Consider the following 56,862-nt stretch of genomic DNA (forward strand, 5'->3'; position numbering starts at 1 on the left):
GGATGTTCTCCACGAACGCGTACACCCCCGCGATCGCGGCCGCCGCCAGCAGGATCGTGGACAGGGGCACGCCGGCCAGCGAAGGCGCGACGTTGGTCCACGGCACACCGAGGCGCGAGACGAACCAGTACGTGTTGGGGCCGGTCGCGGCGAGCGCGCCGACCACCAGCAGCCCGGCCAGGAACGCGGCGCGGTTGCGGTTCGAGCGCAGCACCGTCGAACTCGTGGCCAGCGCGGTCAGCGCCGCCATCGAGGCGCCCACCGCGGCGAACGCGCCGAAGTGGTGGGTCCACTTCGTCGGCGTCAGCGCCAGTAGCAGGAAGAACAGCGCGACGGTGCCGATCAGCCGTCGGCTCGGGCCGAGCGCGGCACCCGGGATCCGCCCGCGGCGCAGCAGCACGACCAGGCAGGTGCCGGTGCACAGCAGCACCAGCAGCACCGGGAACCGGCGCGGCGCCGAGCCGTCCGGCAGGTTCTCGAACAGCAGCTGGTAGCGCACCAGCTCCTGGAACCACGACAGGTTCGGCCCGACCTGCGTGCGGATGCGCGTGGCCTCCTGCACCGTGGCGAAGGTCTGGTCGGCGAACACCACCACCAGCACCAGCAGGCCCGCGGCCAGGATCGGCGCGAGGACGGGCAGCCAGCCCTCGGCCGCGCGCTGGCGGATGAGCTTGAACAGCGGGCGGGCGGCGACCAGGAACGGCGCCACGGCGATCAGCCCGGTCGGCGTCGCGGCCAGGGTGAACGCGGCGGCGGTCAGGCCGAGGCACAGCGGCAGCAGCCGGCGGGTGACCAGCGCCCGCTCCACCGCGCAGATGGCCAGCAGGGAACCCAGCGCCGCCACCGGTTCCGGCCGCACCCCGTTGTTGTAGGGCATCCACCAGACCAGGAACACCGCCGCCGCGGCCCAGCCCGCCGCGCGGCTGCCGCGCACCTGCGGGCCCAGCCGCGGCATCACCTCGCGGCTGATCAGCAGCCAGCTGATCACGCCGAGCAGGTAGGAGGGCAGCCGGATCCACGGCGGCACCACGCTGACGTGCGCCATCAGCTCGTACACGTGGTAGAACCAGCCGAACGGCGCCTCGGCGACGCCGAACCAGCGGTGGTAGTTGGTCAGGAAGCCGGTCTGCTCGGTGACCCGGGACATGGTCAGGATGTAGCCGTCGTCGGAGGTCACCGGTCCGATGAAGACCCAGGCGCCGAGGGTGAGGATCACCGCGGCGTCGCGGCCGGTCAACCGCCACCAGCCGACCGGGGCCCAGCGGGGTGCGCGCCGCGCGAAGCCGGAGTCCATCCGCCACACCACGACCAGGCAGCCCAGGAACGCCAGCACGGCGAGGATCCCGACGCCGAGCTTCACCGCCGTCGGCGAGGTCTGGTACCGCGTGTCCGGTACGACCGAGACGTGCAGCCCGGCGATCGGGTCGCGCGCGGAGCTGATCGAGGAGTAGATGCCGATCACCCGCGGCCGGACGTCGCCGGTCGTGTGGAACACCGTGGTCCCGGCGACCGCGAGGGTCAGCTGCGAGGCCTCGGAGCTGAGCGTCACCGTGCAACCGGTCTGCGGCAACGGCTGCTGCACCAGCTGCTGACCCTGGCTGGACGCGAGCAGCACGCCGTTGTCGACGCGCAGCTGCAGGCCGACCCCCTTGCCCGCGCGCGGATCGGTGCGCCCGTCCGGCACGGTCGCGAACAGCAGCGCGGGACCGTTCGTGCGCGCGTCCAGCGACCGGATGGCCGGGCAGGGCAGCTCGGCTTCGAGGTCCTGGGCCCAGTAGCCGGTCAGGGGCGCGTTGACGGAACGGGTGTCGCTGCCGGTGGGCCAGGCGATCTCCGCGGTGTCCTGCACGACGGGCAGGAAGGGGAAGGCCAAGGCGCACAGAGCCGCGAGCAGGCCCAGCGCTACGGCAATCGGACGCATCATGGGAAAACGCAGGGTAGCAACGCGGCTCCGTCCGGGGTGGGGAAGGGTCGAGGAGGGTGGGGCGAGGAGCCGCGCGGGTCTTCCGGGCGCGTCACGCCGATCCCGGGCTACGCGGGGTGAAGCGTTCGTGGTGCACGGCCTCGGCCAGCGGGGTGCGCCGGCGCCAGCCGTGCCGCTCCAGGTCCGGGACCTCGGCCAGCGCGGTGACCGGCCCGGCGCACAGCCAAGCCACCGGCCGGATGCCGTCGGGGATGCCGAGCAGCCCGGCCAGGAAGGGCTCGCGGTAGAAGCTCACCCAGCCGACGCCCAGCCCTTCCGCCGTCGCGGCCAGCCACAGGTTCTGGATGGCCAGGCAGGCCGAGTACAGCCCGGAGTCGGCGATGGCGTGCCGGCCGAGCACCGCGGGTGCTCCGCGCTCGGCGTCGTAGGTCACCACGATGCCGACGCTGGATTCGAGGATGCCTTCGATCTTGATCCGGGAGAAGGTGTCCGCGCGCTCTTCGTCGAGCGAAGCGGCGAAGATGTCACGCTCTTCGCGCACGTGCTTCGCGAACGTCTCGCGCGTGCCCTGGTCTCGCACCAGGACGAAGTCCCACGGCTGGCTCAGCCCGACGCTCGGTGCGGCGTGCGCGGCTTCGAGGACTCGCGTGAGCACGGCTTCGTCGATCGGCTCGCCGGTGAACTCGCCGCGGACGTCGCGACGGCTGTGCAGGACGCGGTAGAACTCTTCGATCATCGGTCTCGCACCCATTGGTTTCCCGCTCATCGGTTGTGGACCCCTCGGTTTCGGACCCATTGCACGGCTTCGGCGACCTCGGCCGCCACGGTGGTGGCGGGCCGGGGCGGGCGGCGCACGACGACCACCGGCAGGCCCAGCTCGCGCGCGGCGGTCAGCTTCGCGGCGGTCATCGTGCCGCCGCTGTCCTTGGTGACGAGCACCTCGATGCGGTGGCCGGTGAGCAGCGCGCGCTCACCGTCCACTTCGTACGGTCCACGGTCCAGCCGCACCTCGTGGTGCGGCGGCAGCGGCGGCTCCGGCGGGTCGACGCAGCGGATCAAGAACCACAGTTCGCCGAGGTCGGCGAAGGCGGCCAAGCCCTGGCGCCCACTGGTCAGGAACACCCGGTGGCCGAGGCCGGGCAGCAGCGCGGCGGCTTCGGACAGGTTGTCGGCCCAGTGCCAGCGGTCGCCTTCGCGCTCCTGCCAGCCCGGCCGCGCGAGACGGAGCAGGGGGATACCAGTCCGCTCCGCCGCAGCGAAGGCATTGGTGCCGATGCGTTCGGCGAAAGGATGTGTCGCGTCGACAACGGCTTGTACGTCGTGCTCCCGCAGCCAAGCGACGAGACCGTCGACACCACCGAAGCCGCCGACCCGTACTTCGCCGGGTGGCAGCCGTGGATGCGCGACGCGGCCGGCCAGCGACGAGACGACGTGGAAGTCTCGCTCGTGCAATTGCGCGGCGAGCGCGCGGGCTTCCGCGGTGCCGCCGAGGACCAGGACGGTCATCCGCCGTATCCCACGGCCGCGCGCCAGCGGTCGAGCGTGCGCAGGTTCGCCAGGGTCTCCGCCCAGGTCAGCTCGGGGGCCTGCCGATCGGCCACGTGCGCGGCGACGTGGTCGGCCTCGCGGGTGAACACCCCCTGCGTCGCCTCGACCTCGATCACCTCGGGCTCGCCGCCGGCCGGGGTCAGCACGATCGACGAGATGCCCGGCGGCCGCATCTCGTGGATCCACGCGGGCTTGGCCACGTACAGCTGGCCGGTGCTGCCGTACACGCGGATGTGGTCGTCCTGCGCGAGCCGGTAGCCGCAGGACAACTGCGCGATGATGTCACCGGGCAGCCGAAGCAGGCCCATCGCGTACTCGTCGGCGCCGCGCTCGGAAAGCTTCGCCATCCCGGTGACGTCGGTCGGCTCGACGACGGCCTCGCCGGTCGCCGCCTGCGACACCAACCGGGCCAGCGACGTGCAGTAGCAGCCGACGTCGAGGATCGCGCCGCCGCCGAGCGCGGGATCGCCCAAGCGCTCGAAGGCGGGTGTGTCGGTGCTGTCGGGGTTGTCAGGGTTGCTGGTGACGGCCGAGTCGTAGCTGAAGGTCACGTCGACCGCGCGGACCTCGCCGATCGCACCCGAGGAGATCAGCTCGGCCAGCCGTCGTGTCTGCGGGTGCAGCCGGTACATGAAGGCTTCCATGAGGAAGACGTCGTTGCGGCGCGCGGCATCGATGACCTTCTCGGCCTCCGCTGCGGTGACCGTGAGCGGTTTCTCGCACAGCACGTGTTTCCCGGCCTCCGCGGCCCGGATCGCCCACTCGCCGTGCAGCGTGTGCGGCGTCGCGACGTACACCGCGTCGATGTCCGGGTCGGCCAGAAGGTTCTCGTAGCCGCCATACGCCTTCGGGATCTCGAAGCGCGTCGCGAACTCTCGCGCCCGCTCGGGCGAACGCGCGGCGACAGCGCCGAGGACCCCGTGTTTGCTTCGCTCGACGCCCGCCGCGAACTGGGCGGCGATGGTTCCGGCGGCCAGCAGGCCCCAGCGCAGGTTCGTCACAACGACTCCGGTTGGCTCGCGCGGTCGCGGGTGCTCGAATACAGGAAGCTGTCGGGGAATCCTCCGGCGGCGAGCACCCGGCCGACGAAGATGGTGGCCGCGCGGGTCAGCCCGGCTTCGCGCGCTCGGCCGGCGAGGTCGGCGAGCGTGCCGCGGACCACGGTCTCGCCCGGCTGGCTGGCCAGCGCGACGATCGCCGCCGGGCAGTCCGGTCCGTAGTGACCGGCCAGCTCGGCGGTCACCCGCTCGACGTGGTTGATCGCCAGGTGCAGCGCGAGCGTGGCGCCGCTGCGGGCGAAGTTCGCCAGCGTCTCGCCGTCCGGCATCGCCGTGGACCGCGCCTGGGCCCGGGTGATCACCAGGCTCTGGCCGATCCCGGGCACGGTCAGCTCGCGGCGGAGCACGGCGGCGGAGGCGGCGAAGGCGGGCACGCCGGGGACCACGTCGTACGGCACCCCAGCCAGGTCGAGGCGCCGCATCTGCTCCGCGACCGCGCTGTAGAGCGAAGGGTCGCCCGAGCAGAGGCGGGCGACGTCGTGGCCCGCCCGGTGCGCGTCGACGAGCTTGGCCGCGATCTCGTCGAGGCTCAGGCCCGCGGTGTCGACCCGTTCGGCGTCCGGCGGGCAGTACGCGAGCAGATCGGTGGGCGTCATGCTGCCGGGATAGAGGCAGACACCGCAGCGCGCGAGCGTGTCACGGCCACGGACGGTGATCAGATCGGCCGCGCCGGGACCGGCGCCGATGAAGTGGACGGTCATTGCCCGTTCTCCTGGTGGGACCACTGGGTGACCGAGCGCGATGGCGTCCAGCCGGTGAACCCGCCGAGTGGTTTCGCGTGCTCGACGGTGATGCGCTGAAGCTCACCGCCGTGCTCGGTGTACGCGCGGGCGAGGACCTGCTCGGCCTCCAGCGTCACACCGTGCGCGACGATCCGCGCGCCGGTGCCGAGACAGGCGTCGAGCAGGCCGGGGACGGTCAGGCCGCCGCCGATGAACACCGCGTCCGGTTCCGGCAGCCCGTCCAGGGCTTCGGGGGCCGGGCCGGTGACGACCCGGAGTTCGGGCACCCCGAGCACGTCCGCGTTGCGGCCGATCCGCGCCGCCCGCGCCGGTTCGCGCTCGATCGCGATCGCCCGGTTCAACGGGTGCGCGCGGGACCACTCGACGCCGATGCTGCCCGCGCCCGCACCGACGTCCCAGAGCAGTTCGCCGGGGCTGGGCGCGAGCCGGGCGAGGGCGGTGGCGCGCAGTTCGCGTTTGGTGAGCTGGCCGTCGTGCTCGAACGCTTCGTCGGGCAGCCCGGTGAGCGGCAGCGCGGGTCCGGCGCATTCGAGGGCGAACACGGTGAGCGGGCCGGGGTCGTGGGTCCAGCCGTCGGTGTGCCGCTCGTCTTCGGCGCCCAGGTTCTCCAGCGCGGTCAGCGTGGTGGCGCCGTAGCCCCGGGCCTCCAGCAGTTCCCGCAGTCCGGCCGCGGTGGCGCCGAGCACCAGCACCTTGCGCCGGGGCGCCAGCGCGCGGGCGACCCGCGCGATCGCGCGCCCGACCACGGTGACCACCTCGGTCTCCTCCGCCGGCCAGCCCAGCCGGGCCCGGGCCAGCGTCACCGAGGACAGCGCGGGGAGGACCTCGATCTCGTGGCCGTGCTCCCGCAGGGTGGTGCCGATGCCCGAAAGCAGGGGGTCGCCGCTGGCCAGCACGCAGATCCGCCGTCCCGAGTGCGCGGCGAGGACGTCGTCGAGCGCGGGCAGCAGCGGGCTCGGCCACGGCTGGGCGCGGACCGGCTCGGGCAGCGAGGCCAGCTGCCGCGGCGCGCCCAGCACGACCTCGGCCGCCAGCACGGCGTCGCGGGCCGGGCCCGACAACCCGGACCAGCCGTCCGCCCCGATGCCCACCACGCTCAGGCGGGCGGGCCCGCCCGGGGGCGGGCCGGGGTCCGCGTTCGTCCCGGTGGGCTGGTGTGACCTTTCTCCGTGCACGTCGGATCACGCTAGACGACCGGTTTCCTGTGCGATGATCGCACCGGACGCCGATCACCAGGAGTGCTGTTGAAGCCGTACCCGTTCACCGCCGTCGTCGGGCTGCCGGACCTGCGCCTGGCGCTGGTGCTGTCCTCGATCTCACCCGCCGTGGGCGGGGTGCTCGTGCGCGGGGAGAAGGGCACGGCGAAGTCGACGATGGTGCGTGCGCTCGCGGGTCTGCTGCCCGGGGTCGAGGTCGTGGACGGCTGCCGCTTCTCCTGCGCGCCCGCTTCGCCGGACCCGCTGTGCCCGGACGGCCCGCACGCGGCCGGCGCCCCGGCCCACCGGCGGCCCGCGCGGCTGGTGGAGCTGCCGGTCGGCGCGGCCGAGGACCGGGTGATCGGCTCGCTGAACCTGGAGAAGGCGCTGTCCGGTGGCGTCACCGAGTACCAGCCGGGCCTGCTCGCCGCTGCCCATCGCGGACTGCTCTACGTGGACGAGGTCAACCTCCTGCACGACCACCTGGTGGACGCGCTGCTCGACGCCGCCGCGATGGGCCGCGCGACCGTGGAGCGAGAGGGCGTCTCGGTCTCGCACGCGGCGCGGTTCGTGCTGATCGGCACCATGAACCCGGAGGAGGGCGAGCTGCGGCCGCAGCTGCTGGACCGGTTCGGGCTGACGGTCGAGGTCGCGTCCAGCCGGGACCCGGAGCAGCGGGTCGAGGTGGTGCGCCGCCGGCTCGCCTACGAAGCGGACCAGGACGGCTTCGCGGCCGCGTACGCGGATGAAGACGCTTCGCTGGCCGCGGACATCGAAGCAGCCCAACGGCTTCTGCCCGCCGTGAAGCTGCCCGACGCGGCGCTGCGTCAGATCGCCGAAGTGTGCGCGTCGTTCGAAGTGGACGGGATGCGGGCCGACATCGTCACGGCGCGTACGGCGGTCGCGCACGCCGCCTGGGCCGGGCGCGACGAGGTGACCACCGAGGACATCCGCGTGGCCGCGCGGCTGGCCTTGCCGCACCGGCGCCGGCGCAACCCGTTCGACGCGCCGGGCATCTCCGAGGAGCAGTTGGAGCAGGCGCTGGAGGACGCGCAGCCCCCCGCCCCCGGCCCCGAAGACAGCGGCCCCGAGAACGGCGGCCCTGAAGACAACGGCCCCGAGGACAGCGGCCCCGGCCCGGAAGACGACGGTCCCGGCTCGGGCTCGGCCCCGCCCGAGGAGGCGGACCGGCCCCAGGGCGACGGCGCTCGGCGGCCCCAGCCCCAGCCCGGGAGCGGCGAAGACTCCGGTCCACAGAGGACTGTCGGTGCCGGGGACACGTTCCGGGCGCGCGTGTTCCGCGTCAAGGGCACCGGTGAGGGCGAGCGGGGCCGCCGTTCGCGGGCGATCACCGACAGCGGGCGCACGATCGGTGTCCAGCCGCCGAGTGTCCGCGACGGCCGGCCGCACCTGGTGGCGACCGTGCGCGCGGCGGCGCCGCACCAGCGTTCACGGGGACGCAGCGGCCCGGGGCTGAAGGTGCGTTCGCAAGACTTGCGCTTCGCGTTGCGCGAAGGGCGCGAAGGAAACCTCGTGCTCTTCTGCGTGGACGCGTCCGGCTCGATGGGCGCGCGCACGCGGATGCGCGAAGTGAAGACAGCGGTGCTTTCCCTGCTGATGGACGCCTACCAGCGGCGGGACAAGGTCGGCCTGGTGACGTTCCGTGGTGGCTCGGCCGAGCTGGCGCTGCCGCCGACGATCAGCGTCGACGCCGCCGCTTCCCGGCTCGAAAGCCTGCCGACGGGTGGCCGCACGCCGCTCGCGGAGGGACTGCTGGAGGCCGCGCGGGTGCTGCGGGTGGAGGCGATCCGCGATCCGCGCCGCCGTCCGCTGCTGGTGGTGGTCACCGACGGGCGGGCCACGAGCGGGGCCGACGCCGTGGCGCGTTCGCAGGCCGCCGCCGGGCTGCTCGCCGGGGTGACCACGATCGTGATGGATTGCGAGAGCGGGCGGATGCGCCTCGGCCTGGGCGCGGAGCTGGCCGGGCACCTCAGGGCCGAGCACGTGCCGCTGGCCGACGTGGCCGCGGAGTCGCTCGCCTCGGCGGTGCGCGAGCGCACGGGGAGGGCGGCCTGATGCCGCAGGGGAAACCGGCCTTCGTCCCGCAGGACGGGCTGACCACGCGCCAGCGGCGCAACCGGCCGCTGCTGATCGTGCACACCGGTGAGATGAAGGGCAAGTCGACCGCCGCGTTCGGCCTGGCCCTGCGCGCGTGGAACCAGGGCTGGTCGATCGGGGTGTTCCAGTTCGTGAAGTCGGCGAAGTGGCGCGTCGGCGAGGAGGCCGCGTTCCGCGCGCTCGGCCGGCTGCACGAGCAGACCGGTGAGGGCGGCGCGGTCGACTGGCACAAGATGGGCGAGGGCTGGAGCTGGACGCGCAAGTCCGGCACCGAGGAGGACCACGCGGCGAACGGGCGGGAGGGCTGGGCGGAGATCAAGCGCTGCCTGGCCGCGGAGAAGTACGACTTCTACGTGCTCGACGAGTTCAGCTACCTGCTCAAGTGGGGCTGGCTCGAGGTCGGCGACGTGGTGTCCGCGCTGGCGGCCCGGCCCGGCCACCAGCACGTGGTGATCACCGGCCGCAGCGCCCCGCCCGAGCTGATCGGGGCCGCCGACCTGGTGACCGAGATGACCAAGGTCAAGCACCCGATGGACGCCGGCCAGAAGGGTCAGCGGGGGATCGAGTGGTAGCGCGGGTGGTGATCGCCGCGCCCGGTTCCGGGCACGGCAAGACCACCGTCGCGGCCGGGCTGATGGCGGCCCTGCGCGCGGCCGGGCACCGGGTGTCCGGGCACAAGGTGGGCCCGGACTTCATCGACCCGGGGTACCACGCGCTCGCGACCGGCCGCCCGGCCCGCAACCTCGACCCGTTCCTGCAGGGGGAGCAGCGGCTGGTCCCGTTGCTGCACCACGGTTCCCAGGGGGCCGACCTCGCCGTGATCGAGGGCGTGATGGGCCTGTTCGACGGCGCGCTGGGCACGGAGGGCTACGCCTCGACCGCCCACGTCGCCAGGCTGCTCGACGCGCCGGTGGTACTGGTGGTCGACGCCTCGGCCGCTTCCCGCAGCGTCGCGGCGACCGTGCTGGGCTTCGCGAGCTACGACACCCGCGTGCGCCTGGCCGGGGTGATCCTGAACAAACTGGGCTCGCAACGGCACGAGGACGAAATCGCCTCCGCGCTGGAGGCGACGGGCGTGCCGCTGCTGGGGGCGTTGCGGCGCAACGAGAACGTGCACGCGCCGAGCCGCCACCTCGGGCTCGTCCCGGCCGCCGAACGCGCGGCGGACTCCCGGCGGGCGCTGCCGGAGCTGGCCGGGTGGGTCGCGGCCGGGGTGGACCTGGAGGCCGTGGTCCGGGTCGCGCGCGGCGCACCGCGGCTTCCGGGTCCGATGTGGACTCCGCCCGGCCAGGTGACCGGCCCGCGCCCGGTGGTCGCCGCGGCCGCCGGGCCCGCGTTCACCTTCCGGTACACCGAGAACGTGGAGCTGCTCGCGTCCTACGGGGTCGACGTGGTGGACGTGGACCCGTTGCGGGAGACCGAACTCCCGGAGGGCTGCGCCGGACTGTACTTCGGCGGCGGGTTCCCCGAGGTGCACGCGGCCGAGCTGTCGGCGAACCGGGCGCTGCGGGAGCAGGTGGCCGCCGCCGTCGCGCGCGGGATGCCGGTGAGCGCGGAGTGCGCGGGCCTGCTGTACCTGTGCCGGTCGCTCGACGGGCGGTCGATGGCCGGGGTCCTGCCCGCGACGGCCGCGATGACCCGGCGGGGCAAGCTCGGCTACCGGACCGCGGTGTCCCTTTCGGACAGTGTGGTCGCCCCGGCCGGGGTGCGGGTCACCGGGCACGAGTTCCACCGCACCGAGGTGACCCCCGGCCACGGCGAGATCCCGGCCTGGGGCTGGGACCGGGCGCGGGACGGGTTCGCCTCGGCTTCGCTGCACGCCTCCTACCTGCACGTGCACTGGGCCGGGTACCCGGAGCTGGCCGAGCGGTTCGCCGGGCACGTGCGGGCGTTCGCCTCGGCGCGCTCCCGTGGTTGACCTGCACCACCACGGCGACCGCGAGGTCGGGCCGGGGCTGGTGGACCTCGCGGTGAACGTCCGGCGGCCGGCGCCGCCGGAGTGGCTGCGGCGGGAGCTGGCGTCGGCCCTGGACACCCTGGCCGCGTACCCGGACCCGGCGGCGGCCGTCGCGGCGGTGGCCGGGCGGCACGGGCGGGCGGCCGAGGAGGTGCTGGTGACGGCGGGCGCGGCCGAGGCGTTCACCCTGCTGGCCAACGCGGTGCGGCCGGAGTGCGCGGTGGTCGTCCACCCGCAGTTCACCGAACCGGAGGCGGCTCTGCGCGCGGCGGGGCACGAGGTCTCGCGGGTGGTGCTGTCCGCAGCGGACGGTTTCCGGCTCGGCCCGGTCCCCGAGCCGGCGGATCTGGTGTTCGTGGGCAACCCGACCAATCCGACGTCGGTGCTGCACCCCGCGCCGGTCCTGCGCGCGCTGGCCCGGCCGGGCCGGCTGCTGGTGGTGGACGAGGCGTTCTCCGACGCCGTCCCGGGCGAGGCGGAGAGCCTGGCCGGGGAGTCGCTGCCGGGGGTGGTGGTGCTGCGGAGCCTGACCAAGACCTGGGGCCTGGCCGGGCTGCGGGCGGGTTACCTGCTCGGCCCGCCGGAGCTCGTGGCGCGGCTGCGCGCCGTGCAGCCGCCGTGGTCGGTGTCCACTCTGGCCGGGGTCGCGACGGTGGCCTGCTGCCGGCCCGAAGCGCTGGAGGAGGCGGAGAAACTGGCCGCGGCCGCGGAGGCCGACCGGGAGCACCTGGTCTCCGGCCTCACCGCGCTGGGCCTGGCTGTGCTCGGGGACCCACGCGGGCCCTTCGTCCTGGTGCGCCACCCCGACCCGACCTTGCGCGAACGCCTGCGCGACGCCGGTTACGCGGTCCGCCGCGGGGACACCTTCCCCGGCCTGGGCCCGGAACACCTGCGGCTGGCCGTCCGGGCGCCCGAGGTGACCGACGGCTTCCTGGCCGCGCTGGCCCGGCTGCTCTAGGCGTGGTGCCCGGGGCCGGCACCGCCCCGGCCGTCGCCACCCACCCTGGACCCCCAGGACTTCACATCGGGGGAGCCAGCACCAGCAGCGCCGCCGCCACCGCGACCTCGACCCCGGCGCCGAGCACGTCACCGGTGATCCCGCCCAGCCGCCGGACGCAGCGGGTGAGCAGGAGCGCCGCCGCGGCGTAGGCGGCGGCGACGGCCACCGGGCCACGCCACCAGAGCCGGCCGGCCACCGGACCCAGCCCGGACCATTCCACTCCGGACCACCCCAGCCCGAACAGTCCCAGCCCGGCGAGGGCCGCCGCGAGCAGCCCGGTCGCGACGGCGGCCGGTACCGGAACCGAGCCCGCGACCGTCGCGCCCAGGCCCTCCGGTCGCGCCGGCGGCACGCCCCGCGCGCACGACATCGACAGGGTGCACCGCCCCGCCAGCACCGCGATCACCACCGCGGCCACCCCGTGCCCGGCGGTGACGGCGCCGGTCAGCGCGCCGACCTGGACCAGCAGCGTGAACACCAGCGTGGCGACGCCGGTGGGCCCGGAGTCGCCGCGGCGCATGACGTCCAGGGCCTTCTCGCGGTCGTAGGAGGCGCCGAGGCCGTCGGCGGTGTCGGCCAGTCCGTCGAGGTGCAGGCCACGGCTGCCGAGTGCCACCGCGCCCAGCGAGAGGGCCGCGACCGCCAGCGCGGGCAGGCCGAGCGCGCTCCCGCCCGCCACGATCAGTCCCGCCACCACCGCGAGCGGGACCGCGGCGACCGGGCCCAGCACCATCGCCGCCCCGGCCACCGCCCGGTCGATCACCCGCGGCGCGGGCACGGGCACGGTGGTGAGCGTGCCCACGGCGAGCCGGACCGCGTCGCCGAGCCTCACGCCGCTCGCCTCGCCCTGCTCGCCGGCCTCACGGTGATCGCTCCGTCCTGCTCACTGGCTTCACGCGGCTTTCCCCGCTCTGCCCCGTCGGCCTCACGTGGCTCGTCCCATTGGCTTCACGCGGCTCTCCTTGCTCGGCCCGGCCGGTCTCGCGTGGCTCGTCTCACTGGCTTCACGCGGCTCTCCTTGCTCGGCCCGGCTGGCTTCACGCGGCTCGTCCCGTGCTGTCGCGCCGGTGTCACGCCAGGTCCGCCAGCCGCCCCATGTCCGTGATGATGGCCTGGGCCGCGCGCAGGACCGGCACCGCCTGGACCGCGCCGCTGCCCTCGCCCAGCCGCAGGCCCAGGTCGAGGATCGGCGTCAGGCCCAGCGCCTTGAGCGCGTAGGCCTGCGAAGGTTCGGTCGAGCGGTGCCCAGCCAGCCACCACTGCTCCGCGCCCGGGGCCAGGTCGTGCGCGACCAGGGCGGCGGCGCCCGAGAAGACGCCGTCGAGCAGGACCGGGATCCCCCGCGTCGAGGCTTCCACCAGGAACCCCGCGGTCGCGGCCAGGCAGGCGCTGCCCAGCGCGGTCAGCCGCTCGAACGGGTCCTCGGTGCGAGCCCCGGTGCGGGCCAGCGCCGTCGACACCGCGGCCGTCTTCACCGCCAGGGCTTCGCCGGAGACGCCGGTGCCGGTGCCGACGACCTCCGCCGCGGGCAGGCCCAGCGACGCCGCCACCACCGCCGCGCACACCGCGGTGTTGCCGATCCCCATGTCGCCCGGGATCAGCAGGTCGGCGGCGCCCTCCTCGGCGGCGATCTCGCGGCCCGCGGTGAACGCGGCCAGCGCCTCGCCCGGCTCCAGCGCGTCCTCGACGTCGATCGAGCCCGAGCCGCGGCGGATCTTGTGCGCCGCGACCTCGGGTGGTATGTCCGAAGCATCCCAGTCCACGGCGATGTCGGCGACCCGCACCCGCGCGCCGGACTGCGCGGCGAGCACGTTCACGCCGCTGCGCCCGGCCAGGAACACCCGCACCATCGCCGCGGTCACCTCGCGCGGGTAGGCCGAAAGCGCCGACACCCCGTGGTCGCCCGCGAACACCACCACCCGCACGTCGTCCAGCGGGCGGGGCGGGACCTCGCCGTGCGCGGCGCAGAGCCACGCGGCCAGGTCCTCCAGCCGGCCGAGCGAGCCCAGTGGTTTCACCAGCCCGTCGAGCCGCTCGCGCGCGGTGGCCCGGGCGGCGGCGTCGGGCACGGGGATGTCGAAGCTCGGCACGGTCTTCTCCCTACGGCAGGTCGAGCACCCGTCCCGCGACGACCAGCGAAACGCGGTCGGACTCGGCGGACACCCGGTTGTTGAGTGCGCCCAGCACATCACGGAACAGCCGCCCGGACGAAGTCGCGGGCACCACACCGCTGCCGACCTCGTTGCTGACCGCGACCACCGGCACCCGCGCCTGGGCCCAGGCGGCCAGGAAGTCCTCCAGGCGGTCGTCGAGGCGGCGCTCCCAGCCGGGCTTGCGCCGCCACGCCCCGACCTCGTCGAGCACCCGGGAGAGCCAGGTGCCGAGGCAGTCGATCAGCAGCGGCGCGGTGGCCGTCCGCAGCACGGAGGCCAGGTCGGTGGTCTCCACCGTGGTCCAGTGCGCGGGACGGCGGGCCTGGTGCGCGGCCACGCGGGCGGCCCAGTCCGGGTCGTCCTCGCTCGGCGGCAGGCCGGGCGCGACGTAAACGAGGTGCGGGTGGCGCGCGACCAGCCGCTCCGCGTGCCGGGACTTCCCCGAGCGGACCCCGCCGAGGACCAGCACCTTGCCGTCGTCGCGTCCGTACCGGCGCAGGAAGCGGGCCAGGGCTTCACAGCCGAGGGCGAGCCGGTGCATCAGCCCCGCCGACGGGTTCTTCCCCGGGGAGGCGGCGTTGGGCCCCGCCGACGTGTTTGCCCCCGGGGAGGCGGCGTTGGGCCCCGCCGACGTGTTTGCCCCCGGGGAGGCGGCGTTGGGCCCCGCCGACGTGTTTGCCCCCGGGGAGGCGGCGTTGGGCCCCGCCGACGTGTTTGCCCCCGGGGAGGCGGCGTTGGGCCCCGCCGACGTGTTTGCCCCCGGGGAGGCGGCATTAGGCACAGTCATACCCGGCATTGTCGTGCACGCGCTACCGTTCGCCACGTGCCACTCCGACAAGCCGTCACCGCGGCCGGCCTGATCACCGGATTCGCCGCCGACACGCTCTTCGGTGATCCGCGTCGCGGTCATCCGGTGGCGGTGTTCGGCACGGCCGCGGCGGCGGTCGAACGCCGGTGGTGGGCCGACTCGAAGCCGCGTGGAGCTGCGTACACGGCTCTCTGCGCGGGCACGGTGACGGGGCTCGGGCTGGCCGCGCAAGCTGCGACCCGGCGACGTCCCTTCGCTCGCTTCGCGCTGACGGCCGTCGCGACGTGGGTAGTGCTCGGCGGGCGCGGTCTCGCCACCGAAGGCCGCGAGATGGCCCGCTTGCTCGAAAGCGGCGACCTGCCCGCGGCGCGTCAACGCCTTTCGCACCTGTGCGCGCGCGACGCGACGGAGCTGGACAGCGCGGAGCTGACTCGCGCGGCCACGGAGTCGATCGCCGAGAACACCTCCGACGCGGTGGTCGCGCCGCTGCTGTGGGGTGCGGTCGCGGGCCTTCCCGGGTTGCTCGGTTACCGCGCGCTCAACACCCTCGACGCCATGGTCGGCTACCGCTCGCCCCGGCACCTGCGGTTCGGCTGGGCCTCGGCCCGGGCCGACGACCTGGTCAACCTGCTGCCCTCGCGGGTCGGCGCGCTGTCGGCGGCGGCCTGCGCGCCGCTGGCCGGCGGCCGGGCGCGATCGTCGTGGAAGGCCTGGCGCCGTTACGGTTCACTGCACCCGAGCCCGAACGCCGGACAGGTCGAAGCGGCCTTCGCCGGTGCGCTCGACCTGCGGCTCGGGGGCACCAACAGCTACGGCGGAGAGGTCGAACGGCGTGGCACCCTGGGCGACGGCCGGGCCCCCGAGCCCGCCGACCTGCGCCGCGCGGTGCGGCTCTCGCGAGCGGTCGGGATCGCGGCGCTCGCCGTCGCCGCGGCGGTGGCGCGATGACCGGCCTGCTGATCGCCGGCACCACCTCCGACGCGGGCAAGAGCCTGGTCACGGCCGGGATCTGCCGCTGGCTGGCGCGCCGCGGGGTGCGGGTGGCGCCGTTCAAGGCGCAGAACATGTCCAACAACTCCATGGTGTGCGCGGACGGGGCCGAGATCGGCCGGGCGCAGTGGCTCCAGGCGCGCGCGGCGCGGGTGGAACCCGAGGCGGCGATGAACCCCGTGCTGCTCAAGCCGGGCAGCGACCGGCGCAGCCACGTGATCGCGCTCGGCCGGCCGTTCGGCACGCTGGAGGCCGGTGAGTACGCCACCGGCCGCGCCGGGCTGGCCCAGCTCGCGTTCGACGCCTTCGCCGAGCTGAGCTCGCGGTTCGACGCCGTGGTGTGCGAGGGCGCGGGCAGCCCCGCGGAGATCAACCTGCGCCGCGGCGACTACGTGAACCTCGGCCTGGCGCGGCGGTTCTCGCTGCCGGTGCTGGTGGTCGGCGACATCGACCGAGGGGGAGTGCTGGCCTCGATGTTCGGCACGCTCGCCCTGCTCTCACCCGAGGACCAGGCGCTGGTGGCGGGCTGGGTGGTGAACAAGTTCCGCGGCGACGTCGGCCTGCTCCGCCCGGGCCTCGACAGCCTGGAGAAGGTGACCGGACGGCCGGTGCTCGGCGTGCTGCCGTGGCTGGAGCGCGTGTGGATCGACTCGGAGGACGCGCTCGCCGCGGCGGGCTGGCGGCGGGAGGCGCGAGACGGTGCCCGGGGCCTGCGGGTGGCCGTGGTCCGGTTCCCGCGCGCGTCGAACGCCACCGACGTCGACGCCCTCGCGGCCGAACCCGGGGTGACGGTGAGCCTGACCGCCGACCCGGACACGGTCGCGACGGCCGACCTGGTGGTGCTGCCCGGATCTCGGGCCACCGTGGACGATCTGCGCTGGCTGCGCGAGCGCGGGCTGGCCGGCGCGGTGGCCGCGCGCGCCGCGTCGGGCCGGCCGGTGCTGGGCATCTGCGGCGGCTACCAGATGCTGGCGGAGTCCATCGAGGACGAAGTCGAGTCCGGGGCCGGCCGGGTGCCGGGGCTGGGACTGCTGCCGACCCACGTGCGGTTCTCGCCGGAGAAGGTGCTCGGCCGCCCGTCCGGAACCTGGCGCGGCCACCGCGTCGACGCGTACGAGATCCACCACGGCACCGCGGGCCCGGCCCCGGCCGAGTCCTTCCTGGACGGGTACCGGTCCGGTCCGGTGTGGGGCACCACCTGGCACGGTGCGCTGGAGAACGACGGTTTCCGCCGCGCCTGGCTCACCGAGGTCGCCGCCCAAGCCGGGGTCGCGTGGTCCCCGGCCCCGGGCGCCCCGGGCTTCGCCGACCTGCGCGAGGACATGCTGGACCGGCTGGCGGACGCGGTCGAGTCCGAATTGGACACTGAGAAAGTGCTCGCGCTGCTGGATTCCGGGGCTCCGGCCGGGCTTCCGTTCGTGCCCCCCGGTGCACCGTGATCAGTGCACCAGCAGCCACCACGGCGAAGAGCTCGGCGTGGTGCGGCCGTTCGCAGTCGATGGCCTCGGCGCCCCGGCCGAGCTGCCCGGGTCCGGCGGAACGCGCCGTTCGAGATCGCCTTCGACCCAGCGGTGTCCCCGCTGCTCGGAGGCTCAGCGCACCCAGGTCACCAGTTCGTCGAGCGGGAGCCGGGCCCGGGTCGTGCGGCTGGACCGGTCGTCGGGCTCCTCGGCGCCGTACCCGAGCGTGACGATGCCGGCCAGCGCGACGTCGTCCGGGAAGCCGACGGTCGCGCGCAGCTCGGCGAGCCGCTGCGGATCGGGGCCGAAGAACCCGGTCGCGAGACCTTCGTCCGCCGCCGCGAGCTGGATCAGCGTGAGCAGAGCGCCGCTGTCGAACCACCAGTACGGCACCGGCCAGGCGATCTCGGCGCCGTCGGCGTCGAGCTTGTCCGGCTGCTGGTAGCGCTCGTGGTAGGAGGCCTCGCGGACGCCGAGCGCGAGGTGCACCGGCGCCTTCGAGATCCAGGCCGGGAACCCCCGTTCCCCATACGGCCGCTCCGAGATCTCGGCGATCCGCCGCCGTGGCTCGGGCGCGGTGATCACCACCAGCCGGTGGCCCTGGCTGAACCCGCCGCTCGGCGCGCGGTGCACCATCCGCACGACCCGCCCGAGCACGTCTTCGGCGACGGGGTCCGGCCGGTAGCTTCGCACCATCCGGCGGCCCCGCAGCGCTTCGGTGAACTCCATGGGGCCGATTCTGCCCGGCGCCGCGCCCCGTGCGCACCGCCGATCAGGCCAGGCCCGCGTCGTGCACCAGGATGGCGACCTGGGTCCGGTTGTCGGCGTCCACTTTGGACATGATCCGGCCCACGTGCACCTTGACCGTGGATTCGCTCAGGCCCAGCGCGGCGGCGATCGCGGCGTTGCTGGAGCCGTGGGCGACGGCGACGGCCACCTCGCGCTCGCGCGGGGTCAGCGCTTCGAGCCGGGCCTTGGCGCCGTGGGCGGCGTCGCCCGAGGCGAAGTGCGTCAGCAGGCGGCGGGTGATCGACGGGGCCAGCATCGCCTCCCCGCGGGTCACCAGGTGGACGGCGCGGACCAGGTCCCGCGGCGGGGTGTCCTTGAGCAGGAAGCCGGTGGCGCCGTGGCGCAGCGCGGCGTGCACGTACTCGTCGAGGTCGAACGTGGTGAGCACGACCACCTGCGGCGCCCCCGGCCCGCCGGCCACCAGCCGGGTCACCTCCAGCCCGTCGGCCCCCGGCATCTGGATGTCGGTGAGCACCACGTCCGGCCGGTACCGCTCGATGAGCCCGGCCACACCGGTGCCGTCCCCGGCCTCGGCGACCACGCAGATCTCCGGATCGGACTCCAGGATCATCCGGATTCCGCTGCGCACCAACGCCTCGTCGTCGAGCAGCAGGACCTTGATCACGGTGTTCCCCCTTCGGCCGGGAAGCTGGCCCGGACCACGTAGCGGCCCGCTCCGTCCGGGCCGTGGTTCAGCGCGCCGCCGGCCAGGGTGACGCGCTCGCGCATCCCGATCAGCCCGTACCCGGAGACCGGCAGCCCGGCGGAAGCGCCCAGCGGGTTGGCCACCTCGGTCACCAGCCGCCCGTCCTCCAGGCCCAGCCGCACGTGGATGGTCGCACCCGGCGCGTGCTTCGCCGCGTTGGTCAGGGATTCCTGCACGATCCGGTAGGCCGCGCGGCCCACCTGGTCGGTCACCCGCGGTAGCGGTTCGGGCAGATCGGTGACGATCCGCGCGCCCGCCGCGGCGAGGTCTCCGGTCAGCCGGGCCACCCCGGACAGCGCCGGGCCGGGCCGGGAACTCGGGTCGGGGGCGTCGTCGCGCAGCACCTGGAGGATGTCGCGCAGTTCGTTCAGCGCGGCGGCACTGGACTCGCGGATCACCTCGGCCAGTTGCCCGGTCTCCTCGTCCGGCGCCCGCACCGACAGCGCGCCGGCCTGCAGCGCGACGATGCTCACCCGGTGGGCGACGACGTCGTGCATTTCCCGCGCGATCCGGCGCCGCTCGGCCGCCACCGCCCGCTCGGCCAGCAGGTCGCGTTCGCGTTCGGCCTGGTCCGCCCGGCCGCGCAGGGCTTCCAGCAGCGCCGCCCGCTGGTACATCCAGAGCCCGGCCAACACGGGGATCACCAGGAAGCTCACCGCGGAGACGCCGAGGGCTCGCCAGTTCGGCGTGCCCCCCGACCCGGCGAAGGTGGCCAGCAGCGCGAGGCAGCCGGCCACGGCCACCGCGGTCGGCCACTTCGGCCCCCGGCGCGAGGCCACGGTGTAGAGCAGCACCGTGGGCAGCAGCAGCACGGTCGGCACGAACCACGCCAGCCCGTAGCCGATGAACGCGGTGATCAGCGGGTACCGGCGGCGCAGCAGCAGCACCACGAAGGCCACCGCGACCGCCGGCACCCAGAACGGCGGGGTGTGCACCCGGTGCAGACCGTCCAGCACGAGGATGCCGGTGGCCCCGAAGGCCACGAGCAGGTCGATCAGCAGCGCGCGCACACCGCCCACCGTAGGCCCCGGCGTGCTCGCACGCGTCGGGCGCGGTGCGCACCGCTTTCCGGTGCCTTCCTTTTTTTCGAGATCACTCTCCTTGGACGTCACCCGGATGTGAGGCCGCGGGTGTGAGAATCCGGGTATGGCAGATTTGGTGGCGGCTTTGGACGTGGGCGGTACGACGGTGAAGGCGGCCCTGCTCGACGGGGACCTGAACGTGCTCTCGACGCTGCGGGTCACGACGGCCCGCGGCGCCGACGGCACGGCGCTGGCCGAGCAGGTGGCCGACGTCGTCTCGGTGCTCGCGGAGCAGGCCGGGACGGGCGCCCCGGGCGCGGTCGGCGTGGTGGTGCCCGGGATCGTCGACGAACAGGCCCGCGTCGCGCGGTTCTCCGCGAACCTGGACTGGCGCGACGTGCCCTTCGGCGAACTGCTGGAGAACCGGCTCGGGCTGCCGGTGGCCTTCGGGCACGACGTGAGCGCGGGCGGGCTGGCCGAGTTCCGCGTCGGCGCCGGGCAGGGCTGCGCGGACGCGGCGTTCATCGCGGTCGGCACCGGCATCGCGGCTGCGCTGATGCTGGACGGGCGGCTGTACCGGGCGCACGGGCTGGCCGGGGAGGTCGGGCACATCGACGTCGGGCACCGCATCGTCTGCGGTTGCGGCGCGACGGGCTGCCTGGAGGCGATCTCCTCGGCATCGGCCATCGCGCGGCGCTACACCGAGCACACCGGCCGTCCCGCGGACGGGGCGCAGCCGGTGGTCGACGCGGCCCGCCACGGCGACGAGGCGGCGCTGGCGGTGGTTTCCGACGCCCTCGACGGCCTCGGCCACGGCATCCGCACCCTGCTGACCCTGCTGGCCCCCGAGGTCGTGGTGCTCGGCGGCGGATTGTTCACCGCGGCCGACTACGTGCTCGACCCGGTCCGCGACTGGCTCTCCTCGGCGCTGACCTTCCAGCGCCGGCCGGAACTGCGGCTGGCCGAACTGGGCGACGAGGCCGGACGGCTGGGGGCCGGTCTGCTGGCCCTCGACCTGCTGGCGTCCCGGCGCTGAAACGATCCGGCCCCGAAACGATCCGGCCCCGAAACGATCCGGCGCTGAAACGATCCGGCGCCGAAACGATCCGGCGCGGTCCGGGCAACCCGGGGCAGAGAACGGGCCGGGCGCAGCAACACTGGTGCGCCCGGCCCGTTCAGTTCAGGAGAGCGGCCGGTCGCCCGGGGTGATCGGCGCGGGCAGGAACGAGCGGCCGGTCAGGAAGGCGTCGACGCCGGCGGCGCAGGAGCGGCCCTCGGCGATGGCCCACACGATGAGCGACTGACCGCGGCCCATGTCGCCGGCCACGAAGACGTTGTCCAGGCTGGTGCGGAAATCCTGGTCCCGCGCCACGTTCCCGCGCTGGTCCAGCTCCACGCCGAGGGCCTCGACCAGTCCTTCGCGCTGCGGGCCCAGGAAGCCCATGGCCAGCAGCACGAGCTGGGCCGGCAGCTCGGTCTCGCTGCCCTCCACCGGGACGAACCGGCCGCTCTCGGAGCGCACCTCGACCAGCTTCAAGGCGCGCACGCGGCCGTCGGCGTCACCCAGGAACTCCTGCGTGTTCACCGAATACAGCCGCTCGCCGCCCTCTTCGTGGGCCGAGGAGACGCGGTAGATCATCGGGTAGGTCGGCCACGGGTGGGTGTCCGAACGCGATTCCGGCGGCCGCGGCAGGATCTCGAGCTGGGTCACCGATTTCGCGCCCTGGCGGTGCGAGGTGCCGACGCAGTCCGCGCCCGTGTCGCCGCCGCCGATGACCACGACGTCCAGTCCCTCGGCGGAGTACGGCGAAGCGTCCAGCTCACCCGAGGCGACGCGGTTGGCCGGCGGCAGGAACTCCATCGCCTGGTGGATGCCGTCCAGCTCGCGGCCGTCGATCGGCAGGTCGCGCCACGCGGTCGCGCCCCCGGCCAGCACCACGGCGTCGTGGGCGGAGCGCAGCTCGTCCACGGAGAGGTCGGTGCCGACCTCGACCGAGGTCCGGAACTGCGTGCCCTCGGCCTCCAGTTGCGCGAGGCGCCGGTCCAGCCGGTGCTTCTCCATCTTGAACTCGGGGATGCCGTACCGCAGCAGCCCGCCGAGCCGGTCGGCCCGCTCGAAGACCACCACGCTGTGGCCCGCGCGCGTCAGCTGCTGCGCCGCGGCCAGCCCGGACGGCCCGGAGCCGACCACGGCCACCTTCTTGCCGGTCCTGGTGACCGGTACCTGCGGCGTGACCCAGCCTTCGGCGAAGGCCCGGTCGATGATCGAGACCTCGACCCGCTTGATCGTCACCGGATCGTCGTTGATGCCCAGGACGCAGGCGGTTTCGCACGGCGCGGGGCAGAGCGTTCCGGTGAACTCCGGGAAGTTGTTCGTGGCGTGCAGCCGGTCCGCCGCCTGCTGCCAGTCCTCCCGCCACACCAGCGTGTTCCACTCCGGGATCAGGTTCCCCAGCGGACAGCCCTGGTGGCAGAACGGGATGCCGCAGTCCATGCAGCGCCCGGCCTGCTTCTCCAGCTTCGTGGTCGCGAAGTCCTCGTAGACCTCACGCCAGTCCATCAGCCGGAGGTCCACCGGACGGCGCGTCGGCTCCTCGCGAGTGGTGGTCAGAAAGCCCTTGGGGTCAGCCATGAGCGGCCTCCGTGTTCTGCGGGGTACCCGCACCCAGTCGGCGCTCACGGCCGGCTTCGCGAGGGTCAGCCATGAGCGGCCTCCATGATCGCCTCGTTCACATCGCGCCCGTCCCGCTCCGCCTGCACCTGAGCGGCGAGCACGCGCTTGTAGTCCTTCGGCATGACCTTGCCGAAGCGGTCGACGGCGGCGTCCCAGTCGGCGAGCAGTTCGCGCGCGACCGCGGACTCCGTTTCGTTGTAGTGCTTCTCCACGGTCTCGCGCAGGAAGTCGGTGTCCTCGGAGTCGAGCGGGTCGATGTCGACCATCTCCGGGTTCACCCGGTGCACCGGCAGGTCGAGCGCGTAGGCGATGCCGCCGGACATGCCGGCCGCGAAGTTGCGCCCGATCCCGCCGAGCACCACCACCCGGCCGCCGGTCATGTACTCGACGCCGTGGTCGCCCACGCCTTCGACCACCGCCAGCGCGCCGGAGTTGCGCACGCAGAACCGTTCCCCGGCCTTGCCGCGGATGAAGATCTCCCCGCTGGTGGCGCCGTAGCCGATCACGTTGCCCGCGATGATGTGCTCCTCGGCGGCGATCACCGAGTTGCGGTCCGGGCGCACGATCAGCCGCCCGCCGGACAGGCCCTTGCCGACGTAGTCGTTGCCGTCCCCGTAGAGCCGCAGCGTGATGCCCTTCGGCACGAACGCGCCGAACGACTGGCCCGCGGTGCCGGTGAAGGTGACGTCGATGGTGTCGTCCGGCAGGCCCGCGCCGCCCCACTTCCTGGTCAGCTCGGAGCCGAGCATGGTGCCCACGGTGCGGTTGACGTTGCGCACCGGCAGTTCCAGGCGCACCTTGTCCCCGGCCGACAGCGCGCCCTCGGCCAGCTGGATCAGCGTGTTGTCCAGCGCCTTGTCCAGCCCGTGGTCCTGCGCCACCTGCTGGTGGCGGGCCGCGCGCGGGGCCAGCGCGGGCACGTGGAAGATCGGCGAAAGGTCGAGCCCGGCCGCCTTCCAGTGCTCCACCGCCTTGCGCTTGTCGAGCACCTCGGCGTGGCCCACGGCTTCGGCGATGGACCGGAAACCCAGCTCGGCCAGGTACTCCCGCACCTCCTGGGCGATGAACCGGAAGAAGTTCACCACGTACTCGGCCTTGCCGCTGAACTTCTCGCGCAGCTCGGGGTTCTGCGTGGCGACGCCCACCGGGCAGGTGTCGAGGTGGCACACGCGCATCATGATGCAGCCCGAGACCACCAGCGGCGCGGTCGCGAACCCGAACTCCTCGGCTCCGAGCAGCGTCGCGACCACCACGTCCCGGCCGGTCTTGAGCTGGCCGTCGGTCTGCACCACGATCCGGTCGCGCAGCCGGTTGGCCAGCAGCGTCTGCTGCGTCTCGGCCAGGCCCAGCTCCCACGGGCCGCCCGCGTGCTTGATCGAAGACAGCGGGGAGGCGCCCGTCCCGCCGTCGTGGCCGGAGATCAGCACTACGTCGGCGTGGGCCTTGGACACCCCGGCCGCGACCGTGCCGACCCCGACCTCGGACACCAGCTTCACGTGGATGCGCGCGGCCGGGTTGGCGTTCTTGAGGTCGTGGACGAGCTGGGCCAGGTCTTCGATGGAGTAGATGTCGTGGTGCGGCGGCGGGGAGATCAGGCCGACCCCCGGGGTCGAGTACCGCGTCCGGGCGATCCACGGGTACACCTTCGCGCCGGGCAGTTGCCCGCCCTCACCGGGCTTCGCGCCCTGCGCCATCTTGATCTGGATGTCGTCGGCGTTGACCAGGTACTCGCTGGTGACGCCGAAGCGTCCCGAAGCGACCTGCTTCACCGCGGAGCGCCGCTCGGGGTCGTAGAGCCGCTCGGCGTCCTCGCCGCCCTCCCCGGTGTTCGACTTGCCGCCCAGCCGGTTCATCGCGATGGCCAGCGTCTGGTGCATCTCCATCGAGATCGAGCCGTAGGAGATGGCGCCGGTGGCGAACCGCTTGACGATCTCCGAAACCGGCTCGACCTCGTCGATGGGCACGGCTCGGCGCTCGCCCGGCTTGAAGTCGAATAGCCCGCGCAGCGTCTGCAACTTCGCCGACTGGTCGTCGACGGCCTTCGTGTACTCCTTGAAGACCTCGTACCTCCCGCTGCGCGTGGAGTGCTGCAGCTTGAACACGGTCTGCGGGTTGAACAGGTGGGGCTCGCCCTCGCGGCGCCACTGGTAGTCCGCGCCGGTCTCCAGCTCGCGGTGGCTCGGGCGGACGCCGTCGGCCGGGAAGGCCCGGCGGTGGCGCTGCTCGACCTCCTCGGCGATGGTGTCGAACCCGATGCCGCCCAGGCGTGAAGTGGTTCCGGTGAAACAGGTGTCGACCACTTCGGCCCCCAGCCCGACGGCCTCGAAGATCTGCGCGCCGGTGTAGGAGGCGACGGTGGAGACGCCCATCTTGGACATCGTCTTGCGCACGCCCTTGCCCAGCGCCTTGATCAGGTTCGCCGTGGCCTGCTTGCCGGTGACGCCCGGGATCAGTCCCCGGTGCGCCATCTCTTCCACCGTCGCCATCGCCAGGTACGGGTTGACCGCGGCCACGCCGTACCCGACGAGCAGCGCGATGTGGTGCACCTCGCGCGCGTCGCCCGCTTCGACGATGAGGCCGACCTGCGTGCGCGTCTTCGCCCGGACCAGGTGGTGGTGCACCGCGCCGGTGAGCAGCAGTGACGGGATCGCGGCGTGGTCCTCGTCGACGCCGCGGTCGGACAGCACGATCAGCCGCGCGCCGTCCTCGATCGCCTCGGACACCTCGGCGCGGATCTCGTCGAGCCGCTGCACCAGCGCCGCACCGCCGCCGTGCACGTCGTACCGGCCGAGCACGGTGACCGCCTGGAACTCCGGCAGCGTGCCGTCGTCGTTGACGTGCACCAGCTTCGCGAGCTGGTCGTTGTCCAGCACCGGGAACGGCAGCGCGATCCGGCGGCACGAGGCGGGCCCGGCGTCGAGCAGGTTCGGCTCCGCGCCGATCTGCGTGCCGAGCGCGGTGATCAGCTCCTCCCGGATCGAGTCCAGCGGCGGATTCGTCACCTGGGCGAAGAGCTGGATGAAGTAGTCGAACAGCGGCCGCGAGCGGGTGGACAGCGGCGCGAGCGGCGAATCGTTGCCCATCGAGCCGATCGGCTCCGCGCCGGTGCGGGCCATCGGCTCGAGGATGGTCTCCAGCTCCTCTTCGGTGTAGCCGAAGGATTGCTGGCGCCGCACCAGCGCGGCGTGCAACGGCACTTCGCGGTCGCGCTCGGGCAGGTCGTCCAGGCGCAGCAGCCCGGCGTCGACCCATTCGTCGTACGGGTGCGCGGTGGCCAGCTCGCCCTTGATCTCCTCGTCCTCGATGATCCGGCCCTCGGCCGTGTCGACCAGGAACATCCGCCCCGGTTCGAGCCGTCCCTTGCGGACGATCGTGGACTGGTCGAGCTCCAGCACGCCCACCTCGCTGGCCAGCACGACCAGCCCGGCTTCGGTGACCCAGTACCGGCCGGGGCGCAGCCCGTTGCGGTCGAGCACCGCGCCGATCTGCGTGCCGTCGGTGAACGCCACCAGCGCGGGCCCGTCCCACGGCTCCATCAGCGTGGAGTGGAACTCGTAGAAGGCCCGGCGCGCAGGGTCCATCTCCTGGTGGTTCTCCCAGGCTTCCGGGATCATCATCAGCACCGAGTGCGGCAGCGAGCGCCCGCCCAGGTGCAGCAGTTCGAGCACCTCGTCGAACGAGGCGGAGTCGCTGGCGCCGCGGGTGATCACCGGGTGGAGGCGCCCGAGGTCGCCGGGGACGAGGTCGGTCTCCAGCAGCGCCTCGCGGGCGTCCATCCAGTTGCGGTTGCCCTTGAGGGTGTTGATCTCGCCGTTGTGCGCCACGTACCGGTACGGGTGCGCGAGCGGCCACGACGGGAAGGTGTTGGTGGAGAAGCGGGAGTGCACCAGGCCGATGGCGCTGGTGACGCGCTCGTCGGTCAGGTCGGGGAAGAACCGCTCGACCTGACCCTCGGTCAGCATTCCCTTGTAGACGATGGTGCGCGAGGACAAGGACGGGAAGTAGACCGCCGGTTCGCCGCTGTCCTCGGCCAGTTCGTGCTCGGCGCGCTTGCGCACGCAGAAGGCGGCGCGCTCCAGCGCCAGCCCTTCGCGGTTGTGCCGGCGCCCGGCCAGGAACAGCTGCGTGAAGTGGGGCATGGTTTCGGCCGCGGTGGGCCCGCAGTGCGCGGGGTCGACGGGCAGCTCGCGCCAGCCCACCACGCGCATGTCCTCCTCGGCGGCGATCCGCTCGATGGTGGTCATGGCGCGGCCGCGGCGTTTTTCGTCCTGGGGCAGGAAAGCGGTGCCGACGGCGTAAGCGCCCGGCTCGGGCAGCGGGAAGCCGGCGACCTCGCGGTAGAACGCGTCGGGCACCTGGATCAGCAGGCCCGCGCCGTCACCGGTGTCGGGTTCGGCGCCTCGCGCCCCGCGGTGCTCCAGATTCCTGAGCGCGACCAGGGCTTGGGCCACGATCTGATGATCTCGGCGGCCGGCGAGGTCGGCGACGAACGCGACCCCGCAGGCGTCGTGCTCGTAAGCGGGGTCGTACAGACCCTCGGGGGCCGGTGGGCTGGAATCGGAACTGGCACGGTGGGTCACGGCTGGCCGCCTCCCAAGGCGTTGGCGCGCCCGGTACTCACTCCATCGGGTGGTTCGACACTGAACCGGTTAACGAAGTGGTCCGGAACCGCGATGGTCAGTCGAGAAACAGTCGAAGAAGGAACGCACCCGCCCGAGGACTCGTCGGCGGGCCGTCCTCCTGGGGCCGCACGGCGTCGGGCGGCCGGACACGAGTCGGTGCGACCACGGGCTGGGTGCGGCCAGCCGGTGTGGTGGGGGGCGGGCCGGGCTCGTGGTGTTACTCCCGGGTTCGCCGGGTCTTATGACGATAGTGTGAATTCGCTGTAATCGACATACGTCGCCGCGCCCGGGTGGGAAATGCCACGCGCACGTTGACGGCCCCCGGGGTGTTCCCATATGCCGGGCGAGCCCTCCCGGTGAGCGGAAGGTGTGGCCTCCGACCTGCGAAAACGCCGGGCCGGCCGGGTGGCTGAACGGGCCGGGCGGGTGGTTGACTGACCGCATGAGGCGAGCCGTCGATGACTGATCGTTATCTGTCCGTGCCGGGTCCGGGGCAGCACGAGGTCGAGATCCGGCGCTCCCGCTTCCTCTGCGCCCTCGCCCCGGTGACCGGCGAAGCCGCCGCGCGCGAGGTGATCGCGGCCCGCCGCAGGGCCGAGCCGGCGGCCCGGCACCACTGCCACGCCTTCGTCCTCGGCCCGGACGGCCGCACCCAGCGCTCCAGCGACGACGGCGAGCCGGCCGGTACCGCGGGCGTCCCGATGCTGGAGGTCCTGCGCCGCCGCTCGGTGACCGACACGGTCGCGGTGGTCTCCCGCCACTTCGGCGGGGTGCTGCTGGGCGCGGGCGGGCTGATCCGCGCGTACGGGCAGGCCGTGTCGGAGGCCCTGGACGCGGTCGGGGTGGTCGAATACCGGCGGCTGAGCCTGGTCGAGGTCGAGGTGGACTACACCCGCGCCGGCCGGCTGGAGAACGACCTGCGCTCGTCCTCGTACCCGGTGAAGGAGACCCGCTTCGACACGGCCGCCCACTTCCGGATCGGCCTCGGCGCGGACGAGGGCGAGAAGTTCGCGACCTGGCTGGCCGACCTGACCGGCGGGGAAGCGGTGCTGACCCCGCTGGGGGAGGAATGGGTGCGCTCGGCCTGACCCGGCCCCGGCGGCACCACCCCACTCGGCAACGAGCCCTGACGGGTGCGGCCGGGGGGTGAACGGGCGCGGCGCGGCGCGGGTGCTGGCGCGGTGGCGCATCCCGAGCACGGAGCCCTCGGCCGTCTCGTGCCCTCCGGCCAGGCCGGGAAGGGGCGCAAGGGCAGCCCCTCATTCTTCGGGAAGGCGTCCACCCGGCGGTACCGGCCGGAACCGGTCGCGCGAGCCTGCCGGGTCTTCCTCAGACGGCCACGATGGCACCTGCCGCGGTGGGCAACGCCACCGCTCCGGCCGCGGGCTGCGCTACCGCACCCGCCGCGGGCAGCGCCACCGCATCCGCGCTGGGCAACGCCACCGTTCCGGCTGCGGGCTGCGCTACCGCACCCGCCGCGGGCAGCGCCACCGCATCCGCGCTGGGCAACGCCACCGCACCCGCCGCAGGCAGCGCCATCGCACCCGCCGCGGGCAACGCCACCACTCCCGCCGCGGGCAACGCCCCCACTCCGGCGGTGGTCAGCACGGCCGCGACCCGCTGGCCGCGCGGCCCGGCGGTGGCCGGTTCGACCAGGCCCAGGCGGACCAGCCGGCGGATGGCGCTCTGGTCGCAGCAGCTCAGCCCGTCCACGAACAGATCGGGCTCGCAGCTGAAGCTGATCTGGGCCCGGCCCGCGGCCACTGCGGCCAGGGTGGCCCGTTCGCGGTAGCTCAGCGGGATGTCCTCGACGTCGGTCGGTTCGACGGTCATGCCAGTACCTCGCTCTCCTGGTCCAGTGAAACGCAGACCACCGACAGTTTCACGCCGAAACAGCGTGAATCCCCGCATTTCCGATGTTCTGTGGGGTGAAGCCGGCCCGCCCCGGCGGCATCGGGCCCACTCGCGCCGGGGTCGCGTTCGCGGTGGCCGGGGCGGGTGTCTTGAATGGTGGGGTGGAGATCCTCACCGACACCGCCACGCTCGCCCTGTACACCACCGACGCCTCCAACTACCGCCACGTGCCGCTCGGCGTGGTGCTGCCGGAGACGGTGGACGACGTGGTCGCCGCCGTCGCCGCGGCGCGGGAGCGCGGCTTGCCGGTGGTGGCGCGCGGCGGGGGCACGAGTGTCGCGGGCAACGCGTGCGGCCCGGGCCTCGTGGTGGACACCTCCCGGCACGTGCACGGCGTCCGCTGGCTCGACCCCGCGGCCCGGCTCGCGCGGGTCGCGCCCGGCACCGTGCTGGACGACCTGCAGGCGCTCGCCGCGCCGCACGGACTGCGGTTGGGGCCCGATCCGTCCACGCACAGCCGCTGCACCCTCGGCGGGATGATCGGCAACAACGCCTGCGGCTCGCACTCCGTGGCCTGGGGCCGGACCGTGGACGTGGTGCGGGAGCTCGACGTGCTGCTCTACGACGGCACCCGGCTCACCGTCGGCCCGGCCACACCGTCCGAAGTGGATGAACGCGCGGCGCGGCCGGGCACCGAGGGCCGGGTGTTCACCGAGCTGCGCGCGCTGGTGCGGGACAACCTCGCGCTGCTGCGCCGGGAACTCTCCACCTGGCCGCGCCGGGTGTCCGGGTACGGGCTGGAACACCTGCTGCCGGAGAACGGCTTCGACCTGGCCAAGGCGCTGGTCGGCAGCGAAGGCACCTGCGTGACCGTGCTGGAGGCCACCGTGGCGCTGGCCGAGCTGCCCCGGCACCGGGTGCTGGCCGTGCTCGGTTTCGGCTCGGACATCGCGGCCGCCGACGCGGTGCCGCAGATCCTGCCGTGGTCGCCACTGACCGTGGAGGGGGTGGACGCCCGGCTCGTGGCGCTGCTGGAGCCCGGCCGCGCGGACGGCCTGCCGCCGGGGGGCGCCTGGCTGTTCGTCGAGCTGGCGGGGGAGTCACCGGACGAGGCGGCCGGGCGGGCCCGGGCGCTGGCGGCTTCGCTGGACGCCGCGCTGACCGGTTCGGTGGTGCTGGACGATCCCGTGGCGCAACGCCGCCTGTGGCGCATCCGCGAGGAGGGCGCGGGCCTGGCGACCCGGCTGGCCGACGGTTCGGAGGCGTGGCCCGGCTGGGAGGACGCGGCGGTACCGCCCGAGCGGCTCGGCTCGTACCTGCGCGAGTTCAAGGAGCTGATGGCCCGCTACGGCCGCCAAAGCGTGGTTTACGGCCACTACGGCGAAGGCTGCTTGCACCTGCGCCTCGACTTCGACCTGCTTTCGCCGCCGGGCATCGCGGACTTCCGCGGTTTCGTCGAAGAGGCCGCGGACCTGGTCGCGGCGCACGGCGGCTCGCTCTCGGGCGAGCACGGCGACGGGCAGGCCCGTTCGGAGCTGCTCTCGCGGATGTACAGCCCGGAGATGATCGCCCTGTTCGGCCGGTTCAAGGCGATCTTCGACCCCGGGGGCCGGATGAACCCGGGCATCCTGGTCGACCCGCGGCCGGTGGACGCCGATCTGCGGGTGCGGCGGGCGCCGCTGGCCCTCGAAGACGTCACGGTGCTGGGGTACCCGGAGGACCAGGGCAGTTTCGGGCAGGCGATGCGCCGCTGCGTCGGGGTCGGCAAGTGCCGCAACACCGGTGGCGGCGGCGTGATGTGCCCGAGCTACCGCGTCACCCGCGAGGAGCGGCACTCCACCCGCGGACGTGCGCACCTGCTGGCCGAGATGGTCAACGGCGAGGTGATCGGGGACGGCTGGCGCTCGGAAGAGGTCGCCGAGGCGCTGGACCTCTGCCTGTCGTGCAAGGGCTGTCTCTCGGACTGCCCGGTGGACGTCGACCTGGCCACCTACAAGGCGGAGTTCCTGCACCAGCACTACCGCGGCCGCCTGCGCCCGGCTTCGCACTACTCGATGGGCTGGCTGCCGCTGTGGTTGCGCGGGGCCGCGCTCGCCCCCCGGGCGGCGAACTTCCTCTCGCGCCGTCGCTGGGCCTCGGCCGCGCTGAAGCGGGTGGGCGGCCTCGCGGCGGAACGGGCGCTGCCGGAGTTCGCGACGGTGCCGTTCACCCGGGCGCGCGCGGACCTGCGCCGCTGGGCGAGCGGTCCGCGCCCGGTGCTGCTGTGGCCGGACTCGTTCAACAACTACCTCACCCCCGGCGTGCTCGACGCCGCCGCGGAGGTGCTCACCGCCGCGGGCTACGACGTGGTGCTCCCGGACCGGGGAGTCTGTTGTGGACTGACCTGGGTCTCCACCGGCCAGCTGGAGGTGGCCCGGTCGGTGCTGCGGCGAACCCTGGAGGTGCTGCGGCCCTACCTCGAAGCCGGCTACGAGGTGGCCGGTCTGGAACCGAGCTGCACCGCGCTGTTCCGCGGTGACCTGGCCGCTCTGCTCCCGGGCGACGCGACGGCCGGGCTGCTGGCCGCGCGCACCCGCACGTTCGCCGAGCTGCTGGCCGACGCGCCCGAGCCGCTCAAGGCTTCGCTGGACGTCGAGACGGTGACGCAGGTGCACTGCCACCAGCACGCCGTGCTGGGCTTCGCCGCGGACGAGGCCGCGATGGCCGCCGCGGGCGTCCGCAACACGACGCTCGACTCCGGCTGCTGCGGACTGGCCGGCAACTTCGGCTTCGAGCGCGGGCACTACCAGGTGTCACGCGCGGTCGCGGAGGACCGGATGCTGCCCGCCCTGCGCGCGGCCCCGGACTCGGCCGTGGTGCTTTCGGACGGATTCAGCTGCCGCACCCAGATCGAGCAGGAGTCGGGCCGGCGCGCGGTGCACCTGGCGGAGCTGCTGCGGCAGGGGTTGCGGGACCAGGACGGGCCCCGCTGAGGGGTGCCACTGAGGGGCGCGCCACCCCGGTTTCGAGGACACGGTCCGGGTCAGCCGGTCCCGGCGGCGGGGGGACGCGCGGGCTGCACCGGATCGTTGTGCTCCAGCAGGGTCGCCACCGCCGGCCCCACCAGCCGGACGACGGCCTCGGTCCCGGCCCCGGCCAGCGGCTCCTTGCCGGTCACGGAGCGGACCAGGCCGATGCCCAGCAGCCAGGCCAGGGCGAGGTCGGCGCGCAGCTCCGCGTCCGGCTGATCGGTGAGGGTGGCCAGCACCCGCGCGTACTCCTCACCGACCCGCTCGCGCATCGCGGTGGCCGCGCCGCTGCTGCCGGTCGAGCGCAGGTAGGTCTCCAGCGAACGGTGGGAGTAGCCCTCGTCCGAGGGCTCGAGCAGGGAGCGCAACGTCGTTTCGAAGAGCTGCTCCGGTGGCGTCGCCTGGAGCTGGGCCAGGCCGCCGCGGGCCATCACGATGCCGAACAGGGCCTCTTTGGAGCCGAAGTAGCGAAACAGCAGGGCCTGGTTCGCGCCCGCCCGCTTCGCGATGTCGCGCACGGTCGTGCGGTCGAAGCCGCGCTCGGCGAACAACTCCTCGGCCGCGTCCAGCAAGGCGGCCTTCGTCGCCGCCGCGTCGCGCTTGCGCGACTGCGGTTCTCCGGTCATGCCACCTCCGTTCGCGACGAGGTTAACCGGGCTGCACCCCGTGAGCGCATTGACGCGCTCGGTCACCATCGGTAGCGTTGTAAGCAGGTGCTTACAAACTGGACTTTCCAGTAGATCGGGAGTTCTCCGCATGACCACCACACACAGCGAACCGCTCGCCTACCCGTTCAACGAGGAGGCGGGGCTCGCGCTCAACGCGGCCTACCGGTCCGCCCGCGAAGCCGAAGGCATGATCCGGGTCCGGATGCCGCACGGCGCGGACGCCTGGCTGGCCACGAGGTACGCCGACGCCCGTCTGGTGCTGGGCGACCGCCGCTTCTCCCGCGCGATGGCCGAGTTCAAGGACGAGCCGCGGATGACCGCGCACCGGCGCCCCGGCGGCATCCTGATGATGGACCCGCCGGACCACACCCGGCTGCGCACGCTGGTGGCGAAGGCGTTCACCATGCGCCGCGTCGAGCTGCTGCGCCCGCGCGTGGCCGAGCTGGCCCAGGGTCTGGTCGAGGACATGAAGGCGGCCGGGCCGCCGGCCGACCTGGTCGACGCGTACGCGCTGCCGATCCCCGTGGCCGTGATCTGCGAGCTGCTCGGCGTCCCGACCGCCGACCGGCCCCGCTTCCGGGTGTGGAGCGACGCCGCGCTGACCACCAGCGGCCTCACCGCGGAGGAGTCCGAGCGCAACCGCGAGGAGTTGCGCGCGTACATGGCCGGGCTCATCGCCGAGCACCGCGCCGAGCCGCAGGACGACCTGATGACCGCGTTGATCGAGGCACGCGACGTCAAGGACCGGCTGAGCGAGCTGGAGCTGGTGGACCTGTGCGTTGGCATCCTGGTGGCCGGGCACGAAACCACGGCGAGCCAGATCCCGAACTTCGTCTACGCGTTGCTGGACGAGCCCGGGCAGTGGGAGAAGCTGTGCGCCGAACCGGAGCTGATCACGACCGCCGTCGAAGAGCTGCTGCGGTTCGTGCCGCTCGGCGCCGGCGCCGGGTTCGCCCGGTACGCCACCGAGGACGTCGAGGTCGGGGACGTCCTGGTCGAGGCGGGCGAGCCGGTGCTGGTCGCGATCGGCGCGGCCAACCGCGACGCGCTGCAGTTCACCGAGGCCGAAGGCCTGACGCTGGGCCGGGTGGACAACCACCACCTCGGCTTCGGCCACGGCGTGCACCACTGCCTGGGCGCGCCGCTGGCCCGGCTGGAGTTGCAGGAGGCGCTCAAGGCGCTGACCCGCGAGATGCCGGACTTGCACGTGATCGGCGATATCGTGTGGAAAACCCAGATGCTCGTCCGCGGACCGCGGTCGATGCCGATCGGATGGTGACACGATGGCTTGGCACGTCGAGGTCGACGAGCACACCTGCATCGGCTCCGGGATGTGCGCGTCGCTGATGCCCGAGGTCTTCGAGCTGAACGGCGCGGTCGCCCACCCCCTGACCGAGACCGTCGGGGAGGACGAAACCGTGCTGGACGCCGCGGACTCCTGCCCGGCGATGGCCATCACGGTCACCGCGGGCACGGAGGTGGTCGGGCCCCGCCCGTAGCGCCCGGCCCCGGGTTTCCGGGCCCATCGCCACCCGAGGGGTCGGATGGCCGTCGCTGAGGCGCTCGGCTGGGGTTAGCCCAGCCGAGCGCCTCGGGTGGGTGGCAGTCGGCGTTCTTGGTCTGCGGCAAGGTCGGCCGGGGTGTCGATGGCGGGCTTGGTCTTCCCCGCCCTTGGGCAGATCGTCTGCCCGGCGCCCGGTCCCAAGGGCAGTGGCAGGAACGTTTTTCTTGTCCGCCAACGGAATCCGCTGAGCGTTGGCCTTGATCACGTCGGCAACCGGCACCGGACCTCGGCGTTGCCGGGTGCGTCGGCCGATCGCCGGGGCCGTTCTAGGCCGTGGGGACGCGGACGCCGTGTTCGGTGACCACGGCGGTGATCAGTGCGGCGGGCGTGACGTCGAACGCCGGGTTGAACACCTCGGCCCCTTCGGGGGCCACCCGCGTGCCGCCGAAGTCCGTCAGCTCGCCCGCCGCGCGTTCCTCGATGACGATGTCCGCGCCGGTGGCCAGCGACTCGTCCACAGTGGACGAAGGTGCGACCACCACGAACGGCACCCCGTGGTGCGCGGCGGCGATGGCGAGCCCGTAGGTGCCGATCTTGTTGGCGACGTCCCCGTTCGCGGTGATCCGGTCGGCGCCCACGAGCACGCAGTCCACCAGCCCGCGCGCCATCGCGGCGGCCGCCGCCCCGTCGGGCTGGATGCGGTAGGGCACGCCGGCCTGCGCGAGCTCCCACGCCGTGAGCCGCGCGCCCTGCAGCAACGGACGGGTTTCGTCGACCAGCACGGATTCCACCAGCCCCCGCTCGTGCAGCTGCCAGACGACGCCGAGCGCGGTGCCCCAGGCGACGGTCGCAAGATGCCCGGCGTTGCAGTGGCTGAGCAACCGCAACGGCCGCCGCCCGCAGGCCTCGAGCACCACCTCCGCCGCGTGCGCGGACGCGGCCCGGTTGAGCCGCTCGTCCTCGTCCAGCACGGCCAGCGCCTCGGCCAGCACGGCCTCGGGCCCGCCGTCGAGCTTGGCCAGCGCCCGGGCCACCCCCCAGCTGAGGTTCACCGCCGTGGGCCGCGCCCCGGCCACCCGCGCGGCCTCCGCCCGCACGTCCCCACCGGCGAACGCCGCGAGCGCCACCCCGAGCGCCCCCGCCCCACCCAGCGCCGGCGCCCCCCGCACCGCCAGCCGCCGGATGGCGTCGACCAGCTCGTCGACGGTCCGCAGCGAAAGCCGGCGATACTGCCCAGGCAGAGCGACCTGGTCGATGATCTCGACGGCCCCGTCCACCCAGTCGACTGTGCGGTGCATCTTCCCCTCCGTGTGCCTCGGCTGCCCGGAGCCTGAGGCCCGGACCCGCACCTTGGCAAGCACCGGCGACCCGGCTTGCCCGATGGTCTGACCGCGCGGCCCGCTCACTCGTACGGGCCGCGCCGGGCCGGGCCGCGCCGGGCCGCGCCGGGCCGGGTGGGGCCGGGTGGGGCCAGGTCGGGTGGGGCTGGGCCGCGCCGGGGCTGGGCCGGATCCCGAACCGCGGCTCCGGCAACCCATCGGCCCGGCCCCGCCGCCGTGACCGGCCCGCCGCCGTGACCGACCTCGCCGCCGGAACCGAACCGACGCGGAGACCTACCTGCCGCGGAGACCTACCCCCCCGGTGGGACCGACCTGCCGCGGGGACCTACCCACCGGTGGGACTGACCCGCCGCTGGGGACCTACTTGCCGCCGGGGGCGATCCAACCGCACTCACCGCCCCGCCCCGCACACCGCCCGCCCCGGCCCACGCCTGGCCCACAGCCTCTCCACCGCGCACCCGCCCGCCCGCCCCGGCTCACGTCCGTTCGCTCCGGCACGTACACCCCGGTAGCCCCGGCGCACACGTCCGTTCGCTCCGGCACCAAGCCTGCTCCGGCGCGCACCCGCCCGGCCGTCCCGGCGCCCACGCCCGCGCCTGCTCGAGCACGCACATGCCCAGCTGCCCTGGCCACACGCCCGCCCGCTCCGGTACGCAGCCTGCTCCGGCGCATACCCGCCCGGCCGTCCCGGCGCACACGCCCGCGCCTGCTCGAGCACGCACATGCCCAGCTGCCCTGGCCACACGCCCGCCCGCTCCGGCACGCACACGCCTTGCCGTCCCGGCGCACACGCCCGTCCGCTCCGGCCTACCTTGTCCGCCCTGCGTTCAGCCTGCCCGCCCTCACGCATACGCACGCTCGCTTCAGCGCACAGCCCGCCTGCCCCGGCCCACGTCCGCCTGCTTGGGCGCAGCCTGTCCGACACGGCGCAACCTGCTTGCCGCGCATACTTCGGCCGCCACGGTGCCCGCGTCCGCCTGCCCGCGGCCCAACTCCTCCGGGTGCACCTTGTCCCCCACGGCGCATCCCGGCGCGTGGTGCCCTGTTTGCCTGCTTCAGCGCACAGCCTGCCCGCCCTGTGCGAAACCCGACCGCCCGTGCGCCTCCCGGCTCGGCTCCGGTGCCCGGGCGCCGAGCAGGGCAAGCATTCGCACCGTGGGCTCGCGCGGGACGGCCGCGGGCGAGGTGGTGGCCGCAGGCGAGCATCCACGATTTTCCGGGCGGCTTCACCGACGAGGCGGGTGCCTCACGAACCGGCCATGATGTCCGTTTCCGTGATGCCCGGGCCGTGGCCCTCGCGGATGAACCATTCGGTACCGAAGGCCAGCCGGAACTGCTCGTCCGGCAGGGCCAGGAAGAACGAGTCCTCGCTGATCTGGCTGGCGTGGGCGCGCATCGCGGCGCGCTTGGCGGTCAGGCCGGGGGTGACGTCGACCGCGGCGGTGATCTCGGCTTCGGACTTGCCCATGCGGGCGTCGTCCAGGTCGGGCAGGGCCTCGGCGGGCAGCTCGCCCGCTTCGACGGCCTGCTTCATACCGCGGATCATGTGGTCGCGGTTCATCGTGGCCTGGTAGACGCGGGTGACGCCGGCCAGCTCGGCGGCGCGGGTGCCGACGCGGTGGACCTGGATGTGGTCGGGGTGGCCGTAGCCGCCGTAGTCGTCGTACACCGTGAGCACGTCGGCGGACTCCTTGCGCAGGATCGTGGCCAGCCGCCCGGCCGCCTCCTCCACCGAAGCGGTCCAGAACGTGCCCGGCGCGTCGTTCGTCGGCTCGCCCATCATGCCCGAGTCGCGGTAGCCCAGGAACTCCACACGCTTCACGCCGAGCACTTCGGCCGCCGCGTGGGTCTCCCGGACCCGCCGCTCCCACAGCTGCTCACCCTCGTCGAGGAACCCTTCGGGTACTTCGCCCACCTCGCCCCGCGTCGCCACGACGAGCACGACGCGGTGCCCCTCGTCCGCGGCCTTGCGCATCACGCCACCCGTGCTGATGCACTCGTCGTCCGGGTGGGCGTGGAACGTCACCAGTGTTGCCATGCCCCCGAAGGTACCGGCAGGCACCGACAAAAACCGGCAAGCACCGGCGGCCCGCGAAAAAGCGATCGACGGCGCCCCGCCCACCCGGCTACCGTGCGCTCGACCGTGACCCCGGACGAGGAGGTGAGACCCGTGAACGCTGCATCTGCACGGGTGCTCCCCGTCGCCGTCACGGTCGGGCGATCGACGTAGCCGTCGCCGGGAGCGCTTCGAACCAGCACTCCCGAAAGGCGTCATCCCATGGAATTCCCGCACTTCCCGGCCGGCCCCGGCGAGCACGCCGGGCCGGTCACCCGGGTCTCGGAGCGGCTCTGGCACGCGCTCGACGACGACCGCGTGGTCGGCCGCGCCGAAGCCTCGCCACGGCCCGACGGGCGGCTGTTCGTCAGCGTCGACGCGTGGCACCGCGAGGTTTTCGACCAGCTCGCCGAGGCGATGCTGGCCGAACTGCCCAAACCGTTGTACACAGTGGTCGACGAGGCCGACACCGATTTGACGGCGCAGTGGCAGCGCGCCGGTTTCACGGTCCGGCGCCGCGAATGGGACTACCTCGTGCCGACCGATCCCCGGAGCACGGGGCTCGGTCCGCTCCTGCCACCGCCCGGCGTGACGGTGCTGCCCGTCGGTGAAGCGCAGGAGGCCCCGCTACGAGCGGTGGACCGGGTGATCCGTGAAGAGGTCGAAGCGGCCGTCGGCTGGCACGAGATGCCCGCCGAGATCCTGGTCCGCCCGGACCGCGACACCGTGGTCGACCCGTCGAAGTACGCGGTGGCGGCCGAGGCCGGACAGTACGTCGCGCTGGCGCGGGTGCTCGCGTTCCGGTTGCCGCGGATCGGATTGATCGCGGTCCGCGCGGACCGCCGCCGCCGGGGCGTGGCCCGCGCGCTGCTGGCCGAGGTACTGGGTTCGCTGCACCGCGACGGTCACCCCTCGGCGCTGGCCGAGGTGAACGAATCCAACGCGGCGGCGGTGGCCCTGTTCGATGGCGTCGGCGGCCGGCGGGCGGGCAGCAACCTGGAACTGGTGCGGCGCTGATGGCCACCACGGCGGGGATCGAAGTCGAGGGCACGGTCCTCGAATGCCTGCGCAACGCCACTTTCCGGGTGGAGCTGGAGAACGGGCACAAGGTGCTGGCGCACATCAGCGGGAAGATCCGGCGCAACCACATCAGGATCATGCCGTTCGACCGGGTGCTGGTGGAGCTGAGCCCGTACGACCTGAGCCGCGGGCGGATCCTCTTCCGCTACCGCACCTAGGCGCCGCGGACCGGCCGTCGCCGGGTCTTCGGGCCCGGCGGCGGCCTCACCCGGCCCAGCCGCGCCGGATGATCCGCGCCAGCTCGTCCAGGTGGTGCCGGGCTTCGCGCGCCAGCTCGGGGTCGGCGGTGTCGAACTGCTGCTCGAGTTCCAGGAGCGTGGCCAGCGCCTGCTGCCCGGGCGACGGCGCGGCCGCGGGCTCGGCGGGCGCGGCCCATCGCTCGGCCCACTGCGCCGAGCGTTCCCGGCTGATGGCCGAGCGGAAGATCAGCTCCTCCACGGTGTCCACGTCCAGGCCGAGTTCCACGGCCCACGACGTCAGCAGGGCCACGTACCGGTCGTAGACGGCCGGTCGCCAGCCGTCGATGTGCAGGCGCAGGCCGGTGTGGGTCGCCAGCCAGCGGCGGACGACCGCGTCCAGGATCGGGGCACCGGCGCCGCCGGCGTACTGGGCGGCGGTGACGAACCGCAGGTACTTGGTGCCGAAAGCCACTCCCAGGTACCGCAGCGGGCGGCCGGACAGCTCGCGGAACGCCGCCGGGCCGCCGTGTTCCCGCGCGACCAGCGCCACTTCGGCCAGCCGCCCGGGCGCGTGCGGGTTCTCGGCCAGTACCCGCGCGGTGCGCCAGGGGCCGTAACCGACCCGGCCGTAGCCCCAGATCATCGAGACCAGGAAGGCCTGTTCGGCGCCCTCCGGGGTGGTCGCGCGGGCCGCGTGACGGGTGGCCTCGGCTCGATCGACCGCCTCGGGCAGGGTGGTGAGGAACGAGCGCTGGCCGGGGAACTGCTCGAGCCAGGGACCGCGGGGCCAGCGCGAAGCCGGTTGCGGGGGCTCGCCGTTTTCCCGCCACAACCGCACGACGCTGGTCAAGACCGGGGGAACCGGGGTGGCCGCCAGGTCTGCCTCCAGCCGGCGTTTCACGTTGCGGCTCGCCGCTGCAGGGTGTCGACCAGCAGGTCGAGCCCGAAGGCGAACTCCTCCTCGTGATCGCAGACCGCCAGGTGGGGTGCGGCCTCGGCCACGCGCGGGAGGCCGGCGGTCTCCAGCTCGGCCCGGCGCCGTTCGACGCCATCCCGGTCGGCGCCGCTGAAGGTGGGGCCGGCCGAGACCTCGCGCAGCAGGCTGCCGATCACGAAGGCCAGCACCGAACGGGTGGCGTGCACGGCGGAGGTGGGCGGGAACCCCGCGTCGCGCAGCACGGACAGGACCGTCTCGACCGGGGCCAGTGCCGCGAACGTGCCGAGTTGCCGGGTCAGGACCAGCGGCGCGCAGCGGGGGTACCGGAGCGCGACGTGGCGGAACGCCTGGGCCATCGCGTGCACGTCCGCACGGAGAGCGCCGGTGGGGGACGGGAGTTCGACGCCGACGAGCACGTGTTCGGTGATCCGGTCGAGCAGCGTGTCCCGGTTGTCGACGTGGTGGTACAGGCTCATCGCGTCGACGCCCAGCCGCCGGGCCAGCCCCCGCATGGTGACGGCTTCGAGGCCCTCCTGCTCGGCCAGTTCCAACGCACCGGTGACGATGCGCTCCCGGGTGAGCACCGGTTTTCCGCCGGCCGGGCGTCCGCGCCGGGGCTTGCCGTCGACCATGGGGACCTCCTCCTCGGAGCCGGTGGACAAATCCTACACCGTAGGTATTATTCCTACGGCGTAGGATTTATGGGCCCCGCCGACCGAGGAGAATCCCTTGTCCACCTTCACCTTTCCGTCCGAGGAAGTGCTGCGGGCGCGGCAGAAGCTCGTCCTCGACCACTTCACCGACGAGGTCCGGCAGGACTGGGACCAGACCCTGTCCACCTTCCCGCACCCGCACTACGAGCTGATCGCGTCGATGACCGTGCACGACGGTGACCGCGAGGTGCGGGACTACTACCACGACACCCGCGTCGCCTTCCCGGACCAGAGCCACGAGATCATCGCGATCCGGCACAGCGCCGACGCCGTGATCGTGGAGTTCTGGCTGCTCGGCACCCACCTCGGTCGCCTCGGCCGGATTCCGCCGACCGGGTCGAAGCACCGCACCCGGATGACGGCCTACTTCCTGTTCGACGAGGAGGAGAACCTGGTCACCGAGCGGATCTACTTCGACCAGCTCACCGTGCTCAAGCAGTTGATCGGCGGGCTGGACAAGAAGAATCCCCGTGACCTGCTCACCCTCGGCCGCGCGGTGGCCGGCCTGCTGGCCCAGTCCGGCGAGGAGCCCGACCCGCGCCTGCTCGCCACCACGCCGCCGGACCTGAGCTGAGGACGGACCACCACGCGGCGCCGCGTCCCTCAGCTCCCGGCGTCACCCGGGTCGGTCACGAACTCGGCGCCGGCGGCCAGCGCCACGTCCGGGCCGAAGAGCCGGGCCGGGGTGAACGCGCCGGGCCGGCCCTCGCCCTTGGACAGGCGCAGCGCCACCTCGGTCAGGGCGCCGACGGTGAACGCCATGGCTTCGCCGGTGCGCAGCCAGCCCTCGCGCACCTGGCCGGACGGCCATTCGACCCGCGCGCGGCCCCAGGACGAACGGCGCGGGCGCTCCTCGGCCGTGCTCGCGGTGACGCGGGCGAGCCGCCGGGTGACGAAGCCCGCCAGACCGGGCAGCCGCAGCAGGGTGCCGAGCGCGGGCATCGCGGCCCGGACGACCGGGTTGGCCGGGGCGAGGGCCGAAGCGCCGATCACCGACGGGGCGCCGCTGGCCTGCCAGGCCGCGAAGAGCTCGCCGGTGCCCAGGGCGGCGGTGGTGACCACGTCGCCCTCGGGCGTGGTCAACCGCTCGGCGTCCCGGCCGGCGCGAGTCCGGACCAGCCGGTCCTGCCGGACCTCGCGGCCACCGTCGAGCAACGAGCTCACGATGGTGGCGGCCAGTGCTTCGCCGAGGGCGCCGGGTTCGGTCGCGACGGACGCCACGGCGTCGACCCGCACCCGCGCGGGTTTTTCCCGGCCCGCCAGCAGGTGCAGCAGGATGGCCTCGGTCGCGAGCACGCCGAAGCCCGCCCCGGAGACCAGGGTTCGGCCGGTCGCCACCGCGTCCTGGTCCATCCCGTGGAGCAGTTCGAACGCGCTCAGCTCGTCGGCGACGTCGACGTAGTGGGTGCCGGGCGGGCAGGCTCGCACGACCTGCGGCCCCGTGACCGCGAACGGGCCCACCGTGTTCACCACGACGGCCGGCTCCTCCGCGGCCAGCCGCGCGCAGACCTCGTCGAGCGAGCCGGCCACCACCCGGGCACCCGCACTCACCCGGGCCAGCCGCTCCCGATCACGCCCGGTCACCACCAGTTCGGCGCCCGCCCGGCGCAGCCGCTCCACCGCCGGCCGGCCGACCCGTCCGGTCGCGCCGAGCACCCAGATCGCACCCGTCATGGCTGCCTCCCGTTGTCATGACATGTCATGTCATCACTATGGCACGACCTGACACGTCGTGTCATCACTAGACTCGGCCGCATGGGTCGATGGCAGCCAGGCACACGGGAACGGCTCGAGCGGGCCGCGCTCGACCTCTTCCTCGAGCAGGGCTACACCGAGACCACCGTGCCGCAGATCACGGCGCGGGCCGGGCTCACCACCCGCACGTTCTTCCGGTACTTCGCCGACAAGCGCGAGGTGCTCTTCGCCGAGGAGGAGGCGGTGCCCGAGCGGGTGGCCGGCTTCATGGCCGAAGCCCCGCCCGCGCTCGGCCCGATGCCGCTGATCACCGAGGGCCTGCCCCGGGTCGCGGTCAGGATCTTCGAGGGCCGCAGCCTCGAATACCTGCTGCGCCGGCGGAGCGTGATCGACGCCGAACCCGCCCTGCACGAGCGTGAGCTGCGCAAGTTCGCCCTGCTGGCGGAGGCCGTGGAGCAGGGCTTCCGCCGGCGCGGGGTCGACGGGCTGACCGCGCGGCTGGCGGCCGAGGTCGCGGTGACCGCGTTCCGGATCGCGGTCACCCGCTGGCTCGACCAGCACGGCGAGCCGGGCCTCCCGGCCGTGATCGACGAGACCCTGGCCGCGCTGCGGCGGCTGACCGGTGAGGGGGGCCATGCGGTTCACCACTGAGCAGCACCTCGAACACGGGGTCCTCGAACGCCGGTTCACCCTGGGCGAGGTCCCCGGGATCCTGTGGACACCCGAAACCCGGACACCCGGCCCCGCACCGGCCCCGCTGATCCTGCTCGGCCACCCCGGCGGGCTGGACCGGATGTACCCCCGGCTGGTGGCCCGCGCCCGGAGCGCCGCGGCCAGGGGGTTCGCCTCGGCCACGATCGAGCTGCCCGGCAGCGGCGACCGGCCCCCGATCGCCGTCGTCGAGCAGGCCCGCGCGGACCTGCGCCAGGCGTTGCGGGCCGGGACACCGGTCGGGGACGACCTCGTCGACCGGCTCATCCTCCCGCTGGCCGACCGGGCGGTCCCGGAATGGCGGGCCCTCCTGGACGCGCTCCTCGCGCGGCCCGGGATCGGCGGACCGGTCGGCTACGCGGGCGGCGTGATCGCCATCGGCACCCGGCTGGCGGTGACCGAGCCGCGTCTCGCGGCCGCCGTGCTGTTCGCCGGGAGCTTCGTGCCCCGGGTGACGTTCGAGGAGGCCCGCAACGTCGACATCCCCCTGCTGGTCCTGCTGCAGTGGGACGACCACGGCAACGACCGGCAGCAGGCCCTCGACCTGTTCGACGCCTTCGGCACGACGGAGAAGACGCTGCACGCCAACCTGGGCGGGCACACCGGAGTCCCGCAGTTCGAAGCCGACGACGGGGACCGGTTCTTCGCCCGGCACCTGAACTGAGGCGGGGCCGTGAGCGGCCCCGCCTCCACCTAACGCTCCTTGCTCACCGTCGCCAGCAGCTCCGGGCCGTGGGTCGCCAGCCGGCGCTGGGCGATGGCACCCCACCACCAGGCGAGCAGCGCGCCCGTGGCGACGCCGGCCGGCACGCCGAGCCACTGCAGCACCGGCAGGTCCGCGACCGCGCCGGCGATGCCCAGCACCAGCACCGGCAGCACGCCCACGACCATGAGCAGCATCGTCGCGAACATCAGCAGCACGCGGGAGCAGCCGGGCCGGCCGCCGGAGGACCACGGGCTCGACGAGCGCCGCTGGTCCGGCAGCGGGAAGGCCAGGAACACCGATTGCAGCATCAGCACCCCGGCTCCCGCGCCCAGCAGCGCCGGGGCCAGGCCGAGCACCCACGGGTAGGCGCCCGGCTTGCCCAGCGCGCCCGGCAGCACCGCGGCCAGCAGCAGGGAGACCGGCGCGACGATCAGGGCCCAGGCCAGCTGCCGCCCGCGGACGTCGGCCCGCTCGGCGCCGGGCACGACCAGCGTGTGCCACAGCGAGCTGCCGTCGAAGCCGTAGAGGTTGCCCGACTGGAGGCACGCGAAGAAGATCACCGCGACGCCGAGGTAGGGCACCATCACCGGTTGGCTGCCGCCCGAAAGCGCCGGCACCACGGCGACGACGAGGCCGACGATCAACGTCGAGAGCAGGGCGACCCGGCGGCGCGCGTCCCGCCACCACGTCCGGAGTTCCTTGCGCGCCACCGCTCCCACGGGCGTGGCGGGCAGGATGCGGCGCCCGGTCTTCGCCTCCGGCGCCTTCCCGCGCGCCCGCGAAGCGCCGTTGAACGACGGTGTGGTCACGCGCCGGGCCAGCAGCGCGCCCCAGGCGGCCAAGAGCACCGCGAGCACCGCGATCATCGCCGCGAGCAAGCCGAAGGCCGTGCCCCACGAGCCGTCGGCGGCCGCGCGCACGGCGATCGTGCCCCAGCCCGAGGGCAGCACGTGCACCACCCCGGTGAAACCGGGCACGGTCCCGTTCGCGATGGCCGGGCCCAGGCTGTTCACCGCGTAGTTCAGCGCCACCCCGGACAATCCGGTGAGCGCGACCAGGACGATGCCCAGCTCCTTGCCCTTGCGCGAGGTCAGCAGCGCGCCGAGCGCCGCCATCACCACCCGGTAGAGCAGCACCGCGAAGGCCAGCTGCAGCAGCGCGAACCCGAGCCCGAACAACGCCGGGGCCACGCCGAGGCGCACGCCGTAGACGAACAGGCCGAGGAACGCGAACAGGCTCACCACCGCCGCCACCCCGGCGAAACTGGCCGCGAGCAGGCCGACGGCGAGCTTGCGGCGGCCGATCGGCAGCAGCGAGAAGTGCTCCGGGCGCAGCGTGTCGTCCCCGCCGCCGGTGGCGATCGGCGCGAGCACCCAGCCCAGCACCCACACCGCGTACACCGAGGTCATCAGGTCGACTGTCACTTGTGGACCGTGGACCGGCGCGATCGCCAGCACGATGGTGCCCGCCGCGGCCAGCAGCCCGAACCCGCCGCCGATCAGCATGCCCGCGAGCTGGCGGCCCCGCAGGGAATTGCGCAGGACGCGCAGCTTCAGTCGGACGAGGACGCCAACCACGACAGTCCTTCCGCTCCGCCGGTGTGCCCGCCCACGAGGTGCACGAACGCGTCCTCCAGGCTGCCCTCGCCGCGGACCTCGCCGACGGGACCCGAGGCCACCACCCGCCCGCGCGTGATCACGGCGACGTGGCTGCACAACTGCTCGACCAGCGCCATCACGTGGCTGGAGAGCACCACCGCGCCGCCCGAGCCGACGAACCGCTGCAGGATCGTGCGGATGGTCGAGGCCGACACCGGGTCGACCGCCTCGAACGGCTCGTCGAGCACCAGCAGGCGCGGTCCGTGCAGCAGGGCCATGGCCAGGCCGATCTTCTTGCGCATGCCCGCGGAGTAGTCGATGACCAGCGTGCGCTCGGCGTCGAGCAGCTCCAGCACGCCCAGCAGCTCCTGGGCCCGCTCGGCCACCGTCTCCGGGGGGAGCCCGCGCAGCAGTCCCATGTAGGTCAGCAGTTCCCGCCCGGTCAGCCGCTCCGGGACGGACAACCCGTCGGGCAGCACGCCGATCAGGCCCTTGGCCCGCTCCGGCTCGCGCCAGACGTCGACGCCGAACACCCGGGCCTGGCCGGCGTCCGGGCGCAGCAGCCCGACCGCCATCGACAGCGAGGTCGTCTTGCCCGCGCCGTTCGGCCCCACCAGCCCGAAGAACGACCCCTTCGGCACTTCCAGCCGCACCTCGTCCACCGCGAGCTTGGTCCCGAAGCGCTTCGTCAGCCCGTACAGGCCCATCGCCGGTTCGTCAGCCACCGCGTCCCCCTTCCGTGGTCAGGCCGCGAAGACTACCGGGGCCGCCCGGGGAGCGGGCTCATCCCGCCTGCCGGTGCCCCGCCGTCCGGTTGCGCCCCGCGTGCTTCGCCGCGTAGAGGGCGGTATCGGCGGCTTCGAGGAGGGCGTCGACGTCGGCCACCGTGGCCGGTGGGGCCGCGGCCAGCCCGATCGAGACGGTGATCGGCTCCGGCAGTCCCGCGGTCTGCGCGGCGATGTGGCCGCGGATGCGCTCGGCGATGGCGTGCGCGTGGACGGGCGCGGTGCCGGGCAGCAGCACCACGAACTCTTCACCGCCGAACCGGCCGGTGAGGTCGCCCGCGCGGACCTCGGTGCGCAGCGTGTCGGCCACGGCCAGCAGGTAGCGGTCGCCGACCAGGTGGCCGTGGCGGTCGTTGACCCGTTTGAACCGGTCCAGGTCCAGCATCAGCACGCTGGTCGTGCGCCCGGCCCGCGCGGCGCGCGCCAGCTCCCCGGCCGCGGCGGCGTGCCAGGCCGCGGCGTTCAGCAGACCCGTCTTCGCGTCGCTGCGGGCCTGGCGGCGCAACTGGTGGACGAGCACGTTCCGGTGCAGGGACAGGGTGATCCCGACGACCAGCAGCAGCGCCACCGGCCAGTCCGCCAGCGCCCACGCGAGCAGCACGCCCAGCCCGATGGTCGCGGCTTCGAGCCCGTACTCCTCCGGCGAGGCCAGTGCTTCGCGCAGCCGCTCGTGCGGGGAGCCGAAGTAGACGGCCACCGTCATCAGCGCGGTGTTGACCGCCAGGAACACCGCTCCGGCCAGGGTGATCGCGCCGAACTCGGTGAGCTCGCGCGTCGCCGAGGCGAACGGGACCGTGGTCAGCGCGGCCAGTGCCGCCGCGGCGGCGTAGCCCGAGAGCACGGTGGCCGCGGCCGAGAACACGCGGCGGAACAACGGGGTCGGACGGCCGCGCAGCCAGCGGTAGAGGAACGAGACCGAGATGACCAGCGCGGCCAGCGCCGGGTGGAGCAGCAGCACCGCGGCGAAGGTCCACACGGTGTCCAGACTGATGTGCGGGGTGCCGGCGAACTGCTCGCGAAGCTGCTCCACCGGACGCGAAAGCTCGGTGTGCAGCAGCACGCAGCCGATCAGGGCCAGCGTGGGGAACACCTCGGCCCGGCCGGGTGGATCGACCCAGGCGGACCCGAGCGCGCCGGCCAGCGCGGCGGCCTCGGCCAGCAGAACGAAGGCGATCAGGCCTCGGTTCGGTAACCGCCATAGTGCCCAGCGGCCGGTTCCGGTGATCCTGACCCGGTGAATTTCGCACGGACCACCCGGATCCGTCATCGGGTTCCCGTCTGAAGGTGTGCCCCCGGCCACCAGAGCACTGTAGCTACCTGAATACTCGCTGTCACTCGGCTGTCCGGGTACCGATGGCGGCGGCCGAGGCGCCTTCGGCGATCGGCGAACCGGGCCGAACCGGGAGAGGGGGTGGCGCAGATGCGCGGGCAGAACTGGTGAAACGACGCGTGGGCCGCGGCTCCCGTTCAGCTCGGCACGCTGCGGTACACCCGCCGCCAGGCGAGCGCGACCGGGACCGCGGTGACCACCCCGGCCGCCGCGATCACCGCGATGGTCACCGAGGGTGACCCCAAGCCGGCCACTGCCGCCCCACCGGCGATCAGTCCGATCCCCTGCACGGCGATCAGGCCCGAGCCGGCGAGGCCGAAGGCTTGGCCCCGCTCGGCGTCCGGGACCAGCCGCATGAACGTCGTGCTCGCCGTCACCTGGTAGGCGGCGCAGCCCCCGGAGACGAGCAGCAGCACCACGGTCACGCCCGGCCCGGGTTCGGCGGCGTAGCCCAGCAACGGCACCACGGCGCCGACCGCGAGCGGACCGGCCAGCCGCAGCCGCACCGCGTCCGGCACCCAGCGGCCGAGCGCGAAGACGCCGATCGCGATCCCGGCCGGATGGGCCGCGAGCAGCAGCCCCGCCACCGCCGGACCGCCGCCGATCTCCGCCGCGTACGGCACGGCCAGCCCCTCCGGCACGATCACGAACCCGGCCAGCCAGGCCAGCCCCACCAGCACGCGCAGACGCGGGTCGCGCCGGATCGTGCCGGCCCCGGCCGCCAGCCTCCGCAGCGTGGAAACGCGCGCTTCGCGGACATCGGCTGCGGGCCGCGAGCGGACCCCCAGGGCCAGCACCACCGCCGAGACGCCGAAGCTCAACGCGTCGAGGATCAGCCCCCAGCCCGCCCCGATCAACGCGATGACCGCCCCGCCGAGCGCGAACCCGGCGAGCTGGCCGACCTGGTTGGTCAGCTTCAGCAGCGATTGGCCGAGCACGTACCGGGAGCCGTCCAGCACCACCGGGACCACCGCGGCCTGGGCCGAGGAGAACGGCGCGCCGGCCAGCTGCACCACCACGAGCACCACGGCGAGCGCGGGCCACGGCAGTCCGGGGACGGCCAGCACCGCCACCAGCGGCGCGCGCAGCAGGTCCGCCGTCACCAGCACGGTGCGGCGCGGGAACCGATCGGCCAGCCCGCCGAGCAGCGGGCCGCCGGCCAGGTCCGGCAGGTAGGTGAGCGCGTAGGCCAGCGCGGGCCAGGCCGCCGAGCCGGTGCGCTGGAACACCAGCACGGACAACGCGACCCGGGCGAGCTGATCGCCCAGCACGGACTGCGCCTCGGCCAGCCAGACCGCCCGGAACTCGCGGACGGCCAGGATGTCGCGCACCCTCGCGGTTTCGCCCACCGATGTCCCCCGATCGACGACCGGCCGGACGCACAGCGTACCCGTGGAGGCGCGGAGCGTGAACGGCCGAACGGGGGGTCAGGCGCCGCAGGTGATCTTCGGCTGTGGGTTGTACCGGACGGTGCGCGTGGAGCGGGACACCTCGCGCCCGCTGGAGACGTCCTTCAGCACGCGGGTGTCGGTGGTGGTGAAGCCCGGGGCACCGGTGGAGGCGTGACAGCCCTCGGCCGGGCCCGGTTTGGTCGGCGGATCGGTCGGGGCGGAACGGCCGCCCGGCACCGACTCGACCGTGTACCGCTTGGTGCCCCACAGCTTCACCGTCAGCGAGGACGGCGACCAGAGGGTCTGGATCGCGATGCCGGTGGTGGAGTCGTTGGTGAACTTCAGGTCGATCACGCTGGAGCCGTTGGGGTTCTGGAACACCGTGGCCTCGCGCGCGGCCGGGTAGCGGCTGATGTAGTAGCTGTGCTCGCGGTGCCCGGCGTCCTTCATGCCGCCGAAGTACGCCGCGTTGTACAGCGTCGTGGCGAACTGCGAGATGCCGCCGCCGACTTCGCGCGCCGGGGCGCCGTTCTCGATCACACCCGCCTCGACGTAACCCTGGGCCTGGCCGCGCGGGCCGGTGAAACCGTTGAGGCTGAAGGTTTCCCCCGGTTTCACGATGGCGCCGTCGACCTTCTGCGCGACCACTTTGATGTTGATCCCGGAGTCGGTGGCGAAGCCGCCGGTGGTGAATTCGCCGACCACCTCCTTGACCCCCAGCCGGTTGGCCTGCTCGGTGGTCACCTTCGCCGGGCTGGCCTTGTACACGGCGTCCAGCTCACGCCGGTCCGCGCGCCGGAGCACGTCGGGCAGCGGCTTGAGGCTCGGCTCCCAGTCCACGGCCCGGCCGTCGACCGACGGCTCGACCGCGGGCCGTCCGCCGGAGAAGCCGATGGTGGCCTCCTTGCCCTCCTTCTCCGTAGCCTTGAGCTGTGGCCCGGCGACGCCGGTGATCTTCTCCGGATCGATCTTCGGGCTCAGCCCGCCGTCGCCGGACGGCTCGAACGACAGCGCGGCGGCGATGTCTTCGGGCCGCAGCGTCGCGTCGGCACCGTCGCCCTTGATCGTCACCGGTTTCGCCACCGCGGGCTTCGCGAACTCTTCGAACGCGGCCCGCACGCCGACCGCGGTGGTCTTCACCGGCGCCGGGACGACCGGCAGCGCCAGGTCCTGCCCGCTCGCCCAGCCGCCGAGCACGGCGCGCTTGGCCGCCGCGACGTCGAGCTTCTGCCCGGCCTGCGGCGGTACCGCGACCGGGGTGGCACCTTCGAAGCGCACCGTGCCCTCGACCGCGTCGCGGTCGACCCGGCCGCGCAGATCCTCCAGCGCCGGGTCGAGCTTGTCCGCTTCGGCGTGCGAGACCACGCCGATCTCACGGCTGGTGAAGAACGAAGCCAGCCGGGTGAACGGGTTCAGCGGCTGGTCGCCGGCCTGGTCCAGGGTGGCGGACCAGTCCAGGCGCAGCCCGGCCAGCGTCGGCGACAGCGTGGAGCGGGCCTCGCCGGCGGTCACGGTGAGCGGCTGGGTCAGCCGCGGCTCGATCAGGCTGCGCAGCTCGCGTTCGGCCACCGGCCGGTCGAGCCCGCCGACGTCGACCCCGGCCACGGTGACCCCGCGCGGCACGCTGCCCTGGCTGGTCAGCAGATCGATCAGGTAGGCCACCAGCAGCACCCCGAGCACCCCGCCCCCCACCCAGCCGGCCCGGCGCAGGCGGCGGCTCCGCCCGGCCCGCGGCTCCTGCGGCTGCTGCGGCTGTCCGGTCCCGTCGCCGGGCATCACCACGGGCAGGATCTCGGTCTGCTCGTCCTCGGACTCCGGCCAGCGCGGTTCGTACGGCACCTGTCCACCCTCTCCTGCTGCGTCCCGCGCTACAGGGTACGGGCCGAGCCGGATATAGCGGACTAGTGCCCCTCATGGCACAAACCGGTCACCGCGGGTCGGGCTCCGGGTCGGCCCCGGCCCGGGCCAGGAAGTCGAAGTCGCAGCCCTGATCGGCCTGGGTGATGTGCTCGGAGTACAGCGCACCGTACCCCCGCTCGTAGTGCGGCGGCGGGGCGGTCCACCGCGCGCGGCGGTCCGCCAGCTCGGCGTCGCCGACCTCCAGCCGCAGGACCCGCCCGGGCACGTCGAGGGTGATCAGGTCACCGTCGCGGACCAGCGCGAGCGGGCCGCCGACGTGCGATTCGGGCGCCACGTGCAGCACGCAGGCGCCGTAGCTGGTGCCGCTCATCCGGGCGTCGGAGATCCGCACCAGATCGCGCACGCCCCGGGCCAGCAGGTGGTCCGGGATCGGCAGCATGCCGTACTCCGGCATCCCGGGCCCGCCGAGCGGGCCGGAGCCGCGCAGCACCAGCACCGAGTCCTCGGTGATGCCGAGGGACGGGTCGTTGATCCGCCGCCTGAGGTCGCGGTAGTCGTCGAACACCACCGCCGGCCCGGTGTGGGTGAGCAGCGCCGGGTCGGCCGCGAGGTGCTTGATCACCGCGCCCGAAGGGGCCAGGTTCCCGCGCAGCACGGCGATGCCGCCCTCGGCCGCCAGCGGGTGGTCCCGGGGCCGGATCACGTCGTCGTCGTGCACCCGGGCCTCGGCCAGCGTCTCGCCGAGCGTCCGCCCGCTGACCGTGACGCGGTCGAGGTGCAGCAGGTCGGTCAGCCGCGACAGCAGTCCGGGCAGCCCGCCCGCGTAGTAGAAGTCCTCCATCAGCCAAGCGCCGCCGGGGCGGATGTTGGCCAGCACCGGCACGCCCCGGTCCGGCGCGTCGAAATCGGCCGGGGTCAGGTCGATCCCGCTGCGCCCGGCCATCGCGATCAGGTGGATCAGCGCGTTGGTCGAGCCGCCCAGTGCGAGCACGGTGGTGATCGCGTCGGCGTACGCGCGGCGGTCGAGCACCTTGGTGATGCTCAGCTCCTCCCAGACCATCCCGACGGCGCGGGCCCCGCTGGCCGCGGCCATCCGGTGGTGCGCGGAGTCGACGGCGGGGATCGACGCCGCGCCCGGCAGGGTCAGGCCCAGCGCCTCGGCCGCCGAGGTCATGGTGGACGCCGTGCCCATCGTCATGCAGTGGCCGGGGGAGCGGGCCAGCCCGCGCTCCAGCTCGCCCAGCTCGGCGTCGCCGATCAGCCCGGCTCGGCGCTCGTCCCAGTACCTCCACAGGTCGGTACCGCTGCCGAGGGTCTCGCCGCGCCAGTGCCCGCGCAGCATCGGCCCGGCCGGCACGAAGATCGCGGGCAGGCCGGCGCTGGCCGCGCCCATCAGCAGGGCCGGGGTGGTCTTGTCGCAGCCGCCCATCAGCACCGCGCCGTCGACCGGGTAGGACCGCAGGATCTCCTCGGCCTCCATCGCCAGCAGGTTGCGGTAGAGCATCGGCGTCGGCTTCTGGTAGGTCTCCGACAGCGTGGCCACCGGGAACTCCAGCGGGAAGCCGCCCGCCTGCCAGACCCCGCGCTTGACCTGCTCGGCGCGTTCCCGCAGGTGCATGTGGCACGGGTTGATGTCGCTCCAGGTGTTGAGGATCGCGATCACCGGTTTGCCGAGGTGCTCCTCCGGCCGGTAGCCAAGCTGGCGGGCCCGCGTGCGGTGGCTGAAGCTGCGCAGCTCGTCGCCGCCGAACCAGCGGTGGCTGCGCAGTCGCTCGGGATCGGTGATGGTCACGCCTCGCTCCCTGCCTCGTCGCTTCCGGATCTTACCGAGTATGGCATCTGATATACGATCAGTCCCGCCGAGCGCGCCGCGGCTCCCGGCGCCGTCGCTTGGTTAAATGGCACCGACCTCGCGAGAGCCTGGAGCGCCCGATGCCACCGCCGTTCAGCCTGCCCGCCTCCCGGACCGAAGTGGTGCTGGAGGAGATCCGGCGCGGCATCCTCACCCGGGAGCTGCGGCCGGGGCAGCCGCTGGTGGAGGCCGAGCTGGCCCAGCGGCTGGGCGTGTCGAAGACGCCGGTGCGCGAGGCGTTGAAGGTGCTGTCGAACTCGGGGCTGGTCACGTTCAGCCCGTACAAGGGCGCTTCGGTGTGCGTGGTCGACGCGGAGCTGGCGCGCTCGGTCTACGACGTGCGGATGGTGCTGGAGCCCGAAGCGCTGCGGCGCGTGGTGCGGCGGGGCGAACCGGAGCTGTTCGACGAAGCGGCGGAGACGCTGAAAACGGCCTCGGCCGCGCTCGCGGACAAAGACCACGTCACGCTGAGCCTGCTGAACCGGCAGTTCCACCGGGCCCTCTACCGCGGCTGCGGCAACCCGCTGCTGGTGTCCATCCTGGACGACCTGCGGGACCGGGCCGCGCTGATCACCGTGGTCGGCTGGGACGCGAGCCCGAGCTGGCGCCAGGAGTGGGCCGAGCACCGGGCGGTGCTGAACGCGGCCAGGAAGGGCGAGGCCGGGGCCGCGGAAGACCTGCTGCGCCGGCACATCGGCTCGTTCCTGGAGCGGGTGCTCGGTGCGATCGGGCCGGCGAACGACGCGAAGGAGGCGTAACCGGAGTGCGGCTGCTGCTCGTGGCGGACACCCACCTGCCGAAACGGGCGAAGGAACTGCCCGAACCGGTCTGGGCCGAGGTGGAGCTCGCCGACGTGGTCGTGCACGCCGGCGACTGGGTCGACCTGGACACGTTCGACCGGCTGGCCGTGGCGAGCAAGCGGCTGGTCGCGGTGTACGGCAACAACGACGGACCGGAGCTGCGCGCCTGGCTGCCCGAGGTGGCGCGGGTGAACCTCGGCGGCGTCCGGATCGCCGTGGTGCACGAGACCGAGGACGCCAAGGGCCGCGAGCGGCGCTGCGAGGAGTCCTACCCCGACGTCGACGTGCTCGTGTTCGGCCACAGCCACATCCCGTGGGACTCGGTGACCCCCGGTGGCCTGCGGCTGCTCAACCCGGGCTCGCCCACCGACCGGCGGCGTCAGCCGTTCTGCACCTACCAGACCGCCGAGATCCGTGGTGGTGAACTGGTGGACGTCGAGCTGCACCGGCTGCCACCGCGTGGTTGATGGGGGTAGAACAGGAGCCATGGATCCGGCCCGGGCACTGCGTGACATCGCGTTCGAGCTGGAGCGCGCGGGTGAGCCGACCTACCGCGTGCGCGCCTTCCGCCAGGCCGCGGCGGTCGTCGACCGGCTGCCGGCCGAGGAGCTGGAGAGCCGTGTCCGGGCCGGCACGCTGCAGGCGCTGAAGGGCATCGGCAAGGCCACCGCGGGCGTGATCGAAGACGCGTGGAACGACCGCGTGCCGGCGTACGCGGCGAAGATCGGCGAAGCGGACTTGCCGGACGGAGGCCCGTTGCGGGCGGCGCTGCGCGGCGACTGCCACACCCATTCCGACTGGTCCGACGGCGGCAGCCCGATCCTGGAGATGGCCGAAACCGGCCGCGCGCTGGGCCACGAATGGCTGGTCCTGACCGACCACTCGCCCCGGCTGACCGTGGCCCACGGCCTGTCCGCCGAGCGGCTGCGCAGCCAGATGGACGAGGTGGCGCGGGTGAACGAGGCGCTCGCGCCGTTCCGGCTGTTGCACGGCATCGAGGTCGACATCCTGCTCGACGGCGGACTGGACCAGACCGAGGCGCTGCTGTCCCGGCTGGACTTCGTGGTGGCGAGCGTCCACTCGAAGCTGCGCATGCCGTCCCGTGAGATGACCCCTCGGCTGCTGGAGGCGGTGGCGAACCCGCACGTCCGCGTGCTCGGGCACTGCACCGGGCGGCTGGTCCGGGGCCGCAGCCGGCCGGAGTCGGCCTTCGACGCGGAGAAGGTGTTCACCGCCTGCCGCGAGCACGGGGTCGCGGTCGAGATCAACTCACGCCCGGAGCGCCTCGACCCGCCCATGCGGCTCCTGCGCCTGGCCGCCGAACTCGGCTGCGAGTTCGCGGTCGACAGCGACGCGCACGCCCCGGGCCAGCTGGACTGGCTGGCCCACGGCTGTGCCCGGGCGCAGCGGGCCGGGCTGGGCGCGGACCGGATCATCAACACCCGCACGGCGGACGACCTGCTCGCCGGGCGATCCTGACCGCCGCACCGGGCCGCGGTCCCGGGGGCGATCCTGACCGCCGCTACCGCACCCCGATGGCGATCACCGGGCGGGCCGCCGGGTCCAGCCACCGCATCACGGAGTCGAGGTCGGCGCCGGGGATGGCGACGCAGCCGGCCGTGGGCCGGCCCCCGGACACGTGCAGGAAGAAGGCCGAACCGGCCCCGGGGACCACCGGATCGCGGTTGTAGTCGATCACCGTCGCGTGGTCGTAGACCGGCCCGGCCCGGCCGAGGTCCTCCCCGGCCGGCTCGTCGAACGGGCAGGTGCCCGGCGCGCACGAGTGGTACCGGTTGTACAGCGGGGAGTGCGGGTCGGAGACCCACCAGTCCGAGGGGCCGACCTGCCGGTACGGCAGCCGCGTCCCGTTGGCGGGCCGGATCCCGAACGCCTCGGTCAGGGTGAACACCCCGGCGGGGGTGTGCGAGGTCGTCTCGCTGGCCCGGCCGATGCCCTCCCGGCCCACGAAGGCGGAGAACGGCCCGAGCGCTCGGGCCCAGCCGCCGCCGGAGCGCTCCCAGGCCGTGAGCACGGCGGTGGTCGCCGAAGCCGAGGAGCCGACGACGGTGACCAGCTGCCGCGCCGGGCCGGAGTAGGCCAGCGGCGGCGGTTCGGCGGTCTGGGCCGGAGCAGCGTCGGACAGCCCCGTGGCCCCGAGGGCCGCGAGCACCACAGCGCACGACACGGTCCCCAGTATTCGCTTCATGTGCGGTGATCCTAGGGACCACGGCCGGGCGGGGAAGACCCGAGCGGGGTGACCCGGGCCTTCCCCGGTGCGGGCGGAGCCGGTCAGCCGATCTCGTACGGGTCGCCGTAGACCTTCCACTTCAGCGGGGTGTGCAGGTCGAGGTTGCCGTTGCCGAGGAACACCAGTTGCTCGGTGTCCACGCGCGAGGTGTCCGCGTGCGCCTCCTCCTGCTTCATGATCACCTTGCGGGCGCTGAGGAACGCCTTGAGGTAGCCGGTCTCGTCGCCACCCTGGGCCGGCGGCTTCGCCTTCTTCAGGGCGGACTTGCGGATGCCGCCGAAGCTGTCGGAGCTCTCCCCGGGGCCGTGCATCACGATGGCGTCGTAGTAGACGAACTGGCCGAGCGCGCCGAGCCCGTCGGACTTCGCCTGGTTCACCGCCGGGTCGAAGTACACCCGGTCGCGCTCGGCGTTCTGCGCGGACTGGAACTGCGAGGTCTTCGCCGCCGATTTCCAGGCGCTCTCGAACGCCGGGCCGAGGCCGCTGTGGGAGTCGGAGCCGTTCACCTTCTCCAGCGCGGGCAGGTACCGGGCCAGCGGGTTGCCCGGCACGGACCGGGTGTAGTCCTGCACCAGCTCCAGCAGGTCGCCGGTGCCGGAGCAGAAGCCGATGATGCCGGCGGTGTACCCGCGGCCGTCGCCGATGTCCTCGATGTAGGAGTATTGCGCCTTCCAGTCGAGCGAGGAGTTCTCCGCGCTCGACACCAGCTTCATCGCGATTTCCTTCTTCTCCGGCGAAGCGAGGTCACCGCCGGAGGCCAGGACGGACGCGCCGGAGACGAGGCCGGGAGCCGCGGGGGCGGCCGAGGACAGGGCGGGCGTGGCGGACGCGACCGCGAGGACCGCGGCCATCGACAGACCGGTGACCAGGACCGGCCGCAGCGTCTTGCGCATGGGAGGGGACCCTTCCGCAGGGGGAGCACACGTGGACAGGACGGGTGAAGCCACGAATTCCCCGGTGGAGCTGGGAAAACGGGACTTCGGGTGCGGCTGCGGCGTAGCGCCACGATAACCACGGGCGACCCCGGGCGGCAAGGGGTGAAGCGGACGGTGCCGGTGAGCGGTGCATCGGCACCGCGGTGCGCGGTGGACCCGTTCTAGTCCTTTGTGGACGTGCTTCCGGTGAACAGCCGGATCACGTCCGGCAGCACGTGCACCGGGATGGCCGGGTCGATCGCGCGCTGCACGCCGAGGCCGATGCCCAGGCTGAGCAGCGCGGTCGCGGCGTCGGCGGCCGGCATCGGCAGGGTGATGCCGAACCGCTCGGCGTACCCGGCGAGCAGACCGGCGATGGCGTCGCGGATGGCCTTGTCGCGGCTCGCCAGCTCCGCGCGCACGTGCGGGTCGCGGCGGGCGTTGGTGGCGAACTCGACCTCCAGCGCGGTCCACGCCTCGTCGCCGATGCTGCGCTCGGCCCAGGACTGGAACGCGGTGAGCAGGCCCTCCACCCCGTCGGCGCCGGCCAGCGCGTCCGCGACCAGGTTCACCTGCTCGTCGTGGATGCGGTCGAGCACGGCCAGGCCCAGCTCGTCCTTGCCGCGGAAGTTCGAGTAGACCGCGCCCTTGGAGTACCCGGCCTCGTCGGCGACCTTCTCCAGCGAGGTGACCGCATACCCGTCGCGCAGGAAGAGCTGCTTGGCGGTGTCGACGAGCTGTTCTCGGGTGCGCGCCTGGCTTTCCGCGCGGGTGAGTCGGGCCATGGGAGCACTCTAAACGCCCGGGTAATTGGAGTACCGTCGGTATTGAGATACTATTAGTATCCTAGAATGCGCGACGGCGA

At 73.6% G+C, this 56,862-nt stretch carries 49 protein-coding genes (1 of these 49 running past the window's edge); 19 read left to right on the forward strand and 30 right to left on the reverse strand.

All coding sequences use genetic code 11. The features are described from left to right. From NYF13_RS14560 to cbiE, 6 genes are all read right to left on the reverse strand, one after another. A protein-coding gene (locus NYF13_RS14560) for an arabinosyltransferase domain-containing protein (RefSeq protein WP_315657344.1) crosses the window boundary here: on the reverse strand, positions 1-1,921 show its 5' portion. 1,169 nt of this gene lie to the left of the window's left edge; the window shows 1,921 of its 3,090 coding nt (coding positions 1-1,921); its start codon is at positions 1,919-1,921; its stop codon lies beyond the left edge, outside the window. A 94-nt stretch (positions 1,922-2,015) separates the two neighbouring features. Further along, positions 2,016-2,660 (reverse strand): 5,6-dimethylbenzimidazole synthase, encoded by a 645-nt coding sequence (gene bluB, locus NYF13_RS14565; protein WP_315656958.1) that lies wholly within the window; start codon positions 2,658-2,660, stop codon positions 2,016-2,018. 26 nt (positions 2,661-2,686) lie between these two features. Beyond that, on the reverse strand, positions 2,687-3,430 hold the full coding sequence (locus NYF13_RS14570; protein ID WP_315656961.1) for a cobalt-precorrin-6A reductase: 744 nt from the start codon (positions 3,428-3,430) through the stop codon (positions 2,687-2,689). Continuing rightward, a complete protein-coding gene (locus NYF13_RS14575) occupies positions 3,427-4,473 on the reverse strand; it encodes a Gfo/Idh/MocA family oxidoreductase (protein WP_315656963.1) in 1,047 nt (348 codons plus the stop codon). The genes NYF13_RS14570 and NYF13_RS14575 overlap by 4 nt, the downstream gene beginning before the upstream one ends. Then, entirely contained in the window at positions 4,470-5,231 is a 762-nt protein-coding gene (gene cobM / locus NYF13_RS14580; RefSeq protein ID WP_315656965.1) for a precorrin-4 C(11)-methyltransferase, read from the reverse strand. Before cobM ends, NYF13_RS14575 begins: the two co-directional genes overlap by 4 nt. Next, positions 5,228-6,367: a precorrin-6y C5,15-methyltransferase (decarboxylating) subunit CbiE gene (gene cbiE, locus NYF13_RS14585; protein ID WP_315657345.1), complete on the reverse strand. Its 1,140-nt coding sequence runs from the start codon at positions 6,365-6,367 to the stop codon at positions 5,228-5,230. The genes cobM and cbiE overlap by 4 nt, the downstream gene beginning before the upstream one ends. Before the next feature lie 150 nt (positions 6,368-6,517). On the opposite strand from cbiE, the gene NYF13_RS14590 reads away from it, so the two are divergent. Genes NYF13_RS14590 through cobC form a run of 4 tightly spaced genes read left to right on the forward strand, consistent with a single transcriptional unit; the run spans position 6,518 to position 11,502 of the window. Next, positions 6,518-8,545: a putative cobaltochelatase gene (locus NYF13_RS14590; RefSeq protein ID WP_315656967.1), complete on the forward strand. Its 2,028-nt coding sequence runs from the start codon at positions 6,518-6,520 to the stop codon at positions 8,543-8,545. Further along, a complete protein-coding gene (cobO, locus tag NYF13_RS14595; protein ID WP_315656968.1) occupies positions 8,545-9,159 on the forward strand; it encodes a cob(I)yrinic acid a,c-diamide adenosyltransferase in 615 nt (204 codons plus the stop codon). The genes NYF13_RS14590 and cobO overlap by 1 nt, the downstream gene beginning before the upstream one ends. Before the next feature lie 5 nt (positions 9,160-9,164). Next, positions 9,165-10,505, forward strand: a complete 1,341-nt coding sequence (locus NYF13_RS14600) for a cobyrinate a,c-diamide synthase (RefSeq protein ID WP_315656969.1) — start codon at positions 9,165-9,167, stop codon at positions 10,503-10,505. Next, positions 10,498-11,502, forward strand: a complete 1,005-nt coding sequence (gene cobC, locus NYF13_RS14605; protein ID WP_315656971.1) for an Rv2231c family pyridoxal phosphate-dependent protein CobC — start codon at positions 10,498-10,500, stop codon at positions 11,500-11,502. The genes NYF13_RS14600 and cobC overlap by 8 nt, the downstream gene beginning before the upstream one ends. 61 nt (positions 11,503-11,563) lie before the next feature. On the opposite strand, the gene NYF13_RS14610 is transcribed toward cobC, so the two are convergent. The 3 genes from NYF13_RS14610 to NYF13_RS14620 form a co-directional block, all read right to left on the reverse strand. Continuing rightward, the gene (locus NYF13_RS14610; protein WP_315656972.1) at positions 11,564-12,376 is read right to left on the reverse strand and encodes an adenosylcobinamide-GDP ribazoletransferase; all 813 of its coding nucleotides are present in this window, start codon (positions 12,374-12,376) and stop codon (positions 11,564-11,566) included. Between the two features lie 238 nt (positions 12,377-12,614). Next, complete coding sequence (cobT, locus tag NYF13_RS14615; protein ID WP_315656973.1) at positions 12,615-13,634, reverse strand: nicotinate-nucleotide--dimethylbenzimidazole phosphoribosyltransferase; 1,020 nt, start codon at positions 13,632-13,634, stop codon at positions 12,615-12,617. A 10-nt stretch (positions 13,635-13,644) separates the two neighbouring features. Next, positions 13,645-14,238, reverse strand: coding sequence for a bifunctional adenosylcobinamide kinase/adenosylcobinamide-phosphate guanylyltransferase (locus NYF13_RS14620; RefSeq protein ID WP_315656975.1), 594 nt, complete (start codon positions 14,236-14,238; stop codon positions 13,645-13,647). A gap of 282 nt (positions 14,239-14,520) precedes the next feature. Here NYF13_RS14620 and NYF13_RS14625 point away from each other — a divergent pair, with 282 nt between their 5' ends. Continuing rightward, positions 14,521-15,453 carry a cobalamin biosynthesis protein gene (locus NYF13_RS14625; RefSeq protein WP_315656976.1) on the forward strand — a complete coding sequence of 311 codons (933 nt, stop codon included), beginning with the start codon at positions 14,521-14,523 and terminating at the stop codon, positions 15,451-15,453. Then, on the forward strand, positions 15,450-16,934 hold the full coding sequence (locus NYF13_RS14630) for a cobyric acid synthase (RefSeq protein WP_315656978.1): 1,485 nt from the start codon (positions 15,450-15,452) through the stop codon (positions 16,932-16,934). Before NYF13_RS14625 ends, NYF13_RS14630 begins: the two co-directional genes overlap by 4 nt. A 153-nt stretch (positions 16,935-17,087) precedes the next feature. Here the strand turns inward: NYF13_RS14630 and NYF13_RS14635 are convergent, their stop codons facing one another. From NYF13_RS14635 to NYF13_RS14645, 3 genes are read right to left on the reverse strand one after another with little or no spacing between them, the layout of a single operon-like run. Further along, positions 17,088-17,684 (reverse strand): nitroreductase family protein, encoded by a 597-nt coding sequence (locus tag NYF13_RS14635; RefSeq protein WP_315656979.1) that lies wholly within the window; start codon positions 17,682-17,684, stop codon positions 17,088-17,090. A gap of 43 nt (positions 17,685-17,727) precedes the next feature. Further along, entirely contained in the window at positions 17,728-18,369 is a 642-nt protein-coding gene (locus NYF13_RS14640; protein WP_315656981.1) for a response regulator transcription factor, read from the reverse strand. Continuing rightward, a complete protein-coding gene (locus NYF13_RS14645) occupies positions 18,366-19,460 on the reverse strand; it encodes a histidine kinase (protein WP_315656982.1) in 1,095 nt (364 codons plus the stop codon). The genes NYF13_RS14640 and NYF13_RS14645 overlap by 4 nt, the downstream gene beginning before the upstream one ends. Before the next feature lie 136 nt (positions 19,461-19,596). On the opposite strand from NYF13_RS14645, the gene NYF13_RS14650 reads away from it, so the two are divergent. Next, positions 19,597-20,508: an ROK family protein gene (locus NYF13_RS14650; protein WP_315656983.1), complete on the forward strand. Its 912-nt coding sequence runs from the start codon at positions 19,597-19,599 to the stop codon at positions 20,506-20,508. A gap of 144 nt (positions 20,509-20,652) precedes the next feature. Here the strand turns inward: NYF13_RS14650 and NYF13_RS14655 are convergent, their stop codons facing one another. Together NYF13_RS14655 and gltB are read right to left on the reverse strand one after the other, a co-directional pair. Next, positions 20,653-22,104, reverse strand: a complete 1,452-nt coding sequence (locus tag NYF13_RS14655; RefSeq protein WP_315656984.1) for a glutamate synthase subunit beta — start codon at positions 22,102-22,104, stop codon at positions 20,653-20,655. 65 nt (positions 22,105-22,169) lie between these two features. After that, positions 22,170-26,726, reverse strand: coding sequence for a glutamate synthase large subunit (gltB, locus tag NYF13_RS14660; RefSeq protein WP_315656986.1), 4,557 nt, complete (start codon positions 26,724-26,726; stop codon positions 22,170-22,172). Between the two features lie 500 nt (positions 26,727-27,226). On the opposite strand from gltB, the gene NYF13_RS14665 reads away from it, so the two are divergent. Continuing rightward, on the forward strand, positions 27,227-27,856 hold the full coding sequence (locus tag NYF13_RS14665; RefSeq protein WP_315656988.1) for a YigZ family protein: 630 nt from the start codon (positions 27,227-27,229) through the stop codon (positions 27,854-27,856). 241 nt (positions 27,857-28,097) lie between these two features. Here NYF13_RS14665 and NYF13_RS36700 read toward each other — a convergent pair whose 3' ends face one another. Continuing rightward, positions 28,098-28,601 carry a hypothetical protein gene (locus NYF13_RS36700; protein WP_396287165.1) on the reverse strand — a complete coding sequence of 168 codons (504 nt, stop codon included), beginning with the start codon at positions 28,599-28,601 and terminating at the stop codon, positions 28,098-28,100. Positions 28,602-28,783: 182 nt separating this feature from the next. Here NYF13_RS36700 and NYF13_RS14675 point away from each other — a divergent pair, with 182 nt between their 5' ends. Beyond that, a complete protein-coding gene (locus NYF13_RS14675) occupies positions 28,784-31,594 on the forward strand; it encodes an FAD-binding and (Fe-S)-binding domain-containing protein (RefSeq protein ID WP_315656989.1) in 2,811 nt (936 codons plus the stop codon). Between the two features lie 50 nt (positions 31,595-31,644). On the opposite strand, the gene NYF13_RS14680 is transcribed toward NYF13_RS14675, so the two are convergent. Next, a complete protein-coding gene (locus tag NYF13_RS14680; protein WP_315656991.1) occupies positions 31,645-32,256 on the reverse strand; it encodes a TetR family transcriptional regulator in 612 nt (203 codons plus the stop codon). A gap of 130 nt (positions 32,257-32,386) precedes the next feature. On the opposite strand from NYF13_RS14680, the gene NYF13_RS14685 reads away from it, so the two are divergent. Both NYF13_RS14685 and NYF13_RS14690 read left to right on the forward strand, forming a co-directional pair. Beyond that, on the forward strand, positions 32,387-33,577 hold the full coding sequence (locus NYF13_RS14685; RefSeq protein WP_315656992.1) for a cytochrome P450: 1,191 nt from the start codon (positions 32,387-32,389) through the stop codon (positions 33,575-33,577). 4 nt (positions 33,578-33,581) lie between these two features. Continuing rightward, a complete protein-coding gene (locus NYF13_RS14690) occupies positions 33,582-33,797 on the forward strand; it encodes a ferredoxin (protein WP_315656993.1) in 216 nt (71 codons plus the stop codon). 331 nt (positions 33,798-34,128) lie between these two features. Here the strand turns inward: NYF13_RS14690 and mtnA are convergent, their stop codons facing one another. After that, positions 34,129-35,100, reverse strand: a complete 972-nt coding sequence (gene mtnA / locus NYF13_RS14695) for an S-methyl-5-thioribose-1-phosphate isomerase (RefSeq protein ID WP_315656995.1) — start codon at positions 35,098-35,100, stop codon at positions 34,129-34,131. Positions 35,101-36,388: 1,288 nt separating this feature from the next. Then, on the reverse strand, positions 36,389-37,180 hold the full coding sequence (locus tag NYF13_RS14700) for a PIG-L family deacetylase (protein WP_315656996.1): 792 nt from the start codon (positions 37,178-37,180) through the stop codon (positions 36,389-36,391). A 240-nt stretch (positions 37,181-37,420) separates the two neighbouring features. Between NYF13_RS14700 and NYF13_RS14705 the strand changes: the two genes are divergently transcribed. Both NYF13_RS14705 and infA read left to right on the forward strand, forming a co-directional pair. Then, positions 37,421-38,215, forward strand: a complete 795-nt coding sequence (locus NYF13_RS14705; protein ID WP_315656997.1) for a GNAT family N-acetyltransferase — start codon at positions 37,421-37,423, stop codon at positions 38,213-38,215. Then, positions 38,215-38,436, forward strand: a complete 222-nt coding sequence (gene infA, locus NYF13_RS14710) for a translation initiation factor IF-1 (protein ID WP_315656998.1) — start codon at positions 38,215-38,217, stop codon at positions 38,434-38,436. The genes NYF13_RS14705 and infA overlap by 1 nt, the downstream gene beginning before the upstream one ends. A gap of 46 nt (positions 38,437-38,482) precedes the next feature. Here infA and NYF13_RS14715 read toward each other — a convergent pair whose 3' ends face one another. Together NYF13_RS14715 and NYF13_RS14720 are read right to left on the reverse strand one after the other, a co-directional pair. Beyond that, positions 38,483-39,358: a hypothetical protein gene (locus NYF13_RS14715; protein ID WP_315656999.1), complete on the reverse strand. Its 876-nt coding sequence runs from the start codon at positions 39,356-39,358 to the stop codon at positions 38,483-38,485. Then, positions 39,355-40,056 carry a TetR/AcrR family transcriptional regulator C-terminal domain-containing protein gene (locus NYF13_RS14720; RefSeq protein ID WP_315657001.1) on the reverse strand — a complete coding sequence of 234 codons (702 nt, stop codon included), beginning with the start codon at positions 40,054-40,056 and terminating at the stop codon, positions 39,355-39,357. The genes NYF13_RS14715 and NYF13_RS14720 overlap by 4 nt, the downstream gene beginning before the upstream one ends. Before the next feature lie 67 nt (positions 40,057-40,123). Between NYF13_RS14720 and NYF13_RS14725 the strand changes: the two genes are divergently transcribed. Further along, the gene (locus NYF13_RS14725) at positions 40,124-40,681 is read left to right on the forward strand and encodes an ester cyclase (protein WP_315657002.1); all 558 of its coding nucleotides are present in this window, start codon (positions 40,124-40,126) and stop codon (positions 40,679-40,681) included. A gap of 29 nt (positions 40,682-40,710) precedes the next feature. On the opposite strand, the gene NYF13_RS14730 is transcribed toward NYF13_RS14725, so the two are convergent. Continuing rightward, complete coding sequence (locus NYF13_RS14730; protein WP_315657003.1) at positions 40,711-41,781, reverse strand: saccharopine dehydrogenase NADP-binding domain-containing protein; 1,071 nt, start codon at positions 41,779-41,781, stop codon at positions 40,711-40,713. Between the two features lie 81 nt (positions 41,782-41,862). On the opposite strand from NYF13_RS14730, the gene NYF13_RS14735 reads away from it, so the two are divergent. Next, positions 41,863-42,453, forward strand: coding sequence for a TetR family transcriptional regulator (locus NYF13_RS14735; protein WP_315657004.1), 591 nt, complete (start codon positions 41,863-41,865; stop codon positions 42,451-42,453). Then, complete coding sequence (locus NYF13_RS14740; RefSeq protein WP_315657006.1) at positions 42,437-43,177, forward strand: alpha/beta hydrolase; 741 nt, start codon at positions 42,437-42,439, stop codon at positions 43,175-43,177. The genes NYF13_RS14735 and NYF13_RS14740 overlap by 17 nt, the downstream gene beginning before the upstream one ends. 29 nt (positions 43,178-43,206) lie before the next feature. Here NYF13_RS14740 and NYF13_RS14745 read toward each other — a convergent pair whose 3' ends face one another. From NYF13_RS14745 to araD, 6 genes are all read right to left on the reverse strand, one after another. Then, entirely contained in the window at positions 43,207-44,796 is a 1,590-nt protein-coding gene (locus NYF13_RS14745; RefSeq protein ID WP_315657008.1) for a hypothetical protein, read from the reverse strand. Further along, the gene (locus tag NYF13_RS14750; RefSeq protein WP_315657010.1) at positions 44,772-45,542 is read right to left on the reverse strand and encodes an ABC transporter ATP-binding protein; all 771 of its coding nucleotides are present in this window, start codon (positions 45,540-45,542) and stop codon (positions 44,772-44,774) included. The genes NYF13_RS14745 and NYF13_RS14750 overlap by 25 nt, the downstream gene beginning before the upstream one ends. A 58-nt stretch (positions 45,543-45,600) precedes the next feature. Then, the gene (locus NYF13_RS14755) at positions 45,601-46,869 is read right to left on the reverse strand and encodes a GGDEF domain-containing protein (protein WP_315657012.1); all 1,269 of its coding nucleotides are present in this window, start codon (positions 46,867-46,869) and stop codon (positions 45,601-45,603) included. A 200-nt stretch (positions 46,870-47,069) separates the two neighbouring features. Next, a complete protein-coding gene (locus NYF13_RS14760; protein ID WP_315657013.1) occupies positions 47,070-48,281 on the reverse strand; it encodes an MFS transporter in 1,212 nt (403 codons plus the stop codon). 78 nt (positions 48,282-48,359) lie between these two features. Beyond that, positions 48,360-50,162 carry a VanW family protein gene (locus NYF13_RS14765; RefSeq protein WP_315657015.1) on the reverse strand — a complete coding sequence of 601 codons (1,803 nt, stop codon included), beginning with the start codon at positions 50,160-50,162 and terminating at the stop codon, positions 48,360-48,362. An 88-nt stretch (positions 50,163-50,250) separates the two neighbouring features. Next, positions 50,251-51,969, reverse strand: coding sequence for an L-arabinonate dehydratase (gene araD / locus NYF13_RS14770; RefSeq protein WP_315657346.1), 1,719 nt, complete (start codon positions 51,967-51,969; stop codon positions 50,251-50,253). 146 nt (positions 51,970-52,115) lie between these two features. Between araD and NYF13_RS14775 the strand changes: the two genes are divergently transcribed. From NYF13_RS14775 to NYF13_RS14785, 3 genes are read left to right on the forward strand one after another with little or no spacing between them, the layout of a single operon-like run. Continuing rightward, positions 52,116-52,793: a GntR family transcriptional regulator gene (locus NYF13_RS14775; RefSeq protein WP_315657017.1), complete on the forward strand. Its 678-nt coding sequence runs from the start codon at positions 52,116-52,118 to the stop codon at positions 52,791-52,793. 5 nt (positions 52,794-52,798) lie between these two features. After that, positions 52,799-53,302 carry a metallophosphoesterase gene (locus NYF13_RS14780; protein ID WP_315657019.1) on the forward strand — a complete coding sequence of 168 codons (504 nt, stop codon included), beginning with the start codon at positions 52,799-52,801 and terminating at the stop codon, positions 53,300-53,302. A 19-nt stretch (positions 53,303-53,321) separates the two neighbouring features. Beyond that, positions 53,322-54,314, forward strand: coding sequence for a PHP domain-containing protein (locus tag NYF13_RS14785; protein WP_315657020.1), 993 nt, complete (start codon positions 53,322-53,324; stop codon positions 54,312-54,314). A 43-nt stretch (positions 54,315-54,357) separates the two neighbouring features. Here the strand turns inward: NYF13_RS14785 and NYF13_RS14790 are convergent, their stop codons facing one another. The 3 genes from NYF13_RS14790 to NYF13_RS14800 all read right to left on the reverse strand — a co-directional run bounded on the left by NYF13_RS14790 (position 54,358) and on the right by NYF13_RS14800 (position 56,782). Continuing rightward, entirely contained in the window at positions 54,358-55,041 is a 684-nt protein-coding gene (locus tag NYF13_RS14790; protein WP_315657022.1) for a L,D-transpeptidase family protein, read from the reverse strand. Between the two features lie 83 nt (positions 55,042-55,124). Continuing rightward, the gene (locus NYF13_RS14795) at positions 55,125-55,976 is read right to left on the reverse strand and encodes a chitosanase (protein ID WP_315657023.1); all 852 of its coding nucleotides are present in this window, start codon (positions 55,974-55,976) and stop codon (positions 55,125-55,127) included. Between the two features lie 203 nt (positions 55,977-56,179). After that, entirely contained in the window at positions 56,180-56,782 is a 603-nt protein-coding gene (locus NYF13_RS14800) for a TetR/AcrR family transcriptional regulator (protein WP_315657024.1), read from the reverse strand. Between the last annotated feature and the right edge of the window lie 80 nt (positions 56,783-56,862).

It is taken from the genome of Amycolatopsis sp. PS_44_ISF1 (assembly GCF_032335455.1).
In the GTDB taxonomy this organism is placed as follows: domain Bacteria; phylum Actinomycetota; class Actinomycetes; order Mycobacteriales; family Pseudonocardiaceae; genus Amycolatopsis.

What these genes read in the sequence shown, in the direction of transcription:
- NYF13_RS14755 (WP_315657012.1), bottom strand. Translation starts at nt 46,869, where the DNA reads ATGACGGATCCGGGTGGTCCGTGCGAAATTCACCGGGTCAGGATCACC.
- cobM (WP_315656965.1), bottom strand. Translation starts at nt 5,231, where the DNA reads ATGACCGTCCACTTCATCGGCGCCGGTCCCGGCGCGGCCGATCTGATC.
- NYF13_RS14800 (WP_315657024.1), bottom strand. Translation starts at nt 56,782, where the DNA reads ATGGCCCGACTCACCCGCGCGGAAAGCCAGGCGCGCACCCGAGAACAG.
- NYF13_RS14795 (WP_315657023.1), bottom strand. Translation starts at nt 55,976, where the DNA reads ATGCGCAAGACGCTGCGGCCGGTCCTGGTCACCGGTCTGTCGATGGCC.
- NYF13_RS14775 (WP_315657017.1), top strand. Translation starts at nt 52,116, where the DNA reads ATGCCACCGCCGTTCAGCCTGCCCGCCTCCCGGACCGAAGTGGTGCTG.
- NYF13_RS14690 (WP_315656993.1), top strand. Translation starts at nt 33,582, where the DNA reads ATGGCTTGGCACGTCGAGGTCGACGAGCACACCTGCATCGGCTCCGGG.
- NYF13_RS14665 (WP_315656988.1), top strand. Translation starts at nt 27,227, where the DNA reads ATGACTGATCGTTATCTGTCCGTGCCGGGTCCGGGGCAGCACGAGGTC.
- NYF13_RS36700 (WP_396287165.1), bottom strand. Translation starts at nt 28,601, where the DNA reads ATGACCGTCGAACCGACCGACGTCGAGGACATCCCGCTGAGCTACCGC.
- NYF13_RS14730 (WP_315657003.1), bottom strand. Translation starts at nt 41,781, where the DNA reads ATGACGGGTGCGATCTGGGTGCTCGGCGCGACCGGACGGGTCGGCCGG.
- NYF13_RS14700 (WP_315656996.1), bottom strand. Translation starts at nt 37,180, where the DNA reads ATGGCAACACTGGTGACGTTCCACGCCCACCCGGACGACGAGTGCATC.
- mtnA (WP_315656995.1), bottom strand. Translation starts at nt 35,100, where the DNA reads ATGCACCGCACAGTCGACTGGGTGGACGGGGCCGTCGAGATCATCGAC.
- NYF13_RS14570 (WP_315656961.1), bottom strand. Translation starts at nt 3,430, where the DNA reads ATGACCGTCCTGGTCCTCGGCGGCACCGCGGAAGCCCGCGCGCTCGCC.
- NYF13_RS14635 (WP_315656979.1), bottom strand. Translation starts at nt 17,684, where the DNA reads ATGGAGTTCACCGAAGCGCTGCGGGGCCGCCGGATGGTGCGAAGCTAC.
- cobO (WP_315656968.1), top strand. Translation starts at nt 8,545, where the DNA reads ATGCCGCAGGGGAAACCGGCCTTCGTCCCGCAGGACGGGCTGACCACG.
- NYF13_RS14655 (WP_315656984.1), bottom strand. Translation starts at nt 22,104, where the DNA reads ATGGCTGACCCCAAGGGCTTTCTGACCACCACTCGCGAGGAGCCGACG.
- NYF13_RS14680 (WP_315656991.1), bottom strand. Translation starts at nt 32,256, where the DNA reads ATGACCGGAGAACCGCAGTCGCGCAAGCGCGACGCGGCGGCGACGAAG.
- bluB (WP_315656958.1), bottom strand. Translation starts at nt 2,660, where the DNA reads ATGATCGAAGAGTTCTACCGCGTCCTGCACAGCCGTCGCGACGTCCGC.
- NYF13_RS14620 (WP_315656975.1), bottom strand. Translation starts at nt 14,238, where the DNA reads ATGCACCGGCTCGCCCTCGGCTGTGAAGCCCTGGCCCGCTTCCTGCGC.
- NYF13_RS14685 (WP_315656992.1), top strand. Translation starts at nt 32,387, where the DNA reads ATGACCACCACACACAGCGAACCGCTCGCCTACCCGTTCAACGAGGAG.
- NYF13_RS14785 (WP_315657020.1), top strand. Translation starts at nt 53,322, where the DNA reads ATGGATCCGGCCCGGGCACTGCGTGACATCGCGTTCGAGCTGGAGCGC.
- NYF13_RS14705 (WP_315656997.1), top strand. Translation starts at nt 37,421, where the DNA reads ATGGAATTCCCGCACTTCCCGGCCGGCCCCGGCGAGCACGCCGGGCCG.
- NYF13_RS14740 (WP_315657006.1), top strand. Translation starts at nt 42,437, where the DNA reads ATGCGGTTCACCACTGAGCAGCACCTCGAACACGGGGTCCTCGAACGC.
- infA (WP_315656998.1), top strand. Translation starts at nt 38,215, where the DNA reads ATGGCCACCACGGCGGGGATCGAAGTCGAGGGCACGGTCCTCGAATGC.
- NYF13_RS14735 (WP_315657004.1), top strand. Translation starts at nt 41,863, where the DNA reads ATGGGTCGATGGCAGCCAGGCACACGGGAACGGCTCGAGCGGGCCGCG.
- NYF13_RS14650 (WP_315656983.1), top strand. Translation starts at nt 19,597, where the DNA reads ATGGCAGATTTGGTGGCGGCTTTGGACGTGGGCGGTACGACGGTGAAG.
- NYF13_RS14790 (WP_315657022.1), bottom strand. Translation starts at nt 55,041, where the DNA reads ATGAAGCGAATACTGGGGACCGTGTCGTGCGCTGTGGTGCTCGCGGCC.
- NYF13_RS14630 (WP_315656978.1), top strand. Translation starts at nt 15,450, where the DNA reads ATGACCGGCCTGCTGATCGCCGGCACCACCTCCGACGCGGGCAAGAGC.